General features: G+C 56.2%; 54 protein-coding genes (2 of these 54 only partly in view). 28 read left to right on the plus strand and 26 right to left on the minus strand.

The window, feature by feature from the left end; translation table 11 throughout:
• Positions 1 to 381: the 5' portion of a glutamate-cysteine ligase family protein gene (locus ACJ9N4_RS13365; protein WP_182919554.1), read on the minus strand. 66 nt of this gene lie to the left of the window's left edge; the window shows 381 of its 447 coding nt (coding positions 1-381); its start codon is at positions 379 to 381; its stop codon lies beyond the left edge, outside the window.
• A 97-nt stretch (positions 382 to 478) separates the two neighbouring features.
• Here ACJ9N4_RS13365 and ACJ9N4_RS13370 point away from each other — a divergent pair, with 97 nt between their 5' ends.
• Positions 479 to 1,891, plus strand: a complete 1,413-nt coding sequence (locus tag ACJ9N4_RS13370) for a hypothetical protein (RefSeq protein ID WP_395122262.1) — start codon at positions 479 to 481, stop codon at positions 1,889 to 1,891.
• Positions 1,892 to 2,105: 214 nt separating this feature from the next.
• On the opposite strand, the gene ACJ9N4_RS13375 is transcribed toward ACJ9N4_RS13370, so the two are convergent.
• Both ACJ9N4_RS13375 and ACJ9N4_RS13380 read right to left on the minus strand, forming a co-directional pair.
• Complete coding sequence (locus ACJ9N4_RS13375; RefSeq protein ID WP_182274048.1) at positions 2,106 to 2,561, minus strand: hypothetical protein; 456 nt, start codon at positions 2,559 to 2,561, stop codon at positions 2,106 to 2,108.
• A gap of 365 nt (positions 2,562 to 2,926) precedes the next feature.
• On the minus strand, positions 2,927 to 3,802 hold the full coding sequence (locus ACJ9N4_RS13380; RefSeq protein WP_411500546.1) for a LysR substrate-binding domain-containing protein: 876 nt from the start codon (positions 3,800 to 3,802) through the stop codon (positions 2,927 to 2,929).
• 102 nt (positions 3,803 to 3,904) lie between these two features.
• On the opposite strand from ACJ9N4_RS13380, the gene budA reads away from it, so the two are divergent.
• The 5 genes from budA (at position 3,905) to ACJ9N4_RS13405 (ending at position 8,648) form a co-directional block, all read left to right on the plus strand.
• Complete coding sequence (gene budA / locus ACJ9N4_RS13385; protein ID WP_182274050.1) at positions 3,905 to 4,687, plus strand: acetolactate decarboxylase; 783 nt, start codon at positions 3,905 to 3,907, stop codon at positions 4,685 to 4,687.
• On the plus strand, positions 4,659 to 6,380 hold the full coding sequence (gene alsS / locus ACJ9N4_RS13390) for an acetolactate synthase AlsS (RefSeq protein ID WP_395122263.1): 1,722 nt from the start codon (positions 4,659 to 4,661) through the stop codon (positions 6,378 to 6,380). Before budA ends, alsS begins: the two co-directional genes overlap by 29 nt.
• Before the next feature lie 20 nt (positions 6,381 to 6,400).
• Positions 6,401 to 7,171, plus strand: a complete 771-nt coding sequence (locus ACJ9N4_RS13395; protein ID WP_182274052.1) for a (S)-acetoin forming diacetyl reductase — start codon at positions 6,401 to 6,403, stop codon at positions 7,169 to 7,171.
• 132 nt (positions 7,172 to 7,303) lie between these two features.
• A complete protein-coding gene (locus tag ACJ9N4_RS13400) occupies positions 7,304 to 7,777 on the plus strand; it encodes a cold-shock protein (RefSeq protein ID WP_182920006.1) in 474 nt (157 codons plus the stop codon).
• A gap of 172 nt (positions 7,778 to 7,949) precedes the next feature.
• A complete protein-coding gene (locus tag ACJ9N4_RS13405) occupies positions 7,950 to 8,648 on the plus strand; it encodes a GNAT family N-acetyltransferase (protein ID WP_182274053.1) in 699 nt (232 codons plus the stop codon).
• 4 nt (positions 8,649 to 8,652) lie between these two features.
• On the opposite strand, the gene entD is transcribed toward ACJ9N4_RS13405, so the two are convergent.
• Together entD and ACJ9N4_RS13415 are read right to left on the minus strand one after the other, a co-directional pair.
• Positions 8,653 to 9,345 (minus strand): enterobactin synthase subunit EntD, encoded by a 693-nt coding sequence (gene entD / locus ACJ9N4_RS13410; protein ID WP_182919557.1) that lies wholly within the window; start codon positions 9,343 to 9,345, stop codon positions 8,653 to 8,655.
• A 48-nt stretch (positions 9,346 to 9,393) separates the two neighbouring features.
• On the minus strand, positions 9,394 to 11,640 hold the full coding sequence (locus ACJ9N4_RS13415; protein WP_411500547.1) for a TonB-dependent siderophore receptor: 2,247 nt from the start codon (positions 11,638 to 11,640) through the stop codon (positions 9,394 to 9,396).
• Positions 11,641 to 11,892: 252 nt separating this feature from the next.
• Between ACJ9N4_RS13415 and fes the strand changes: the two genes are divergently transcribed.
• The 3 genes from fes to entF are packed head-to-tail and all read left to right on the plus strand — an operon-like array spanning position 11,893 to position 17,175.
• Entirely contained in the window at positions 11,893 to 13,095 is a 1,203-nt protein-coding gene (gene fes, locus ACJ9N4_RS13420) for an enterochelin esterase (protein ID WP_411500548.1), read from the plus strand.
• A 10-nt stretch (positions 13,096 to 13,105) separates the two neighbouring features.
• Positions 13,106 to 13,318: an MbtH family protein gene (locus ACJ9N4_RS13425; protein ID WP_411500549.1), complete on the plus strand. Its 213-nt coding sequence runs from the start codon at positions 13,106 to 13,108 to the stop codon at positions 13,316 to 13,318.
• Entirely contained in the window at positions 13,315 to 17,175 is a 3,861-nt protein-coding gene (entF, locus tag ACJ9N4_RS13430; RefSeq protein ID WP_411500550.1) for an enterobactin non-ribosomal peptide synthetase EntF, read from the plus strand. The genes ACJ9N4_RS13425 and entF overlap by 4 nt, the downstream gene beginning before the upstream one ends.
• 92 nt (positions 17,176 to 17,267) lie before the next feature.
• On the opposite strand, the gene fepC is transcribed toward entF, so the two are convergent.
• The 3 genes from fepC to fepD are packed head-to-tail and all read right to left on the minus strand — an operon-like array spanning position 17,268 to position 20,058.
• A complete protein-coding gene (fepC, locus tag ACJ9N4_RS13435; protein WP_182919562.1) occupies positions 17,268 to 18,068 on the minus strand; it encodes an iron-enterobactin ABC transporter ATP-binding protein in 801 nt (266 codons plus the stop codon).
• Positions 18,065 to 19,054: an iron-enterobactin ABC transporter permease gene (fepG, locus tag ACJ9N4_RS13440; RefSeq protein WP_411500565.1), complete on the minus strand. Its 990-nt coding sequence runs from the start codon at positions 19,052 to 19,054 to the stop codon at positions 18,065 to 18,067. Before fepG ends, fepC begins: the two co-directional genes overlap by 4 nt.
• Positions 19,054 to 20,058 (minus strand): Fe(3+)-siderophore ABC transporter permease, encoded by a 1,005-nt coding sequence (gene fepD, locus ACJ9N4_RS13445; protein ID WP_411500551.1) that lies wholly within the window; start codon positions 20,056 to 20,058, stop codon positions 19,054 to 19,056. The genes fepG and fepD overlap by 1 nt, the downstream gene beginning before the upstream one ends.
• Before the next feature lie 111 nt (positions 20,059 to 20,169).
• Between fepD and entS the strand changes: the two genes are divergently transcribed.
• Positions 20,170 to 21,417: an enterobactin transporter EntS gene (gene entS, locus ACJ9N4_RS13450; protein ID WP_182274061.1), complete on the plus strand. Its 1,248-nt coding sequence runs from the start codon at positions 20,170 to 20,172 to the stop codon at positions 21,415 to 21,417.
• A 47-nt stretch (positions 21,418 to 21,464) separates the two neighbouring features.
• Here the strand turns inward: entS and fepB are convergent, their stop codons facing one another.
• Complete coding sequence (gene fepB, locus ACJ9N4_RS13455) at positions 21,465 to 22,424, minus strand: Fe2+-enterobactin ABC transporter substrate-binding protein (protein WP_182919564.1); 960 nt, start codon at positions 22,422 to 22,424, stop codon at positions 21,465 to 21,467.
• Between the two features lie 187 nt (positions 22,425 to 22,611).
• Here fepB and entC point away from each other — a divergent pair, with 187 nt between their 5' ends.
• From entC to entH, 5 genes are read left to right on the plus strand one after another with little or no spacing between them, the layout of a single operon-like run.
• On the plus strand, positions 22,612 to 23,787 hold the full coding sequence (entC, locus tag ACJ9N4_RS13460; RefSeq protein ID WP_182919565.1) for an isochorismate synthase EntC: 1,176 nt from the start codon (positions 22,612 to 22,614) through the stop codon (positions 23,785 to 23,787).
• A 9-nt stretch (positions 23,788 to 23,796) separates the two neighbouring features.
• Entirely contained in the window at positions 23,797 to 25,407 is a 1,611-nt protein-coding gene (gene entE, locus ACJ9N4_RS13465) for a (2,3-dihydroxybenzoyl)adenylate synthase EntE (protein WP_182274064.1), read from the plus strand.
• Positions 25,408 to 25,417: 10 nt separating this feature from the next.
• Positions 25,418 to 26,272, plus strand: coding sequence for an isochorismatase family protein (locus ACJ9N4_RS13470; protein WP_411500552.1), 855 nt, complete (start codon positions 25,418 to 25,420; stop codon positions 26,270 to 26,272).
• The gene (gene entA, locus ACJ9N4_RS13475; RefSeq protein WP_182274066.1) at positions 26,272 to 27,027 is read left to right on the plus strand and encodes a 2,3-dihydro-2,3-dihydroxybenzoate dehydrogenase EntA; all 756 of its coding nucleotides are present in this window, start codon (positions 26,272 to 26,274) and stop codon (positions 27,025 to 27,027) included. Before ACJ9N4_RS13470 ends, entA begins: the two co-directional genes overlap by 1 nt.
• Positions 27,028 to 27,441: a proofreading thioesterase EntH gene (gene entH / locus ACJ9N4_RS13480; RefSeq protein ID WP_182919567.1), complete on the plus strand. Its 414-nt coding sequence runs from the start codon at positions 27,028 to 27,030 to the stop codon at positions 27,439 to 27,441.
• Between the two features lie 55 nt (positions 27,442 to 27,496).
• Here the strand turns inward: entH and ACJ9N4_RS13485 are convergent, their stop codons facing one another.
• Complete coding sequence (locus ACJ9N4_RS13485) at positions 27,497 to 28,609, minus strand: M20 family metallopeptidase (protein WP_182274067.1); 1,113 nt, start codon at positions 28,607 to 28,609, stop codon at positions 27,497 to 27,499.
• Positions 28,610 to 28,883: 274 nt separating this feature from the next.
• On the opposite strand from ACJ9N4_RS13485, the gene cstA reads away from it, so the two are divergent.
• Together cstA and ACJ9N4_RS13495 are read left to right on the plus strand one after the other, a co-directional pair.
• Positions 28,884 to 30,989, plus strand: coding sequence for a pyruvate/proton symporter CstA (gene cstA, locus ACJ9N4_RS13490; RefSeq protein ID WP_182919568.1), 2,106 nt, complete (start codon positions 28,884 to 28,886; stop codon positions 30,987 to 30,989).
• A 59-nt stretch (positions 30,990 to 31,048) separates the two neighbouring features.
• Positions 31,049 to 31,246: a YbdD/YjiX family protein gene (locus ACJ9N4_RS13495; RefSeq protein ID WP_006809671.1), complete on the plus strand. Its 198-nt coding sequence runs from the start codon at positions 31,049 to 31,051 to the stop codon at positions 31,244 to 31,246.
• Here the strand turns inward: ACJ9N4_RS13495 and ACJ9N4_RS13500 are convergent.
• The 4 genes from ACJ9N4_RS13500 to ACJ9N4_RS13515 form a co-directional block, all read right to left on the minus strand.
• Positions 31,243 to 31,647 carry a helix-turn-helix domain-containing protein gene (locus ACJ9N4_RS13500; protein WP_411500553.1) on the minus strand — a complete coding sequence of 135 codons (405 nt, stop codon included), beginning with the start codon at positions 31,645 to 31,647 and terminating at the stop codon, positions 31,243 to 31,245. The genes ACJ9N4_RS13495 and ACJ9N4_RS13500 overlap by 4 nt on opposite strands.
• Entirely contained in the window at positions 31,628 to 31,924 is a 297-nt protein-coding gene (locus ACJ9N4_RS13505; protein WP_411500554.1) for a type II toxin-antitoxin system RelE family toxin, read from the minus strand. Before ACJ9N4_RS13505 ends, ACJ9N4_RS13500 begins: the two co-directional genes overlap by 20 nt.
• A gap of 183 nt (positions 31,925 to 32,107) precedes the next feature.
• Complete coding sequence (locus ACJ9N4_RS13510) at positions 32,108 to 32,851, minus strand: SDR family NAD(P)-dependent oxidoreductase (protein ID WP_182919570.1); 744 nt, start codon at positions 32,849 to 32,851, stop codon at positions 32,108 to 32,110.
• A 57-nt stretch (positions 32,852 to 32,908) separates the two neighbouring features.
• Positions 32,909 to 33,997 carry an oxidoreductase gene (locus ACJ9N4_RS13515; protein WP_182274072.1) on the minus strand — a complete coding sequence of 363 codons (1,089 nt, stop codon included), beginning with the start codon at positions 33,995 to 33,997 and terminating at the stop codon, positions 32,909 to 32,911.
• 160 nt (positions 33,998 to 34,157) lie between these two features.
• Here ACJ9N4_RS13515 and ACJ9N4_RS13520 point away from each other — a divergent pair, with 160 nt between their 5' ends.
• From ACJ9N4_RS13520 to ACJ9N4_RS13535, 4 genes are read left to right on the plus strand one after another with little or no spacing between them, the layout of a single operon-like run.
• Entirely contained in the window at positions 34,158 to 35,660 is a 1,503-nt protein-coding gene (locus ACJ9N4_RS13520; RefSeq protein ID WP_182919571.1) for a sugar ABC transporter ATP-binding protein, read from the plus strand.
• Positions 35,657 to 36,652, plus strand: coding sequence for an ABC transporter permease (locus tag ACJ9N4_RS13525; protein WP_182919572.1), 996 nt, complete (start codon positions 35,657 to 35,659; stop codon positions 36,650 to 36,652). Before ACJ9N4_RS13520 ends, ACJ9N4_RS13525 begins: the two co-directional genes overlap by 4 nt.
• A 30-nt stretch (positions 36,653 to 36,682) precedes the next feature.
• A complete protein-coding gene (locus tag ACJ9N4_RS13530) occupies positions 36,683 to 37,747 on the plus strand; it encodes a sugar ABC transporter substrate-binding protein (RefSeq protein WP_182274075.1) in 1,065 nt (354 codons plus the stop codon).
• Entirely contained in the window at positions 37,744 to 38,985 is a 1,242-nt protein-coding gene (locus tag ACJ9N4_RS13535; RefSeq protein ID WP_411500555.1) for an LVIVD repeat-containing protein, read from the plus strand. The genes ACJ9N4_RS13530 and ACJ9N4_RS13535 overlap by 4 nt, the downstream gene beginning before the upstream one ends.
• Before the next feature lie 52 nt (positions 38,986 to 39,037).
• Here ACJ9N4_RS13535 and mtnK read toward each other — a convergent pair whose 3' ends face one another.
• Positions 39,038 to 40,237, minus strand: a complete 1,200-nt coding sequence (gene mtnK, locus ACJ9N4_RS13540) for an S-methyl-5-thioribose kinase (RefSeq protein ID WP_182274077.1) — start codon at positions 40,235 to 40,237, stop codon at positions 39,038 to 39,040.
• 105 nt (positions 40,238 to 40,342) lie between these two features.
• On the opposite strand from mtnK, the gene mtnA reads away from it, so the two are divergent.
• Both mtnA and ACJ9N4_RS13550 read left to right on the plus strand, forming a co-directional pair.
• A complete protein-coding gene (mtnA, locus tag ACJ9N4_RS13545) occupies positions 40,343 to 41,359 on the plus strand; it encodes an S-methyl-5-thioribose-1-phosphate isomerase (protein WP_182274078.1) in 1,017 nt (338 codons plus the stop codon).
• 45 nt (positions 41,360 to 41,404) lie between these two features.
• Positions 41,405 to 41,875, plus strand: coding sequence for an SRPBCC family protein (locus ACJ9N4_RS13550; protein WP_182274079.1), 471 nt, complete (start codon positions 41,405 to 41,407; stop codon positions 41,873 to 41,875).
• A gap of 43 nt (positions 41,876 to 41,918) precedes the next feature.
• Here ACJ9N4_RS13550 and ACJ9N4_RS13555 read toward each other — a convergent pair whose 3' ends face one another.
• The 3 genes from ACJ9N4_RS13555 to ACJ9N4_RS13565 are packed head-to-tail and all read right to left on the minus strand — an operon-like array spanning position 41,919 to position 43,758.
• Entirely contained in the window at positions 41,919 to 42,461 is a 543-nt protein-coding gene (locus ACJ9N4_RS13555) for a 1,2-dihydroxy-3-keto-5-methylthiopentene dioxygenase (protein ID WP_411500556.1), read from the minus strand.
• Positions 42,458 to 43,147, minus strand: coding sequence for an acireductone synthase (gene mtnC / locus ACJ9N4_RS13560; protein ID WP_182274081.1), 690 nt, complete (start codon positions 43,145 to 43,147; stop codon positions 42,458 to 42,460). The genes ACJ9N4_RS13555 and mtnC overlap by 4 nt, the downstream gene beginning before the upstream one ends.
• On the minus strand, positions 43,144 to 43,758 hold the full coding sequence (locus ACJ9N4_RS13565) for a methylthioribulose 1-phosphate dehydratase (protein ID WP_182919575.1): 615 nt from the start codon (positions 43,756 to 43,758) through the stop codon (positions 43,144 to 43,146). Before ACJ9N4_RS13565 ends, mtnC begins: the two co-directional genes overlap by 4 nt.
• A gap of 124 nt (positions 43,759 to 43,882) precedes the next feature.
• Between ACJ9N4_RS13565 and ACJ9N4_RS13570 the strand changes: the two genes are divergently transcribed.
• Entirely contained in the window at positions 43,883 to 45,043 is a 1,161-nt protein-coding gene (locus ACJ9N4_RS13570) for a pyridoxal phosphate-dependent aminotransferase (RefSeq protein ID WP_182274083.1), read from the plus strand.
• Here the strand turns inward: ACJ9N4_RS13570 and ACJ9N4_RS13575 are convergent, their stop codons facing one another.
• The 3 genes from ACJ9N4_RS13575 to citR all read right to left on the minus strand — a co-directional run bounded on the left by ACJ9N4_RS13575 (position 45,044) and on the right by citR (position 47,950).
• Entirely contained in the window at positions 45,044 to 45,670 is a 627-nt protein-coding gene (locus ACJ9N4_RS13575; RefSeq protein ID WP_182274084.1) for an IbrB-like domain-containing protein, read from the minus strand.
• Complete coding sequence (locus ACJ9N4_RS13580) at positions 45,655 to 46,878, minus strand: phosphoadenosine phosphosulfate reductase (protein WP_182274638.1); 1,224 nt, start codon at positions 46,876 to 46,878, stop codon at positions 45,655 to 45,657. Before ACJ9N4_RS13580 ends, ACJ9N4_RS13575 begins: the two co-directional genes overlap by 16 nt.
• Before the next feature lie 172 nt (positions 46,879 to 47,050).
• Positions 47,051 to 47,950, minus strand: a complete 900-nt coding sequence (gene citR, locus ACJ9N4_RS13585; protein WP_411500557.1) for a DNA-binding transcriptional repressor CitR — start codon at positions 47,948 to 47,950, stop codon at positions 47,051 to 47,053.
• Between the two features lie 669 nt (positions 47,951 to 48,619).
• On the opposite strand from citR, the gene ahpC reads away from it, so the two are divergent.
• Both ahpC and ahpF read left to right on the plus strand, forming a co-directional pair.
• On the plus strand, positions 48,620 to 49,183 hold the full coding sequence (gene ahpC / locus ACJ9N4_RS13590) for an alkyl hydroperoxide reductase subunit C (protein WP_182919577.1): 564 nt from the start codon (positions 48,620 to 48,622) through the stop codon (positions 49,181 to 49,183).
• 247 nt (positions 49,184 to 49,430) lie between these two features.
• Positions 49,431 to 50,996, plus strand: a complete 1,566-nt coding sequence (ahpF, locus tag ACJ9N4_RS13595) for an alkyl hydroperoxide reductase subunit F (RefSeq protein WP_411500558.1) — start codon at positions 49,431 to 49,433, stop codon at positions 50,994 to 50,996.
• 59 nt (positions 50,997 to 51,055) lie between these two features.
• Here the strand turns inward: ahpF and uspG are convergent, their stop codons facing one another.
• The 3 genes from uspG to rnk all read right to left on the minus strand — a co-directional run bounded on the left by uspG (position 51,056) and on the right by rnk (position 52,253).
• A complete protein-coding gene (gene uspG / locus ACJ9N4_RS13600) occupies positions 51,056 to 51,484 on the minus strand; it encodes a universal stress protein UspG (RefSeq protein WP_182274088.1) in 429 nt (142 codons plus the stop codon).
• A 129-nt stretch (positions 51,485 to 51,613) separates the two neighbouring features.
• Positions 51,614 to 51,703, minus strand: coding sequence for a small membrane protein YldA (gene yldA, locus ACJ9N4_RS13605; RefSeq protein ID WP_275943685.1), 90 nt, complete (start codon positions 51,701 to 51,703; stop codon positions 51,614 to 51,616).
• A gap of 139 nt (positions 51,704 to 51,842) precedes the next feature.
• Positions 51,843 to 52,253, minus strand: a complete 411-nt coding sequence (rnk, locus tag ACJ9N4_RS13610; RefSeq protein ID WP_182274089.1) for a nucleoside diphosphate kinase regulator — start codon at positions 52,251 to 52,253, stop codon at positions 51,843 to 51,845.
• Between the two features lie 255 nt (positions 52,254 to 52,508).
• On the opposite strand from rnk, the gene ACJ9N4_RS13615 reads away from it, so the two are divergent.
• Together ACJ9N4_RS13615 and ACJ9N4_RS13620 are read left to right on the plus strand one after the other, a co-directional pair.
• Positions 52,509 to 53,339 carry an alpha/beta fold hydrolase gene (locus ACJ9N4_RS13615; RefSeq protein ID WP_182274090.1) on the plus strand — a complete coding sequence of 277 codons (831 nt, stop codon included), beginning with the start codon at positions 52,509 to 52,511 and terminating at the stop codon, positions 53,337 to 53,339.
• Between the two features lie 89 nt (positions 53,340 to 53,428).
• Positions 53,429 to 54,049 (plus strand): flavin reductase family protein, encoded by a 621-nt coding sequence (locus ACJ9N4_RS13620; protein WP_182274091.1) that lies wholly within the window; start codon positions 53,429 to 53,431, stop codon positions 54,047 to 54,049.
• Positions 54,050 to 54,133: 84 nt separating this feature from the next.
• Here ACJ9N4_RS13620 and rna read toward each other — a convergent pair whose 3' ends face one another.
• Positions 54,134 to 54,943 (minus strand): ribonuclease I, encoded by an 810-nt coding sequence (gene rna / locus ACJ9N4_RS13625; RefSeq protein ID WP_411500559.1) that lies wholly within the window; start codon positions 54,941 to 54,943, stop codon positions 54,134 to 54,136.
• Positions 54,944 to 55,032: 89 nt separating this feature from the next.
• Positions 55,033 to 56,288 carry the 3' portion of an anaerobic C4-dicarboxylate transporter DcuC gene (gene dcuC / locus ACJ9N4_RS13630; RefSeq protein WP_196390979.1) on the minus strand. 118 nt of this gene lie beyond the right edge of the window, so 1,256 of the gene's 1,374 nt are visible here — the last part of the coding sequence; its start codon lies off the right edge, out of view; it ends in the stop codon at positions 55,033 to 55,035.

Raw genomic sequence — 56,288 nt, forward strand, 5'->3', positions numbered from 1 at the left:
GACAAAATCCCGCATTCGTTGTGCTTCGCTCTTATCCTGTTTCAACATAAGAGCAATTTCCTGAATTGCGCTTGTCGCACCCAGTTTTCCCACTGAGGGGGCAACCCGCTCCAGCAGCCACGCAATATCGTCCGCCACGGTTTTATGCTCTCCGGTATGCACGTCTGTGAGAATACCGTCTAACCCATAGCGACACGCCTGAAAACGGTTAAACCGGTACAGATAGAAAATCTCGCTCCTGGTGTTTGTATGGTCGCGTGGTAGTAGCCAGTGCGATGTCGCCTGAATCAGCCCGGCGATATTAATCGCGTGGGTGAGCGTCAGTGGCGTGTCCATTACCCGTACCTCCACGGTACCAGAAGCGGCAGTAGCCAATCTCATATTACGTTTATCTATAACGTTGCAATCATGGCTGGCTAATAATTTAGTCCCTGATGCCGATAACTTTATTTCTTAATCAATATATGAAGGAACATGTATGTGCTGCGTACGCCCTTTAATGTACCCTCTTTTTTTTCTGTCTATCTTACCGTTTTCTTTCGTGCAAGCTGCTGATAAGCCTGCATTGATAGGTGGTGACACTAACCCCTTGTCTATAACCAGAATCCACGATCGTGTGAATTACATGGTGTCGTTAAAATTCAATAACGGGAAAATGGCTCAGCAATGGCGTTCCGTTGATTGTAAACAGAGCAAGGCACAGCTTCTGTACGAGGATTTACTAAGTGAAGAGGGATATACCAAAGCCCGCTTTTACGGCAACAGCTACCTCCGTTATGCGCCTGCACAGGATGATAAGCAGATGACGGCAGAGGATATCCGTATGGTTTGCCAGCTACCAATAAAAGACGCTCGATGGGAAAGATTATCAGCCACGGATACAGTCGGTATTACCGACCTTGTCGATGTTAACAGCATCCAGCGCGTTGGCGACATTTTATCGGTACGTATGGGATATGATTTTGCAGATACCACCTGGGAACCGCCTTATGACGCACCGATGGAATTAAAGATTGAGCACTACTTATATAACTGTAAAACGCATCAGGGAGATGCTGTCGCCTTAATGAACTTCGACAGTGAGGGACGCGTTACGGACTCACTCATTACTGCAGATATTGTTCGCCGCAAGAGTGACTTCAAAATTAACACGGAAAAAGCACAACGCTTTGAGCAGCTCTGCCAGTTACCAGCAGGAAAAACGTTCACGGCCGAAGGACATTTTATTCCTGCTGCTAACAAGCCAGCATCAACGTTGATGGGGCCCTCAATGCCCGATCTGAACAATAATAATCCACAGTGGCTTAATAAATATCCCCTTTCTGCTGCAGTTGAGCACCAGGCGCAGTCATTGATCAAACCCTGGGCGCTTCCGCACTTTAAACAGGTTCGTTATACCGAAGTAAGCACGCTCGGTAAGATCAAAGTACAGTTGGATGCACAACCGGATGGTTATGTACGCAAACTGGAAGATTATGGTATCTGGACGGTGCAACGTTTAACTTTGGCTAATCAGCTGCAGCTGAAATTCACCATGTCCATCAGTAGTGGTACCGTATTACTCAACAAATTGCAGACGGATATGCATTTCCCGTTAGTGACTGGCCAACGATATCAGGCGGAATGGGATAATATTGATGCTGATAAGAAAGTCACTGCTTCAGCGTTACGCTGTAATGTAACGGGAGAAGGGGATGCACAGAGCATTGCACCTGCGTTTAGTGGGAAATATCTATTAGTTGAGTGTCATGGAACTCATGAAGGGCAGCAGGATAGCCGTGATAAATTAGCCTGGCTGCAAGATCTCAACATCTTCGTCCCGGTCGCTCAGCAATTGGGGAATAAACCTGAAAGTCCGGTGAAACTTGAAAATGTTAGTGTGATACGTTAATAACAAAAAAGGCTCGCCGCCTTAGCTGGTGGGCCTTTTTTAACCTTCTTGCTGACTTTTTCAATCCCCATCCCCTCTGTCAGCTTACAGGCAAATGTGAACGACTCTTTGTTGATTAACGCACTGTAATTTTAGTAATGCCTACATCAGCAGTGAGAACAATTGCGCTCTCCACATCCACACCTCAGCAGCATTTCGGCTTCTTTCACCCGCTTTAGTGCGCTGCGATATAGGGCTCTTTTACAAACTCCGCCAGCAGCCAAACCATATCATGCAGCAACCCGGTCAGTTCCTTCGCCACGCTGGTGGGCAATGTTCCGCCCATCACGGCCTGTGTTAATGCCACCGCATAGTCCACCTGCAACGTTGTTTCCTGCCAGCAGTCCGGGACGCAAGAAGCCATCTTTTCCCCCGCAATCAGCTGTTCAACCAGATAAGGCGGGAGCTCTGTATCGCAACGTCCACGCAGTTGCTTAAGTGTCGCCAGTAAACGCGTGCAGAGCGTGGAAAATGTTACCGCGTCGTCTGTTTCAACCAACACGCTCACATAGGCGGCACAGGCGTCGGCCAGTTCGAAGAGATCCGCAGTATCTGAAAGCTGCAGGTTGATAAGATGGTGAATAACGCTTTCTTCAGAAAGTGAGTAAGAAAAGCCAGGGATAGTAGCCATAAGACATCCTCTTTATGCAAAATTAATTAACCGCCCAGAGAGTTCCTACGCTCGAAGGGGGTAGTGCTGACGGAGGTAGGAATGCCGTGCATAAAGAAAACGGCCAGCTTCTCAGCTGCTCCGCCAGCGCTACCGTATTCTAACGAGAGGAGCGCTGCCGCGACAAAAATTGTCACTTTGTGTACTTCGGGTTCCTACGCCCGATTGCGGATGTGCCGCAACGCAGGCACTTTACGACTGTGAGGAGGGGAAGAAAAGCAATAACCCTGATGTACATAAGGTAAATTTCAGGTTTGCGAGGCTGCTTCCAGAAAGACCTTACCGGGTGGCGGTGATGCCTTACCTGGCCGACAAAACCCCTGTCATCATGCCTGCATCGCCAAAAAACGTTTCACCGTGCGGGAACGTTCAAAACGCCGCCAGCAAAGCGCGATATCGGTATAGAGTTCCGGGGTTGTTAGCGCATGATAAGTAACATCTGGTGGAGAAATGGCCTCCATCGACTGCGGCACCAGCGCAAACCCGCCACCTGCGGCTACCATGCTGAGGGAAGATGAAAGCTGGGAAGACTGTAGCGTGTGTTGCATATCAATCCCCGCGCGCTCGCAGCATCCGTAAACGCGGTCATAAAGCCCCGGCGCAACGTCCTGGGGGAACAAAATTACCGGCGTAGTATTAAGCTGTGCCAGCGTCAGAGAAGGCTGGCCTGCCAGCGGATGCGTGCGGTGTAAAGCCACAACCATCGGTTCCCTGTCGAGTATTTTCAGCTCGAACGCCTTGCTGCTCTCGCACGGCAAGCGGACAAACGCCAGATCCAGCTCTCCCTCGCCCAGCCGGGTCATCAGGGTCGCCATATTGGCTTCCACCTGATGCACCGTGACCGCCGGATTTTGCAGCTGAAACTGACGGATCAGCGCAAAGATATGCGGATGAAATGCATCTGAGCTGGTGATACCAATCGACAGACTGCCAATCAGGCCTCTGGCAATTCCACGGGCTTTTTCCAGCGCGGCATCGCTCATCGCCAGAATTTTGCAGGCATCCTCGTAGAATGCTTCTCCGGCCTCGGTCAGCTCCACACCCCGCGTCAGACGCCGGAACAGGGGCGTCCCCACCTCTTCCTCCAGGCGTTTAATCTGCTGACTGAGCGGCGGCTGAGAAATACCCAGCGATTTAGCCGCTTTGGTGAAGTGTCGCTCGTGTGCCACCGCGACGAAATACCGCAGATAACGAAGTTCCATATCAAAAACGTCTCAAAACAGCATGGTTTCTATATTGGAACTCTCAGCTGAATCGGGTCAACATTTATTTAACCTTTCTTAAAAAAGTTGAAGAGGAAGAGCATGACGACGCATTCATCTGCATGCGACTGTGAGGAGAGTTTGTGTGAAACCCTGCGAGGGTTCTCGGCTCAGCATCCTGACAGCGTGATTTATCAGACATCGCTAATGAGCGCCCTGTTAAGCGGCGTATATGAAGGGGAAACCACCATCGCCAGCCTGTTAACCCGTGGCGATTTCGGTCTGGGTACCTTCAACGAGCTGGACGGCGAAATGATCGCCTTCAGCAGCCAGGTTTACCAGCTGCGCGCCGATGGCAGCGCCCGCGCCGCAAAGCCGGAGCAAAAAACGCCGTTCGCGGTGATGACCTGGTTCCAGCCGCAGTATCGCAAAACGTTCGATACCCCGGTCAGCCGCCAGCAGATCCACGACGCGATCGACCAGCAGATCCCCTCCGATAACCTGTTTTGCGCTCTGCGGATCGACGGCAACTTCCGCCACGCTCACACCCGCACGGTACCGCGCCAGACGCCGCCGTACCGCGCGATGACCGACGTGCTCGACGACCAGCCGGTATTCCGCTTTAACCAGCGCCAGGGCGTGCTGGTTGGGTTCCGCACGCCACAGCATATGCAGGGGATTAACGTGGCGGGCTATCACGAACATTTCATTACCGATGACCGCCAGGGGGGAGGCCATCTGCTGGATTATCAGCTGGAGAGCGGCGTGCTCACCTTTGGTGAAATTCATAAGCTGATGATCGATCTCCCCGCTGACAGCGCATTTTTGCAGGCCAACCTTCACCCCAGCAACCTTGATGCGGCGATCCGTTCCGTCGAAAACTAACAGGAGAATAACCGTGAACAGTGACAAACATTCACGCCAGTGGGCGCATGGTGCCGATTTGATTGTCGGCCAGCTGGAAGCTCAGGGCGTGAAGCAGGTGTTTGGTATTCCTGGCGCGAAAATCGATAAAGTGTTTGATTCTCTTCTGGATTCGCCCATTCAGCTGATCCCCGTGCGTCACGAAGCGAACGCAGCATTTATGGCGGCAGCGGTAGGGCGGCTGACCGGTAAAGCCGGGGTGGCGCTGGTTACCTCCGGGCCGGGTTGCTCGAACCTTATTACCGGCATTGCCACGGCCAACAGCGAAGGCGATCCGGTTGTTGCGCTGGGCGGGGCAGTGAAGCGGGCAGACAAAGCGAAACAGGTACACCAGAGCATGGATACCGTCGGTATGTTTAGCCCGGTAACCAAATATGCCGTTGAGGTCAGCTCTTCGGATGCCATTGCCGAGGTGGTATCAAACGCGTTTCGCGCCGCCGAGCAGGGCAGGCCGGGCAGTGCCTTCGTCAGCCTGCCGCAGGATATTGTCGACCAGCCTGCCACGGGCGCTATTTTACCGGCGGGCACCTCCGCGCTGATGGGCCCCGCACCTGACGCCGCCATTAACGACGTCGCGCGGCTTATCGAAAAGGCCAAAAACCCGGTGATCTTACTGGGGCTGATGGCGAGCCAGCCCGCCAACAGCACGGCGCTGCATCAATTGCTGGAGAAAAGCCGCATCCCGGTGACCAGTACCTATCAGGCCGCCGGCGCGGTGAACCAGCAGCACTTTACCCGCTTCGCCGGGCGCGTCGGCCTCTTTAATAATCAGGCGGGCGACCGGCTTTTACATCTGGCCGACCTGATTATCTGCATCGGCTACAGCCCCGTTGAGTACGAGCCAGCCATGTGGAACCGGGGTGATGCCACGCTGGTGCATATCGACGTGCTTCCCGCCTACGAAGAGCGCAACTACGTGCCTGATGTCGAACTGGTTGGTGATATCGCGGCAACGCTCAATGCCCTGGCGGGGCGTATGAGCCGGTCGCTTGAACTTAGCCCACAGGCCACCGAAATTCTTATCGATCGCCAGCATCAGCGGGATCTGCTCGACAGACGCGGCGCATCGCTCGGCCAGTTTGCCCTGCACCCGCTGCGCATCGTGCGGGCCATGCAGGACATCGTCAACAGTGACGTCACGCTCACCGTGGACATGGGGAGCTTCCACATCTGGATTGCCCGCTACCTGTACAGCTTCCGGGCGCGTCAGGTGATGATCTCCAACGGTCAGCAGACGATGGGCGTTGCCCTGCCGTGGGCAATTGGGGCCTGGCTGGTCAACCCGGGCCGCAAGGTGGTTTCCGTTTCCGGTGACGGGGGATTCCTGCAGTCGAGCATGGAGCTGGAAACCGCTGTCCGCCTCAACGCCAACGTGCTGCACATCATCTGGGTGGATAACGCCTACAACATGGTGGCGATCCAGGAAGAGAAAAAATACCAGCGCCTTTCCGGCGTGGAGTTCGGCCCGGTCGACTTCAGGGCCTACGCTGACGCCTTTGGCGCGAAAGGCTTTGCCGTGGAGAGCGCGGCGGCGCTGGAGCCGACGTTGCGTGCCGCAATGGATGTCGATGGGCCTGCCGTGGTGGCGATCCCCGTCGACTATAGCGATAACCCGCTGCTGATGGGCCAGCTCCATCTCAGCCAGATTTTGTGAATCAACATAAGGATAAAGACATGCAAAAAGTTGCCCTCGTTACTGGCTCAGGCCAGGGGATTGGTAAAGCGATTGCGCTGCGCCTGGTCAAAGATGGTTTTGCCGTGGCAATTGCGGATTACAACGAACAGACGGCAAAAACGGTGGCCGATGAAATTGCGAGCAGCGGCGGGAAGGCCATTGCCGTGAAGGTGGATGTCTCAAACCGTGAGCAGGTGTTTGCCGCGGTCGAAAAAACGCGTAAGGCACTGGGCGGATTTGACGTTATCGTCAATAACGCGGGGGTTGCCCCATCCACGCCGATTGAGTCGATCACGCCAGAGATGGTAGACAAGGTCTACAACATCAACGTCAAAGGGGTGATCTGGGGGATTCAGGCGGCTATCGATGCTTTCCGTAAGGAAGGGCATGGCGGCAAAATCATCAACGCCTGCTCGCAGGCGGGCCACACCGGTAACCCGGAGCTGGCGGTATACAGTTCAAGCAAGTTCGCCGTACGCGGCCTGACCCAGACCGCCGCGCGCGATCTGGCTCCGCTGGGGATCACCGTGAATGCCTATTGCCCGGGTATTGTAAAAACGCCGATGTGGGCGGAAATCGACAGACAGGTTTCCGAGGCCGCCGGTAAACCGCTCGGCTATGGTACAGAAACGTTCGCGAAACGCATCACGCTGGGCAGATTGTCCGAACCGGAAGACGTCGCAGCCTGTGTCTCTTACCTGGCGAGCCCGGATTCCGACTACATGACCGGTCAGTCACTGCTGATTGACGGCGGCATGGTGTTCAACTAAATAAAAAAATAAGCTCTGACATGAATTTCCCCTGCACATGTGCAGGGGTTTTTTTTGTCTGCGCAGACATTGTGCATTACACTGCGCGCTGCAAAAATTGAGTTAACGATCGACAGACAGGCGGTAGCAACGATGAACGGTACAATCACAACGTGGTTTAAAGATAAAGGCTTTGGATTTATCAAAGATGAAAACGGCGACAACCGCTATTTTCACGTGATTAAGGTCGCGAATCCTGATCTGATCAAGAAAGATGCAGCGGTGACCTTCGAGCCCACCACGAACAACAAAGGCCTTTCCGCCTATGCGGTGAAGGTGATCCCGGAAAGTAAACACCTCTATATTGCGGGCGAGCGCGTGAAGCTCACCTCGATCAAATCCTTCGTGGTGTTTAGCGAAGAAGAGCCCGTGGATACCGGTATCGACAAAGAGAACGCGGTGCTGTCGGTAGGGCTTCTGATGAACAACATCAAGCCGAAGTCGGAGAAGAAGCCGGGCGAAATGCGCGCGGTGAAGAAGCTGGCGATCACCACGTTCCAGAACACGACGCTGATCTTCACCGAAGATGAGATAGACATCGACGCCACGGTGAAACTGCTGAAATAAATCTGCCTGTGCAGAAACGAAAAGCCGGGTGGTGGCTACGCCTGACCCGGCCTACGCCTCTCCCTTTCCCGCACTATAAAACCTGAGCGCCGCACCGCCGGACACGGTCACTCTTTTCGTCTGCTTTTTAACCTGCTATAACAAAACCCTTACCTTTCAGGGAGTCTCTGCCGTGCCGGAAATCAATCAACATGGTCAAACCGTTAACGATATCGTGCCCGACTGGAAAGGGGCGCGCACTCTGACCCGCACGCCGCTGACGGGCCAGTACTGTCGGCTGGAGCCGCTGGATGCCAGCCTCCATGCCGCCGATCTGTTTGATGCCTACGCACTGGGTGATGACAGCGACTGGACGTGGCTTTCCAGCACGCAGCCTGTGAGCGTGGAGGAGACGGCACGCTGGGTGCTCGATAAAGTGATGGACGACGAGCTGGTGCCTTATGCCGTCATCGACTTACGCACCGCGCGCGCTGTGGGGCTGGTGAGTTATCTGACCATTGAGCAGATGCTGGGCTCGGTGGAAATCGGCCACGTGACCTGGTCGCGGAAAATGAAGGGCTCCAGGCTTGGTACTGAAGCGGTGTGGTTGTTGCTGAACAATGCCTTTGAGCACGGGTATCGGCGGCTGGAATGGAAGTGCGATTCGATGAATGTCGCCTCACGGAACGCGGCCGAGCGGCTGGGGTTTGTCTGGGAAGGGCGACTACGTCAGAAGCTGGTGCGTAAAGGACGCAACCGCGACAGCGATATGCTTTCTATTATTGATGGTGAATGGCCGGAGCGTGACGCGGTGCTGCGTGCCTGGCTGGCAGCGGAGAATTTTGACGGGGAAGGGCGGCAGGTTAAACGGTTAGAGGCGTTTCGGGGATAGTTGTTCACACTCCGTGTGATAAACCGGACAGCCTCGTACTTTTCTCACTGGTCAGCGTAAAAACGCTCCCGTTAACTCTCTTCCAGGCGAGGGTAAAATGCTTACCCTCGTTAAACTCCCCCACTGTACGTGACAGCGCCAGGGTCAGGCTCTTGTCATCCAGCGCAATCACTTGCGCACAATCGAACCCCATATACACACCCGCGTGGGGGAACAGCGCTTTAAACACACTTTCTTTCGCACTGAACGTGAGCGTCAGCGCCAGTCCGAAAGGGTAACCGGACTGCAACAGGCATGTCTCTTCCTGGGCATTAATCACCCCATCCTTAATCTCCTTCGCTTCACGCTCGGGCAGGATCGCTTCGCAATCAATCCCTGTCAGCAGATGTTGATCGCGGACGGCAATCGCCATTGCCTGGACACCGCTGTGGGTAATGCTGCCTGAAATCCCCTCCGGCCAGAGTGGTTCACCACCGGAACCGATGCCCGGGAGTGTGTGCTCGTTGAGGGCGTGCAGCGCGTGTGCAGCGGCAATGCGTCCGGCCAGATGATCGGTTTTACGTTTACGTCCGGCGTGGGTCAAATGCGCGTGGTGAGGGAGCCAGAGGAGATCGGCGTCGGTGAAGGTAGTGGGATCAAATTCGACGTGGTGGACGGTTTGTCCGGCAAGAAGAAAAGTGGAATAAGTTGTGTGCATTTTCCCTCGCTCAGACCCTCTCCCCAAAGGAGAGAGGGAATGGTTACCTTAAAAACGCGTATTCACGCTCATATACCAGGTTCGACCCGGTTCATTATACGTGTATGCACCAGCACCGTACATATAGGCACCGGTGGCGGCGTTACCCGTGGTCTGGGCATTACCCGCACGCCACTGACGTTTGTCGAAGACGTTATCCACGCCGCCGGTCAGGCTGACGTTTTTGGTCATGTCCCAGGTCGCACTCAGGCCAACGATGCTGTACGGACTGATCTCGTCTTTCTCGGAGCCGGTCACAGGCTGGCCTTTATAGTTGTATTTCTTCGGCTGCTGCTTGCCGTACCAGGTGAAGGTCGACTGCAGCGAGACATCCTGGTGAACCTGCCAGCTCAGGGTGGAGTTCAGCGTGTACTCCGGGATGATCGACAGACGGTCGCCGGTCTCCTTGTTCTTACTTTGCAGCATCCAGGTGATGTTGTTCGTCCAGTTAACCGTGTCACTGACCGGCACGTTCAGCGTACCTTCCAGACCTTCTACCACCGCCTTCGGCACGTTTTCCCACTGATAGATATCGGTCTGAACTTTACCGGAAGAGGTGTGGCCAATCGGCGTATAGCCCGCTTCAATTTTGTCGCGGTAGTCGTTACGGAACCAGGTCACGCCCGCCAGCCAGCCGTCGCGTTTCCACTCCAGACCAATCTCTTTGTTGATACTGGTTTCGGCTTTCAGATCATCGTTACCCATCATGTAACAACCCACGCCGTCACTGCTTGCGTAGCAACCCTGACCTTTGCTGTACAGCAGGTAGTTCGGGTTAGTCTGGTACAGACTCGGTGCTTTGTAGGCGCGGGCGATACCCATCTTCAGGGTGAAGTCATTCCCCAGACCTTGTGACAGGTTCAGCGACGGGCTCCAGTTGTTACCCACAATGGTGTGGTGATCGAAGCGCAGCGCCGGGGTCAGCATGGTGCTGTCGGTCAGCTCCATGTTGTTTTCGGCAAACAGGGAGAAGATCTCCGCCGAGGTGTACGGGCTGCGATCGTTGCTCATGCCCGGGATGGTCCCGCCCTGCAGGGTTTGCGTGAAGGAGGTGGCGTCTTTCATACGCTGCTGGTTCCACTCAGTACCCAGCGTCAGGTTCTGGTTGACCAGGAAATCAATCGGCAGGTTGATTTCGCTGTGCAGCATCACGTCAGCCAGGTCGGTATCGGTGAATTTATCGCTGTTGAACAACCCTTCCAGGCCGCCCGCCAGGCCTTCGCCAAGACGCGAGTTGCGGGTGTGCTCGTACTGTGCCCAGTTGCTGGTGGTGATGCCGTTATCCCAGCCACCGTTCCAGGTCACTGCAAAATTCTGGCGATAGATTCGGTTAGTCTCTTTGCCGTAGTTTTTCTTCACCAGCGCGTTGTCGTTGTTGGTGTTCTGGGTGTCACCCGCGTAGAGGTTGTTCTGGCGGCTGTAGCCCGCTTCAAACTCCAGGGACTGCATTGGCGCAAAGTCCCAGCGCACCACGCCGTTGATGTCTTTGTTTTCCACCCCTTCACGACCGGCTGGCAGCGTGTTGGCATAGATACCGGTGCGGTCGGACTGGTGGCCCTGGTTGATGTCCCAGGCATCGGCCTGCGTTTTGTCCAGGTTACCGTACATGCGGAAGCTGAAATCGCCGCCCAGCGGGCCGCTCAGACTGAAGTTGGTACGTTTGGTGGAACCTTCGTCCTTGTGCTCTGGCGCATTCAGGTAGGTGTTCCAGGAACCGTGCCACTGGTCGTCGAATTTTTTGGTGATGATGTTTACCACCCCCCCAGCCGCACCGTTGCCGTAGCGTGCCGCGGCCGGGCCACGGATCACTTCGATGCGTTCGACCATCTCCGGCGGTACCCAGCCAGTATCACCGCGGGTATCGCGTTCACCGCGCCAGCCCAGACGAATGGAGTTACGGCTGGTGACGGGTTTGCCATCAATCAGGATCAGGGTGTTTTCCGGGCCCATACCGCGGATATCAATCTGACGGTTGTTGCCGCGCTGGCCGCTGGTGGAGTTACCGGTCAGGTTAACGCCCGGCATGGTGCGGATGATTTCGGCCACGTCGCGGGCGGGGGGATTTTTACGGATTTCATCGGCCGTGATGGTCGACACACCCGGTGCCTGCAGGTTTTGCTCTGCGGCGGTGATCACCATCGTATCTTCGTGCTGCGCGGTGGTGGTGGCGGTTTTGTCGTCCGCCAGCGCGGGCAGCGCGACGCCGTAAATCCCTAAGTTGACCAGCAAGGCCAGAGAGTGAATCTTCTTATTCATTGTACGTCCTGCTTTTCGCGCCGCTTCCTCCTGGCTCCATTCCCGAAGGGGAGAGGAGGCGGCATGTTGTCACCCGCATTTTGTGTAAGCCGCCCTGTCCCCGGGCGCACACAACGCTGGCATGGTTATTTTATGAACGCGCTTCCCACAGCGCGGGCACTACGCTATTGCAAATGCAAATAGTTATCAATAATATTATCAATATATTTTGTCTTGTAACAAAAAAGACTCTCTAAACATGAGGTTATAAGGGTGACGGCGTTAACAACGGGAAGTGAAGCCTGGTGGCAGTCGAAAAACGGCCCCGAATGGGTGCGAGAGCAGGAGAGTTATCGCGTGACGTTCTGGTGGCGCGACCCGGCCGGCACGCAAAAATCATCGGCGGTGAAGCGCGTCTGGCTCTATATCACTGGCGTGACCGATCACCATCAAAATGCCTGTCCGCAATCCCTTGAACGCATTCCCGATACTGACGTCTGGCAGTGGCAGGGTGAGTTCAGCCCGCGGTGGCGCGGCAGCTACTGTTTTATCCCTTCCGGGAATGAACATGATTTTGCCGATGCGGTCTTTCACGGTGAGCAGCCCGACCGCATGGCGCTACGCGAAGGCTGGGGCAGGCTGCTGTCACACGCGGTTTCCGACCCGCTGAATCCCCAAAGCTGGCGCGGCGGGCGCGGCCATGCGGTGTCGGCGCTGGAAATGCCTGAGGCACCGGTACAGCCTGGCTGGAACCGTCCTGATGCGCCGTACAGCCCGCCGGCTTGTATTGAATGGAACAGCGATCGGCTGGGTAATCGTCGCCGCGTCTGGATTTTTACCACCGGCGATGCAAACCCGGATCGCCCACTGGCGGTGCTGCTCGACGGGCAGTTCTGGGCCGAAAGTATGCCCGTGTGGCCCGCGCTGACGGCGCTCACTGACGAAGGCAAACTGCCGCCTGCGGTTTATGTCTTAATCGACGCGATCGATATTGCGCACCGCAGCCGCGAGCTGACCTGTAACCCCGATTTCTGGCTGGCGGTGCAGGAAGAGCTTCTCCCACTTGTGAAAACGACCACGCCATTCAGCGACCGATCTGACCGGACGGTGGCTGCGGGCCAAAGCTTTGGCGGACTCTCTGCGCTCTATGCTGGCCTCAACTGGCCGCAGCGCTTTGGCTGTGTGCTCAGCCAGTCTGGTTCGTACTGGTGGCCGCAGCGTGGCGCGCCGCAGGAGGGGGTGTTGATTGAACAACTTAAAGCGGGTGAAAAAACTGCACACGGGCTGCGCATTGTCCTTGAGGCCGGGCGCAATGAGCCGCTTATCTTCCGCGCAAATCAGGCGATTTACGCCGAACTACAACACACTCAGCAACCGGTTATCTGGCGTCAGGTTGACGGCGGACACGATGCACTTTGCTGGCGCGGTGGGCTGACGCAGGGGCTGATGACGCTCTGGCAGCCGCTTACTCAATAACGGAGTCTGTATGGAATTCAGTAATCCTTTCGATGATCCGCAAGGACAGTTTGCCATTTTGTGTAACGACCAGGCGCAGTACAGCCTGTGGCCGCAGCAGTGCGCGTTACCTGCGGGCTGGCGTGTGGTCTGTGAACCGCAATCCCAGGACGCGTGCCAGCAGTGGCTGACAGAACACTGGCAAGCGCTTGAACCGTCTCATTTTGCGGGGGAGAACGCATGAGCCAACATCTTCCTCTTGTTGCCGCCCAGCCGGGGATCTGGATGGCGGAGCAACTTTCCACGTTGCCAAACGCCTGGAGTGTAGCGCACTACACTGAGCTGAAAGGCGACATAGATGCACCGTTGCTGGCAAAAGCCATTGCGGCGGGCCTGATGCAGGCTGATACGCTGCGCATGCGCTTCATGGAAGATAACGGTGAAGTGTGGCAGTGGGTCGATGAATCTATGACGCTGCCGGAGCCGTCTGTTGTGAAGGCGGGCTCCCACACCGCCGCCGTGGCGCTGATGGAAGCCGATCTCCGGCAAAACCTGCGCGTGGACAGCGGTCAGCCGCTGGCGTTTCACCAGTTGATTCAGGTGGGTGAACGCCACTGGTACTGGTATCAGCGTTATCACCACTTAGTGGTCGATGGCTTCAGTTTCCCGGCCATTACCCGTCAGATAGCCGCCATCTACACCGCATGGGAAAATGGCGAAACCCTGCCATCTTCTCCGTTTACCCCGTTTGCTGAGGTGGTGGAAGAGTACCAGCGCTACCGCAACAGCGAGGCGTATCCGCGTGACGGTGCCTTCTGGGCAGAGCAGCGTAAGCAGCTGCCTGCTCCGGTATCGCTCTCATCCGCACCGCTGCCGGGGCGTGCGGCAACGACTGATATTCTGCGCCTGAAAATTGCCGCCGACAGTCGCGCCTTTAGCCAGCTTACCCAGGCCGCCGGGCAAGTGCAGCGCACCGATCTGGCTCTCGCGCTGGTGGCGCTGTGGCTGGGTCGTCTGACCGGACGGCTGGACTACGCCGCCGGGTTTATCTTTATGCGTCGCATGGGGTCAGCCGCGCTGACGGCTACCGGTCCGGTGCTTAACGTACTGCCGCTGGCGGTCAACATCTCCCCGCAGGAAAGTCTGCCGGAGCTGGCGCTGCGCCTGGCAAACCAGCTCAAAAAAATGCGCCGTCATCAGCGCTACGATGCCGAACAGATCGTCCGCGACAGCGGGCGCGCGGCCGGAGATGAAGCGCTGTTTGGCCCGGTGCTGAACGTTAAAGTGTTCGATTATCAGCTGGATATTGACGGCGTGGAGGCCACCACCCATACGCTGGCGACCGGCCCGGTAAACGATCTTGAACTGGCGCTGTTCCCGGACGAACAGGGCGGCCTGAGCATTGAGATCCTCGCCAGTCGGCAGCGTTACGATACCACCACGCTGACCCGTCACGCGGCGCGTCTGAATGCGATGCTGGCACAGTTTGCCGCCAACCCGGATCTGCGTTGTGGCGAGGTTGAAACGGTATCCGGAGATGAATACCAGCAGCTTGCGCGTATCAACGATACGGGCAAAGCATTGCCTGTCACCACGCTGGCCGGGCTGGTGGCGGAACAGGCGCATAAAACGCCGGATGCCCCGGCGCTGGCCGATGCGCACATTGAGCTGAACTATCGCCAGATGCGCGAGCAGGTGGTGGCGCTGGCAACCTTGCTGCGTGAACGCGGCGTGAAGCCGGGTGACAGCGTGGCGGTAGCACTGCCGCGCTCGGTATTTCTGACGCTGGCCCTGCACGGTATCGTGGAGGCGGGGGCCGCGTGGCTGCCGCTGGACACCGGCTACCCGGACGATCGTCTGCGCATGATGCTGGAAGATGCAAAACCGTCGCTGCTCATCACTACTGATGAACAACGCTCGCGCTTTCACGATCAGCCCGTAGAGATATTGAGTTACAACACACTCTTGCCTGCGACGGACGGTAAGCCGCTGAACCTGGCAAAACCAGAGCAGACGGCCTATATCATCTTCACGTCTGGCTCGACCGGTCGCCCGAAAGGGGTGATGGTAGGACATACCGCCATCGTTAACCGCCTGAAGTGGATGCAGGATCACTACCCGCTGGATACGCACGACGTGGTGGCGCAGAAAACGCCGTGCAGTTTTGACGTGTCGGTGTGGGAGTTCTGGTGGCCGTTTATCGCCGGGGCGAAACTGGTGATGGCCGGGCCGGATGCTCACCGCGATCCGCAGGCGATGCAGAGCTTCTTCGCGCAATACGGTGTCACCACTACCCACTTTGTGCCGTCGATGCTGGCAGCGTTTGTTGCCTCGCTGACGCCGGAAAATGCCGACTGCTGCAAAACGCTGAAACAGGTGTTCTGCAGTGGGGAAGCGCTGCCCGCCGAACTGTGCCGCGAGTGGGAGCAACTGACCCGCGCGCCGCTGCATAACCTCTACGGCCCAACGGAAGCGGCGGTGGACGTGAGCTGGTATCCGGCGTTTGGCCCGGAACTGGCGGCGACAGAGGGTAACAGCGTGCCGATTGGCTTCCCGGTGTGGAACACGGGGCTGCGCATTCTGGATGCGATGATGCGCCCGGTGCCGTTTGGGGTGGCAGGCGATCTGTATCTCACCGGGGTCCAGCTTGCGCAGGGCTATCTCGGACGTCCGGATTTAACCGCCAGCCGTTTTATTGCCGATCCTTTTGCGCCAGGTGAGCGCATGTATCGCACCGGTGATGTGGCCCGCTGGCTGGATAACGGCGCGGTGGAGTATTTAGGGCGCAGTGACGATCAGCTGAAAATTCGCGGCCAGCGTATTGAGCTGGGTGAAATTGACCGGGCGATGCTTTCATTACCGGACGTGGCGCAGGCCGTGGCGCATGCCTGCGTGTTTAATCAGGCTGCGGCAACGGGCGGGGATGCGCGTCAGCTGGTGGGGTATGTGGTGTCTGAATCGGGATTACCGCTGGACAGGGCCGCGCTGCTTGAGTCGCTCAAAGCGCAACTGCCGCCGCACATGGTGCCGGTCGTGCTGCTGCAAATCAGTGCGTTGCCTTTAAGTGCGAACGGTAAGCTCGACCGAAAAGCATTGCCGCTGCCAGAGCTGACCAGCAAAACCTCCGGTCGTGCGCCACAGACGGAAACCGAAATGGCGGTGGCTCAGGCGTTTGCCGGGCTACTGGGCTGTGAGGTGAACGATATCGAAGCCGATTTCTTTGCCCTCGGCGGCCACTCGCTGCTGGCGATGCGTCTGGCCGCTCAGCTCAGCCGCGCATTCACCCGTAAGGTGACACCGGGGCAGATTATGGTGGCATCAACGGTCAGCAAACTCAGCACATTGCTGGACTCGCCGATAAGCGACGAGCAGGCGCAGCGTCTGGGTTATGAAACCATTCTGCCGCTGCGTGAAAGCCATGGCCCGACGCTGTTTTGCTTCCATCCGGCGTCCGGTTTTGCCTGGCAGTTTAGCGTGCTGGCGCGCTATCTCAGCCCGCGCTGGTCAATCACCGGCATCCAGTCTCCGCGACCAGAAGGGCCAATGCAGCAGTGCGCCGATCTGGATGGCGTGATTGGGCATCATCTGGCGACACTGCGCAGGGAGCAGCCGCGCGGGCCATATTATTTGTTGGGTTATTCTCTTGGCGGCACGCTGGCGCAGGGGGTTGCCGCGCGTCTGCGTGAGCAAGGTGAAACGGTCGCATTCCTCGGCCTGCTGGATACCTGGCCACCGGAAACGCAAAACTGGGCGGAGAAAGAGGCCAATGGTCTTGACCCGGCAGTGCTGGCGGAAATCGAACGTGAGCGCCAGGCGTTTATCGCCGCGCAGCAGGGGCAGGGTTCCGGCGAGTTGTTTAACGCCATCGAAGGCAACTACGCCGATGCGGTACGCTTGCTCACCACGGCACACAGTTCACGCTTTGACGGCAAAGCGACGCTGTTTGTTGCCGGGCGCACGCAAACGATGGATCCACAGGTCGCCTGGGCACCGTGGGTGGGTGGGCTTGAGGTTTACAGCCAGGATTGCGCCCACGTGGATATCATTTCGCCGCAGGCGTTTGAGAAGATTGGGCCGGTATTGAAGGACATATTGGGATAGTGTAAATCCTCCCCTCACTCTAACCCTCCCCCGATAGGGGCGAGGGGATAGTTTGCTCCCTCTTCCTGTGGGAGAGGGTTGGGGTGAGGGCATCAGACCGCACGTTTCCCTAGCGGAACCACCAGCGGCGTACCCGCCACCGGATCGTCAATAATCATGCAGCGCATGCCGTAGATCCGCTCGATCAGCTCCGGCGTCACAATCTCTTTTGGTGCGCCCTGCGCCACAATCTCGCCGTCGCGCAATGCAATCAAATGCGTGGCATAACGGCACGCCTGGTTCAAATCATGCAGTACTGCCGCCAGCGTGTAGCCCTGCGTACGGTTCAGGTCGCTCAGCAGTTCCAGCAGGTCAATCTGATGGCTGATATCCAGCCACGTGGTGGGCTCGTCCAGCAGCATAATGGCGGTTTCCTGCGCCAGCACCATTGCGATCCACGCCCGCTGACGCTGGCCCCCGGAAAGGGTATCCACGCTTTGTAATGCGAGGTCGGTGATGCCTGTCGCCTGCATCGCCCGGTTCACCGCGTCATCGTCCTCTTTGCGCCAGCGGGTAAACAATGGCTGGTGCGGGTAGCGCCCGCGGGAGACCAGCTCCTGCACGGTGATGTCTCCCGGCGTGGTGGCGTTTTGTGCCAGCAGCCCGATACGCCGCGCCACCTCTTTGCTGGCAAAGCGCTGGATCTGCTCGCCGTCGAGAAACACGCTGCCGTCAACCGGTGTCATCAGGCGGCTGAGGGTGCGCAACAGTGTCGATTTGCCGCAGCCGTTCGGGCCGATGATCGCCGTGAAATGGCCGTCAGGAATGGCGACGCTCAGGTTGCGGGCAATGATTTTTTTGCCATAGCCGAGGGTTAAGTTTTCGCCGCGCAAGCGGGTTACTGAGTCGGTCATTTCTTGCGTGACTCCTGAACTAACAAAACGATGAGGTAAATACCACCGAGGCTGACGGTCACCACGCCTACCGGTAGCTGATACGGCATAAACAGCTGTTGGGCGCAGAGGTCGGCAGCCAGCAATAACAGGGCACCGCACAATGCTGCCTGGGTTAACCCCCAGCGCGCCGTCCCGCTGAGGCGTCGCGCAATATGGGGAGCCACGAGGGCGATAAATGAGATCGGTCCGGCGATGGCGGTGGCGGCAGCGGTCAGTAAAACGGCCACCAGCATCAGCGTCAGGCGCGAACGCTCAACGCCCACGCCGAGCGCGCAGGCGCTGTCGTCGCCCATCTCCAGCAGGCGCATGCGTCGCACCAGCAGGATCGCGCCAATAAACATCAGCAGGATCAGCGGCGCGGCGGGCCAGGTCTTGCTCCACGTCAGGCCGTTCAGCGAACCGGCGTACCACAGCCCGGCGGAGAGCGCGGTTTCCAGCGAAGCCTGCAGTAGTAGCCAGGTGTTGAAGGCCATCAGCATGGCGCGCACGCCGATACCGATAATGATCAGGCGGAAGGTGTCGATACCATTTCGCCACGCGAGCGCCCAGATGAGCAGGGAGGTCAAAATGCCGCCAGCCATCGCCGTAACGGTAATGGCCGTCAGGTGCTGACCAAACAGCACCATCGCCACCAGCACACCGCTCCATGCGCCGGTATTGAGGCCCATCACGTCCGGGCTGCCCAACGGGTTACGCATCAGCGACTGGAATATCGCACCACTGACGCCAAGCGCCGCGCCCACCAGAATGGCCATCGCCACGCGCGGCAGCCGCCATTCGGTGACCACCATCGTGATATTGCGTGGCGCACTGCCGAGCAGCGCGTGAAAGACCTGGGTAAAATCGAGCATCACCGCGCCGCTGCGCAGGCTCCAGACCGCCAGCAGTACAATGGCGAACGCCAGCAGGGAGACGCTGGTGACTAAACGACGGGATGGAGCCATCATGTGCCACCTCCGCGTTTACGCCGTACGAGGAAAATCAACACAGGGGCACCGATAAAGGCGCTGACCACCGAAACGCGCAATTCACCGGGAACCAAAAGACGACCGAGAATATCGGCAAACAGCAACAGAGCAGGCGTGGCAAGCAGCGTAACGGGCAAAGACCAGCGGTGATCTGCCCCCACCAGCCAGCGCGCCATATGCGGCATCATCAGACCGATAAAGGCAATCGGGCCGACCACGGCGGTTGCACTGCCGCACAGAATGGTGATCGTCAGTAAACCTGTTAACTGCGTGCGCGCCACGCGGTTACCGAGTGCGGTGGCTGTGTCGCTGCCGAGGCTCAGGCTGTTCAGCGCCCGGCTTAAAAACAGCGCCACGGCGGCGGCGATAATCACCGGGATCATCACCACTTTTAAGGTGTCCAGTGTGCGGATATCCAGTGAGCCGGCCTGCCAGAAACGCAACTGATCGTAGACGTCCGGGTTGAGCAGGGCGATGCCGTTGGATAACCCTTCCAGCACGGCGGCAAGCGCCACGCCTGCCAGCGTTAAGCGTACCGGACTAAGTTGTCCGCCGCCCTGGCTGCCGGTAAAGGCGACGACCAGTGAGGCTGCCAGCGCGCCGCAAAAGGCCATCATCAGCTGCTCCGACGGCGAACTAAACCCGAACAGCGCTGCGCCGAGCACAATCGCAAAGCTGGCTCCAGAGTTGACGCCGAGAATACCGGGGTCAGCCAGCGGGTTACGGGTGAGGGTTTGCATCAGGGCACCCGCCAGTCCCAGTGCGCCACCGGCCAGTAATCCGGCAAGCGTGCGGGGTAAACGGGCGTCCAGCACGATGGTGCAGTCGGCGCTCTGGCAGGTGCCGGAGAGTGCATCGACAATAACGGACGCGGGCAGCGGCTTCGCGCCAACCAGCAGACTGAGTGCAATCGCAAGGATCAACAGTAGCAATAAAACGGGCACCGCAACGGCGCGCACCGCAGAAGAGGAAAACGACATAGCAACATCCATGATTTGATAATGATAGTAATTATCGTTATCTATCTTATTTGGCTATGTTAGCATGTGCGCCCATGAAATTGGTAGATCGTTAGACCTCAGGGCCTTGTCATGAATCAAAAATCCTGGCTGATCAACCTCAGCCTGCTTAAAACGCATCCGGCGTATCGCGCTGTTTTTATCGCCCGTTTTATCTCCATTTTATCCCTCGGCCTGCTCGGCGTGGCCGTGCCGGTACAGATCCAGACCCTGACTCACTCCAGCTGGCTGGTGGGGTTATCCGTTACGTTAACGGGTGGGGCGATGTTTATCGGTCTGATGATTGGCGGCGTGCTGGCGGACAGGTACGAACGTAAAAAACTCATCCTGCTGGCGCGGGGTACCTGCGGCGTGGGGTTTGTCGGGTTGTGTCTGAACGCCATGTTGCCGGAGCCATCATTAATGGCGATTTATGCCCTGGGGTTGTGGGATGGCTTTTTCGCATCGTTAGGCGTGACGGCGCTGCTGGCGGCTACGCCTGCGCTGGTGGGGCGTGAAAACCTGATGCAGGCGGGAGCGATTACGATGCTCACCGTGCGCCTGGGATCGGTGATTTCACCGATGGTCGGTGGTTTATTGCTGGCAACCGGCGACGTGGCGTGGAACTACGGGCTGGCGGCGGCGGGAACCTTTATCACCACGCTCACGTTGCTGCGCTTACCGCTTCTGCCACCACCGCCGCAACAGCGCGAACATCCGCTGAAATCACTGATGGCGGCGATCCGTTTTCTGTTCAGCAACCCGCTGATTGGCGGCATTGCGTTGCTGGGTGGTTTGCTGACGATGGCGAGCGCCGTGCGCGTGCTCTATCCGGCGCTGGCGGGTGAGTGGCAGATGAGCGCCCCGCAGATTGGCGTGTTATATGCGGCAATCCCACTTGGCGCGGCGTGCGGCGCGCTCACCAGCGGTAAGCTGGCACAGAGTGCGCGTCCGGGGTTGATTATGCTGGTGGCGACGCTGGCCTCGTTTATCGCTATTGGCTTCTTCAGCCTGATGCCGGTGTGGGCGCTGGGCGTGCTCTGCCTGGCAATCTTTGGCTGGCTGAGTGCGATCAGTTCATTGTTGCAATACACCCTGATCCAGACCCAGACGCCGGAAGGGATGCTGGGGCGCATTAACGGTCTGTGGACGGCGCAGAACGTGACGGGTGATGCCATCGGCGCGGCGATCCTCGGCGGGCTGGGCGCGATGATGACGCCGGTGGCGTCAGCGAGCAGCAGTGGGTTTGCGCTGGCGGTTGTCGGGGGGATTTTGTTGCTGGTGTTGGCGGAGCTGCGACGGTTCAGGCAGGAAGTTGTGTTGAACGACAGTGCGGCCTGATGCCTTCATTCCCGTCCTCTCCCACAGGGAGAGGACGGGTTAATGCCCTACTTAAACAACGAATCCAGTCTGTCTAATACCCGCATCGCGCTGTAATAATCCAGGCGGAATGTCTCCGTTCCCAATGCCCAGACGCGCTTGTTCTGCACCGCAGGCAGGTGTGCCAGCAGCGGGTTGGCGTAAATTGCGTCCACATCCTTTTGGTCACCGGCAAACAGGAACAACCCTTCACCGTTCAGACCCGTCGCCAGGTTTTCGCCACCCAACTGGATGATGTCGTGGCGTTGGCCCTGGCTTTTGGAGGTATGTAACCCGGCGGGCAGCTCAGCCAGCGTAAAGCCCAGCTGGTGGAGCAACTGACCCTGTGCAGATTCCGTCGTCCACAGGTTGGCGCTGTGCGCGGCGGCGGTGTAGACAATGGCGTTGACCGGCTGCGGTGGCAGCGTCATTTGCTGCTTCACCCGGGCGAGTTGCTTATCAAATTCCGCAATGCGTTCTGCGGCCTGTTTTTCCTGGCCGGTAATTGTACCCAGCTGTGTTAACAGTGCCTGCCAGCTTTTGTCGTCGTAATTGATAACCAGAACAGGTGCGATGGCGGAAAGCTGATCGTACAGCGCCAGTGCGGAATCTCCGCCGGTGGCGCTGATTAAAATCAGGTCCGGCATCCGGGCAGCGACGGCCTCGGCGCTCGGCTCACCAATATACAGCCGTGCAAGCTTGCGCTGTTTCGCAATATCACCCCACTGGCGCAGGAAGCCCTGTGCATCCGCCACGCGGTTATTTGGCGTTGTGGCTCCGCTGGCGATGACGGGGGCATCGATTGCCAGCAGGGAGCCGGTTAAGGTCACGCTGGTGGAGACAATGCGCAGCGGTTTGCTTTTCATGGTGTGCGTACCGTGGCTGTCAGTCACCTGACGAGGCCAGTCGGCGGCGGTCGCTGAGGTTAGTCCTAAAACAAAAAGTCCGGTTAAAAGCAGGGCATTACGACAAATAGCGGGCAGTTTCACAAAGCGGCATCCTGTTTTTTATGAAGTTAATGATTCTCATTTTCACGATTGCAGCGAAGGGATGCAAGCGATAGTCGCACAAGTTGTTCTCTCTGTGGTTGACACCAGGACACTCTGCGATTAGGTTAGCCATCGAAAATATAAATGATAATCATTATTACTGCCTTTATCATTTCAGGAGGATGATATGGATACGTCCCTGGCTGAGGAAGTTCAGCACACCGCGACCACGCTGCAATCAGACAGCTTTTTCTTTATGTCGCCTTATCGCAGTTTTACCACGTCAGGTTGTTTTGCCCGTTTCTCCGAATCCGCCGTTGGCGGCGACGATCCGGCTGGCAATTTCCAGCAAAAATTAGCCCAGGCTTTCCGGAACGCGAAAGCCAGCGGCATTGCCCATCCTGTCATGGTGGGCGCTATTCCATTCGATACCCGCAAACCGTCGTCACTGTTTATTCCGCAAAGCTGGCAGACATTCTCTCGCCCGGCGCGTCAGCAGTCCGCCCGCTATTTCTCCGGCGCGCAGGCGCTGAATGTGGCAACACGGGCTGAGATCCCTCCGCAGTTGGTTTTCGAAGAGATGGTGGCACGTGCGGCGGCGCTTACCGCCACGCCGCAGGTGAACAAAGTGGTGTTGTCGCGCCTGATTGAGATTGCGACTGACGAGAAGATTGATAGCAGCGCCTTGCTGGAACGGCTGATTGCGCAGAACCCGGCCAGCTTTAATTTCCACGTGCCGCTGGAAGATGGCGGTGTGTTGCTCGGTGCAAGCCCGGAGCTACTGTTGCGCAAAGAGGGCGCGCGCTTTAGCTCGCTGCCACTGGCAGGCTCCGCACGCCGTCAGCCGGATGACATGCTGGATCGCGAAGCGGGCAACAAGCTGCTGGCGTCAGAAAAAGACCGTCACGAGCATGACCTGGTCACGCAGGCGATGAAAGCCATTCTGGAGCCGCGCAGCCATCATCTGAGCATGCCAGCTTCACCGCAGCTCATCACCACGCCGACGTTGTGGCATCTGGCAACACCGGTGGAAGGGGATGCGCGGGAAAACGAAAACGCGCTGACGCTGGCCTGTCTGCTGCACCCGACCCCTGCGTTGAGCGGTTTCCCTCACCAGGCAGCAAAACAGCTGATTGCCGAACTGGAACCGTTTGACCGTGAACTGTTTGGCGGCATCGTCGGCTGGTGCGACAGCGAAGGTAATGGCGAGTGGGTGGTGACCATCCGCTGCGCGCGTTTGCATGAGAAGTCCGTTCGCCTGTTTGCGGGCGCGGGTATTGTGCCAGCGTCCTCTCCGGTGGGGGAGTGGCGAGAAACCGGCGTGAAGCTCTCCACCATGCTGAATGTTTTTGGTTTGCATTAAGGAGCACTCATGACCATTCCCTTTACCCGCTGGCCTGAGGATTTTGCCCGGCGCTACCGTGAAAAAGGCTACTGGCAGGATCGGCCATTAACTCACATCCTGACCGATCGCGCAGACAGCGACACGGTCGCTATCATTGACGGCGACCGCCGCTTTACCTGGCGCGAATTCAACCAGGCAGTGAACAACCTGGCGTCAATGTTACAGGCACAGGGTCTGCAGCGCGGCGAGACGGCGCTGGTGCAGCTTGGCAACGTGGCCGAGTTCTACATCACTTTCTTCGCGCTGCTACAGGTGGGCGTGGCTCCGGTCAATGCGCTCTTTAGTCATCAGCGTAACGAACTGAACGCCTATGCCGCGCAGATCAAACCAGCACTGCTGATTGCCGATCGCGAGCATGCATTGTTTACGGGCGATAGCTTCCTCAATACCTTTACCGATGAATACCGCTCAGTGCGCGTCGTGCTACTGCGCGGTGATAAGGGGGATCATGCCCTGGAAGCCGCGATTGCGCGCCCGGCGGATCGTTTCATTCCCAACCCAACCCCAGCCGATGAAGTGGCATTTTTCCAGCTCTCCGGCGGCAGTACCGGCACGCCGAAGCTGATCCCACGCACGCATAACGACTACGACTACAGCATTCGTCGCAGCAACGAAATTTGCGGCATTACCGCGGATACCCGTTACCTGAATGCGCTGCCTGCGGCGCACAACTACGCCATGAGTTCGCCGGGTTCGCTGGGCGTCTTTACCGCAGGCGGCTGCGTGGTGCTGGCGAATGATCCGAGCGCCACGCTCTGTTTCCCGCTGATTGAACAGCACCAGATCAACGTCACCTCGCTGGTGCCGCCTGCGGTCAGCCTGTGGCTACAGGCGATTGCCGAAGGGGCGGGTAACGCCCGGCTTCAGTCGCTGAAGTTGCTGCAGGTGGGTGGTGCGCGTCTTTCCGCCACGCTTGCCGTGCGTATTCCGGTGGAGATGGGCTGCCAGTTGCAGCAGGTGTTTGGTATGGCGGAAGGGCTGGTGAACTACACCGCGCTCGACGATACGCCGGAACGCATTATCAACACTCAGGGCCGTCCGATGTGTCCTGATGATGAAGTGTGGGTGGCCGATGAGCACGGTAACCCGCTGCCACGCGGCGAAGTCGGGCGTCTGATGACCCGCGGGCCGTACACCTTCCGGGGTTATTTCAACAGCCCGGAACACAACGCCAGCGCCTTTGATGCCAACGGTTTTTACTGCTCCGGCGATCTGATCGCTATTGACGAGCAGGGCTATATCACCGTGCAGGGTCGCGAGAAAGATCAGATCAACCGGGGTGGCGAAAAGATTGCCGCTGAAGAGATCGAAAACCTGCTGCTGCGCCACGAGGCGGTGATCCACGCCGCGCTGGTGAGCATGGAAGACAGCCTGCTGGGTGAGAAAAGTTGCGCGTATCTGGTGGTGAAACAGCCGCTGCGCGCGGTCGAAGTGCGTCGCTTCCTGCGGGAACAGGGCGTTGCGGAATTTAAGCTACCGGATCGCGTGGAAAGCGTGGATGCACTCCCGTTAACGCCGGTCGGTAAAGTTGATAAGAAACAGTTGCGCCTGCGGCTTGCGGAACGCACCCAGGGCTAAGGAACAGAATATGGCTATCCCAAAATTAACCGCTTACGCACTGCCAACCGTCGCAGACCTGCCGACCAACAAAGTGAACTGGGCGTTTGAGCCGGAGCGCGCGGCGCTGTTGATCCACGATATGCAGGAGTATTTCCTGAACTTCTGGGGCGAAAACAGCCCGATGATGGCGCAGGTGGTGGCAAACATCGCCAGACTGCGTGACTACTGCAAAGTGCACAACATTCCGGTCTACTACACCGCGCAGCCGAAAGAGCAGAGCGATGACGATCGCGCCCTGTTGAACGACATGTGGGGACCGGGTCTGACCCGTTCGCCCGAGCAGCAACGCATTGTGGCGGAGCTGACGCCGGACGAAGCCGACACCGTGCTGGTGAAGTGGCGTTACAGTGCGTTCCACCGTTCGCCGCTGGAACTCATGCTCAAAGAGACCGGGCGTAATCAGCTGCTGATCACCGGCGTTTATGCCCACATCGGCTGCATGACCACCGCCACCGACGCGTTTATGCGCGACATTAAACCGTTCTTCATCGCCGATGCGCTGGCGGATTTTACCCGCGATGAGCATCTGATGTCGCTCAACTATGTGGCAGGACGTTCTGGCCGCGTGGTGATGACTGATGAACTGCTGCCTTCTGTTCCTGCCTCAAAAGAGGCGCTACGTGAGCTGGTGTTGCCGTTGCTGGATGAGTCCGACGAGCCGATGAATGACGAAAACCTGATCGACTACGGTCTGGACTCGGTGCGCATGATGGCGCTGGCGGCGCGCTGGCGCAAAGTATACGGCGATATCGACTTCGTGATGCTGGCGAAAAACCCGACGATTGATGCCTGGTGGGTGCTGCTCTCTCGTGAGGTGAAATGATGGCGGGTTTCGATTTCGCCGGCAAAAACGTCTGGGTGACGGGGGCGGGCAAGGGCATCGGTTACGCTACTGCGCAGGCGTTTGTGGAGGCGGGCGCGCGTGTCACCGGGTTCGACCTGGCGTTTGGGCTGGAGGATTATCCGTTTACCACCGAAACGCTGGACGTGGCGGACTCTGCTCAGGTGAGCGACGTTTGCGGGCGCGTGCTCAGCACCATTGAGCGTCTGGATGTGCTGGTGAATGCGGCCGGGATCCTGCGTATGGGCGCGACGGATCAGATCTCTCAGGAAGACTGGCAGCAGACCTTCGCGGTCAACGTCGGTGGAGCGTTTAATCTGTTCCAGCAGACGATGGGCCAGTTTCGTCGTCAGCAGGGCGGGGCAATTGTGACCGTGGCGTCTGACGCCGCCCATACGCCGCGCATCGGCATGAGCGCCTACGGTGCGTCGAAGGCAGCGCTGAAAAGCCTGGCACTGACCGTCGGGCTGGAGCTGGCGGGCAGTGGCGTGCGTTGCAATCTGGTGTCGCCGGGCTCAACCGATACCGATATGCAGCGTACCCTGTGGAAGAGTGACGATGCCGAACAGTTGCGGATTCGTGGCTTTGGCGAACAGTTTAAGCTCGGCATTCCGCTGGGCAAAATTGCCCGTCCGCAGGAGGTCGCCAGCACTATTCTGTTCCTCGCATCAGATGCGGCCAGCCATATCACCCTGCAGGATATTGTGGTGGACGGCGGCTCCACGCTGGGGGCGTAGATGATCTGGAAGCGCCATTTATCGCTCGAAGCACTGAATGCCACCAGCCTGAATACTCTGGTGGCGCATCTGGGCATGGTCTATACCCGCATCGGCGATGACACCCTTGAGGCGGAAATGCCGGTGGATGCGCGTACCCATCAGCCGTTTGGTCTGCTGCACGGCGGTGCCTCAGCCGCGCTGGCGGAAACGCTGGGGTCGATGGCTGGTTTTCTGATGACCCGCGACGGGCAGAGCGTGGTGGGAACAGAGCTGAACGCCACTCATCATCGTGCGGTATCACAGGGGAAGGTGCGCGGCGTGTGTCAGCCGCTGCATCTGGGGCGCACCAGCCAGAGCTGGGAAATTGTGGTATTTGATGAGCAGGGACGACGGTGCTGTACTTGCCGGTTGAGTACAATGGTGTTGGGGTAATTAGTGCGGTCTGTTGCCCTCTCCCCACAGGGAGAGGGAATGGTTTGGTGCCAAATCAGAGCATTGAAACTACACGCCTGAGTAATCGAATTCGCGGTGCAATCGATGCCTTATCCAGCCACTCTGCCGGGCTGTGGAACCCGGCACCAATCGGCCCCAGGCCGTCGAGCGTCGGAACGCCCAGCGCAGCGGTGTGGTTGGCATCGCTGCCGCCGCCGACTGCCTGCCAGGTAATGGCAATACCTTCTTCTTTACCTGCGGCTTCAACCTGTTGCATCAACACCCGCGTGGCTTCGCTGGTTGCCATCGCTGGTTTGTGATTTACCCGCGTAATCGTGGTGGTCACGCCTTCTGAAAAGCCTGTTGCACATAACGCTTCCAGCGCCTGATTCACCCGGTCGTACTCGTCGTTTTCCCAGAAACGCACATCGAGTTCTGCAACGGCCTTGTCGGCCACTACGTTTGCTGCACTACCGCCCTGAATCACCCCCACGTTGAGCGTAGTACCGCGATCCCAGTCGGTTAGTGCATTGATGGCAATAATGCTGTTTGCCAGCGCGGTTATTGCCGAGCGGCCTTTTTCAGGGTCGTTACCCGCATGTGCTGCCACGCCGCTGAAGGTGAGGTGATAACCCGCCATGCCTTTACGTGCTTTCACCAGTGAACCATCAGCACGGGCAGCTTCGCACACCAGCACGCAGCGGGCACGTTTTGCCAGCTCGCCAATCCATGCGTGCGAGTACACCGAACCGGTTTCTTCGTCCGGGTTCATCGCAACGGCAATCGCCAGACGCTCTTTATCCCCGGCATTCAACTCGCGCATCGCCCACAAAATATTCAGCAGCCCACTTTTCATGTCTGACACGCCAGGGCCATACAGGCGGGTATCATCCTCGCTCATCGGGCGCTCAGCCACGGTTCCGGGGGCAAACACGGTGTCCAGATGGCCGACCAGCAGTACGTCGAATTGCTCCGCCTGCGGTTTATTGCTAACGAACACGCCGGGGCCAACTTTTTCGCCCAGATCCACCTGTTCGGTATACCAGCCTTCACGCTGCCAGAGTTTCCCGATAATGCCGGCCACGGTGGCGACGCCTGCAATGGTCTGGGTACCGCAGTCCACGTTCACCAGAGAGGTGAGTTCTTGTATGTAATTTTCGAGTTCCATTCTTCTGTATCTGCCATGTTGTCAGCTAATCGTTCAGGTATTTTGACCTGCCCGGAGAGAGAAAAAATGATGTAAATCATCGTTGCGGATCCCGCCTGGCTGAAAAAGATGAAAGTGTGATTTTTGGAACCATATCGAAAGTGATCGGCTTAACACTGTGGTGTAAATGTGTGGTTTGACCACGCATTATTGCGTTTCAAAGTTGTTAAATTTTGACTGTTGTTCTAGAAACAAAATGTAACATCTCACTGTTTCACTACAACGGACACCAATTATGAACAACTCAGGGAAATACCTTATATGGGCAGTGCTCTCCGTTGTGGGAGCACTTGCCCTGGGCTATATCGCCCTCAACCGGGGGGAACAGATCAATGCGCTCTGGATTGTTGTCGCTTCCGTCTGCATTTATCTGATCGCGTATCGTTTTTATGGCCGTTTTATCGCTACAAATGTGCTGGCGGTCGATGCCACGCGCATGACGCCCGCCGTGCGGCATAACGACGGTCTGGACTACGTTCCTACCGACAAAAAAGTGCTGTTTGGTCACCACTTTGCAGCCATCGCCGGGGCTGGCCCGCTGGTGGGGCCGGTACTGGCGGCGCAGATGGGCTATCTGCCGGGAATGATCTGGATCCTCGCAGGCGTAGTGCTGGCGGGTGCCGTGCAGGATTTTATGGTGCTGTTTGTCTCGACCCGCCGCGACGGGCGTTCGCTGGGTGATCTGGTGAAAGAGGAGATGGGCGCAACTGCCGGGGTGATTGCGCTGGTGGCGACCTTTATGATCATGGTTATCATCCTCGCGGTGCTGGCGATGATCGTGGTGAAAGCACTGACCCACAGCCCGTGGGGGACGTACACCGTCGCCTTTACCATTCCACTGGCTATTTTTATGGGGGTCTACATTCGCTATTTGCGCCCGGGGCGCATTGGTGAAGTGTCGGTGATTGGCCTGGTGTTCCTGGTGTTCGCTATTATCTCTGGCGGTTGGGTCGCCGAAAGCCCGACCTGGGCACCGTTCTTTGACTTTACCGGCGTACAGCTGACGTGGATGCTGGTGGGCTATGGCTTTGTGGCGGCAGTGCTACCGGTATGGCTGCTGTTGGCTCCGCGTGATTACCTCTCCACTTTCCTGAAAATCGGCACCATTGTGGGGCTGGCGATCGGCATTCTGATTATGCGCCCGACCCTGACCATGCCCGCGCTGACCAAATTCATTGACGGCACTGGCCCGGTCTGGACGGGTAACCTGTTCCCGTTCCTGTTTATCACTATCGCCTGTGGTGCCGTGTCTGGCTTCCACGCGCTGATTGCCTCTGGCACCACACCGAAGATGCTGGCGAATGAAAATCAGGCCTGCCTGATTGGCTACGGCGGCATGCTGATGGAGTCCTTCGTGGCGATCATGGCGCTGGTGTCGGCCTGTATTATCGACCCGGGTGTGTACTTTGCGATGAACAGCCCGATGGCGGTGCTGGCTCCGGCCGGAACCGTTGATGTGGTGGCTTCTGCCGCGCAGGTGGTGAGCGGCTGGGGCTTTGCCATTACCCCTGACACGTTAACCAGTATTGCGAATGAAGTGGGTGAGCAGTCGATCATCTCCCGTGCGGGTGGTGCGCCAACGCTGGCAGTAGGGATGGCCTATATTCTTCACGGTGCGCTGGGCGGGCTGATGGATGTGTCGTTCTGGTATCACTTCGCCATTCTGTTTGAAGCGCTGTTCATCCTGACGGCGGTGGATGCCGGTACGCGTGCGGCGCGCTTTATGCTACAGGACTTGCTGGGGGTGATCTCCCCTAACCTGAAGCGCACCGATTCGTTACCGGCAAACCTGCTGGCAACCGCGCTGTGCGTGCTGGCGTGGGGCTACTTCCTGTATCAGGGAGTGGTGGATCCGCTGGGTGGGATTAACACCCTGTGGCCGCTGTTCGGTATCGCCAACCAGATGCTGGCCGGGATGGCGCTGATGCTGTGTGCCGTGGTGCTGTTCAGGATGAAACGCCAGCGTTATGCGTGGGTGGCGTTGCTGCCAACCGCCTGGCTGTTGATTTGTACCCTGACGGCAGGCTGGCAGAAAGCCTTCAGTCCGGATAATAAAGTCGGCTTCCTGGCTATTGCTAACAAGTTCCAGGCGATGATCGACAGCGGTAAGATCCCGGCGCAGTATACGGAATCACAGCTTTCGCAACTGGTGTTTAACAACCGTCTGGATGCCGGGTTGACCATCTTCTTTATGGTGGTGGTTGTGGTGCTGGCGTTGTATTCTCTGAAGACCGCGCTGGCGGCGCTGAAAGAAGACAAGCCGACGGCGAAAGAGACGCCGTACGAACCAATGCCTGAGAACCTGGAAGAGATTGTGACCCAGGCGAAAGGGGCGCATTGATCCCCCTCACCCTAACCCTCTCCCCACAGGGGAGAGGGGACAAAAACGAGAAACTGACTATGTTCGACACCCTCTCCAAAGCAGGTAAATACTTAGGCCAGGCCGCCAAAATGATGATTGGCGTGCCGGATTACGATAACTACGTCGAACATATGCGCGTCAATCATCCGGACCAGACGCCGATGACCTACGAAGAATTTTTCCGCGATCGCCAGGATGCCCGCTACGGCGGCAAGGGCGGTGCGAAGTGTTGTTAACCCTCTTTTGGTAAATAGAGGCTGATCTGTTCCTGCTTACAACCGTAGATTGCCGCCAGCTTTTCGCGGGTGCGCTTTTGTGGGCGAGAGTCGGGAGCTTCAAGCTGTGACACGGCAGACTGGCTGATGCCGAGTTTATCGGCTACCTCCTGTTGGGATAAACCGCGCAGGATACGCCAGGCGGCCTGCAGGCTGACGTCCTGCCAGGTCATGATACTGCAGACCTCCCCAGGCAATTCAACGTCATCCAAACTATCGTGTTCGACTTCAATATCCTCCAGATCGTCGTCGGTTTCGTCGTCGATCTCTGCCATCTGTAAGCACATACGAAAGTATTCGTCATAGGGAATAACCACATACTGCGTTTTCCCTTCATCGTCCTTAATTAGCTGAACAGCCATAAGGAGCATTCTCCTCGTGCAGGTAACTTGTTGATGTTCTACGTTTAACGGCCAAAACATAGCAATCGTTATTGGGATCACCTCGAAGCGTAATCACAATGCGGTAATCACCCACGCGTAACCGAAAAAGATTTTCTGAAACCGATATTTTTTTGATATCGGGTCGGGGAGCCGAACGGTCATCCAGCTCTGCGAGCTTAACCTCAATGCGCCGATGATAACGGCCATCGATTTTGGTAAGCGCTTTCTTTGCACCATTTGACCAGACAATCTTCATCCGTACCTCCACTGTACGCCCACACAAAATATAAGGAAATAATAAGACTATTAGATAAATTCTGAATTTCTTATGGGGCACTGTAGAGCGGAGAAACTGCGGGGGGTAGAGGCAAAATGCGAACCTTCGTGACGGCTCGAAAACACCTCCGCCAGGCGACAGAGGTGTGCAGTAAATTTGCGATCAGGCGTTCAACCCCCCGTCCACGTCCAGCCCCGTGCCGGAGATCTGTCCGGCAGCCGGGCTTGCGAGGAAGGTGACGGCGGCAGCGATGTCTTCCGGCTGGCCGTAATGACCCACGGCAATCATCTGACGCTGCGCTTCAGCCTGTTCACCGTCTTCCGGGTTCATATCACTGTTTGTTGGGCCAGGATGCACAAGGTTAACGGTAATGCCGCGTGGCCCCAGATCGCGAGCCAGGCCACGGGTGAAGGAGTTAAGTGCAGATTTGGTCATCGAATAGACTGAAATGCCAGGCATTGCCACGCGGTTTGCCAGACAGCTGCCGATGTTGATAATGCGCCCGCCGTCGGACATATGCACCAGCGCTTCCTGGGTGGTTAGCACCACGCCGCGAATATTGACGTTGATCAGGGCGTCAATGTCTGCCAGCGTCATGGACTCCAGCGGGCCGCCGCGCGCAATCCCGGCGTTGTTGACCAAAATATCCAGCCCACCGAGGGAGCGTGCAGCATTCGTGACGGCATCCTGAATGGCCCGTGCGCTGGCACTGTCAGCCTGAATGGCCTCGCTATGCCGCCCGAGCGCCTTTATCTCATCGGCGACTGCATGGGCTTTATCGACGGATTTTTCATACGTAATAATCACATCGGCACCGGCGCGCGCCAGCGATAGGGCAATCGCACGACCCAGCCCACGGCTGGCACCGGTAACCAGCGCCTTTTTACCTGTTAAATCGATCTGCATGATGACCTCGTTGAGAAAGTGGTGAGAATCATCATTAGGTATAGACGGTCGACGCTATTAACGGTTGAAGGATTCTACCTTCTCAAACGCAGCGCGCAGAACGTCAGGGGTTAGCTCAACCGGTAAAAAGTGAATCGACTCTACCGGGCGCAGGGTATGGGCAATGACCTTGTCCAGTTCGTCGCGGTTGTTGATATCGACATCCAGCTCACGAAGCCGGGTCGGCAGGTTAAAGCGCTGATATGCCGCCACCAGCTGTGCCAGTACGTCGTCCTGGCCGAGCAGGGCGCTTTGCACCAGGATCCCGTAGGCCACTTTGGTACCGTGCAGGTATTGTTCCGTCTGCGGCAACACGGTTAAACCGTTATGTACCGCATGTGCAGCCGCCACGCGGGTATAGCGTTCACCCAGACCGCCGACCATACCGCCACCGGCAATAATCGCGTCCACCACATCCCTGAACGCCTGCGTCGGTTCGCCACGCTGCTGGTCGGCCAGGGCTTCTTCACTGTGCTCCAGCAGGACATCGCGGATAGTCAGCGCACCGTTGATCCCCAGACGTACGGTCAGCGGCAGCTTTTCAGGCTGAGGAGCCAGGACCACCGCTTCGTACCACTTCGCCAGCGTATCGCCGATGCCCGCCAGCAGGTATTCCGCCGGGGCGTTAAGAATGATGTGCGGCTCCACCAGCACCAGGAAATTGGCATCGTCGAAAATCTCAAACTGTAGCGCCTGACCGGCGTCGTTATACCACACGGAAAGTGGCGTCCACGCGGCGCAGGTGGCAGCGATGGTCGGAATGGCGACAACCGGCACACCCAGACGGCGTGCCACCGCTTTGGCGGTATCGAGCAGTGCGCCGCCGCCAACGCCAATCACCACACTGGCATCACCGCCGGAGCGATTCACCAGGTGGGTGACGTCACGCTCGCTGCAGTGACCTTTAAACAGCAGATGTTTTGCACCTGGTGCGTTAAAGCTCTCCGGCAGGAAGGGGCGGGCACCTTCGATTGCGCGTTCGCCGTAGATCCACACCGCGCGGGAAAGCTGTTCCGGGGTAAAGAAATCATTCAGATGCGCAAAGCTTCCGGGGTGAGAGAAGTAGTTTGCCGGGCCGGGTACGACACGGATATCGGTATTGCTCATGTGGTTTTCCTTTTTTAGGGCGCGCTAACCCGATGTTATGTCTGGACATCCAGATGGCTAATAATATTTGGCTTTATCTTATGCCTTTTCCGTCGTTGTCAGTCAACCGGAGCTGTGAAAAATTCAATAAATCAAAATATTAATGAAGGATTTTACGCGGATGGTTTCCAGTCGCCTTGAGATGCGCGGTATCAGCCTGGCCTTTTCCGGTTTTCAGGCGTTGTCGCGCGTGGACTTCACGTTAACCGGCGGTTCCGTGCATGCGCTGACCGGAGCAAACGGTGCGGGGAAATCGACGCTGATGGCGGTGTTGTGCGGGACTCACGATCATTATGAAGGAGAGATCTGCATTAACAACCAGCCGGTGACGATCCGTGAGCCTCTCGATGCAAAACGGCTGGGGGTCCACCTGGTACAGCAGGAAGTGGACGTCGCGCTGATCCCGGGGTTGAGCATTGCCGAAAATATCATGCTCGACCAGCTGGCACAGCCGGGACACCGCTATAACTGGCGCGCTATCCGCCAGCAGGCGAGACAGGCGCTGGCTCAGCTGGATGTTTCCCTTGATGTTCGCCGCGCTATCGACAGCTGCACGCTGGCTGAAAAGCAGCAGATTTTGCTGGCGCGGGCGCTGTCGCACCACTGCCGTTTTTTAATTCTGGATGAGCCTACTGCGCCGCTGGATAGCCACGAGAGCGAACGCCTGTTTGCCGTGGTAAGACGCCTGCAACAGCAGGGCATTGGCGTGGTGTTTATCTCCCACCGTATTCATGAGCTGAAAGCCATCTGCGACACCCTGACGGTACTGCGCGACGGCAGGCTGATTGAGTCCGGCCCGATGGCGGATCTCAGCGGTGAAGACATTGTCGAGAAGATGCTCGGCCACGTGCTGAGCGATATCTATCCGCCTGCGCGTCCGCCTCACAGCGAAGAGACATTGCTGCGGGTGGAAGGGCTACACGACGACGCGTTGCTGAAGGATATCTCTCTGCATCTGCGTAAAGGGGAGATCCTCGGCATTGCCGGGCTGGCGGGGGCGGGTAAAACCGAACTCTGTAAAGCGCTGTTTGGTGCCACGAAAAGCCGCGTGGCGCGCGGTGAACTGAACCATCAGCCCTGGCAGCCGCGCGACCCGGCAGACTCGGTGCTGCGCGGTCTGGCGCTGGTGCCTGAAGAACGGCGTAAAGAGGGCATCTTTATTGATGAGCCGGTGAGCGTGAATCTGGCGGTGACGGCGGATAACAGCTTCTCGCGCTGGAGTCTGTTCGGTCATCGCCAGGCGTGGCGCTGGGCGGAAGAGGTCATTGCCCGCGTAGGGATACGGGCGCGAGGGCCGGGGCAGGTACTGCGGCGTCTTTCCGGTGGCAACCAGCAGAAGGTCGCTATCGGAAAATGGCTGCGTAACGATGCCAGCGTTTTAATGTTTGACGAGCCGACGAAAGGCGTGGATGTGAAAGCCAAAACCGATCTGTTCAGGCTTATCGACGGCCTGGCACGCGAGGGCAAAGGGGTGATTTACGCCTCCGGTGAATTCGCTGAACTGGTGGGGCTGTGCGACCGCATTTGTGTGCTGTGGGATGGACGCATCGTGGCGGAAATTGCCGGGGCTGAGGCCCGTGAAGAGACACTACTTTACTATTCAACCGGAGGAACGGCGTCGTGAGCAAAGCCCTTTCAGTAACGGCGGCGGCATCTGGCCGTCAGCAAATTTTTGATTTTCTCTATAAGTGGGGCATGTTGCTGACCGTCGTCGCGCTGGTGGCCGTCTTTGGCCTGGCATCGGACAACTTCCTCGATCCGAACAACATCATCAATATTCTGCGCTCGATTGCCATTGTAACGGTGATCGCCATTGGCGTGTCGGTTTCGCTGACCATCGGTGGGTTTGATCTCTCTGTGGGATCAACCGCATCGCTGGCTAACGCATTGGTGATTTCGCTGTTCGTCTGGCACGGCTTCGGCACCACCGAATCGATTCTGATCACCCTTGCGCTCTGTACGCTGGTAGGGCTGTTCAATGCGTTTCTGATCGTCATCCTGCGTATTCCGGACATGCTGGCCACGCTGGCCAGCCTGTTTGTGATTCAGGGTGTGGCGATGACCTACAGCTATGGTGGTTCGATTACCGAGAACATGGTGCTGCCGGGCGGCGATATGGCCGAAGGAACCATTCCGGCGACGTTCAGCCTGCTGGGGCAGGTACCGACCATCGTGGTTATCATGCTGGTGGTGACAGTGCTGGCACAGCTCGCTCTGTCGCTGACCACCCACGGCCGCCGTATGTATGCCATTGGCGGCAACCCGGAGGCGGCACGCCTCTCCGGTATTCGCACCACGCGCTACAAAGTGGCGGCCTACGTGATTGCCTCTCTGCTGGCAGGGTTGGGCGGCATTTTGCTGGCCTCGCGCATTGGCTCGTCGCAGGTGAATGCCGGTGGCGGTTATCTGATGGATGCGGTGGCGGCAGCGTGGATTGGTTTCTCACTGGCCGGGTCAGGTAAACCGAACGCGCTCGGGACGCTGGTGGGAGCGGTCATTCTTGGCGTGCTGTCGAACGGTCTGGTGATGCTTTCGGTGCCGTACTACGCAATGGACATTATAAAAGGGCTGGTGCTCGCCGTGGCGCTGGCGATTACCTACATACAAAAACGTTAACGATTTATAACAACACAACGGGATAACAGAATGAAAAAAATCGCACTCTCATTGGTGGCATTAGGGTTACTGACTTCTCTGCCGGGTTTCGCGGCGACATCTGCGGCGGTTCCGGCCGCGATTGCAAACCACGAAGGCCCGATCCGCATTGCGGTGATCCGTAATCTTGGCTCTGATGACAACACCACGCAGTTTGTTGCCGGGGCGGTTCAGGAAGGGAAGAAGCTCGGCTTTAAAGTCAGCACCTTTTTAAGTAACGGTGATGACGCCAAATTCCAGGACTTCGTCAACCAGGCGATCAGCCAGAAATATGACGGGATTATTCTCTCTCAGGGGCGTGATCCGTATGCGACCGCGCTGGTGAAAAAAGCGGTGGATGCGGGCATCAAAGTCTCGGTGTTTGATACTGCCGTCAACGGCGAAATCCCGGGTGTGACGGTCACCCGGCAGGACGACGCGTCCCTGACCAACCTCTCCTTCGGCCAGTTAGCGAAAGATTTCAACGGCAAAGCCAATATCGTGAAGCTGTGGGTAGCAGGCTTCCCGCCGATGGAACGTCGCCTGACGGCGTATAAAGCACTGCAAAAGCAATACCCGGGCATCAAAGAGCTGGAATCTATCGGTGCGGTGTCTTCTGACGTGCAGGGCGATACTGCCAACAAAGTGGGGGCGATTCTGGCGAAATACCCGAAAGGCAAAATCGACGCCATCTGGGGAACCTGGGATGCCTTCAGCCAGGGCGCTTACAAAGCCCTGAAAGAGAACGGCCGTACCGAAATCAAACTCTACAGTATCGACATTTCCAACCAGGATCTGCAGCTGATGCGTGAATCCGGTAGCCCGTGGAAAGTGAGTGTGGCGGTGGATCCGAAGCTGATTGGTGCCACCAACGTGCGTCTGATTGCCAACAAGATTGCCGGTGAAACCACGCCTGCGACCTACGATTTTAAAGCGGCTGCTATTCCTCAGGCGCTGCTGACCGCGCAGCCAGGCGCGGTGAACGTGGCGTCGCTGGGTAAAATCATTCCGGGCTGGGGTCAGACCGAAGATTTTATCGCGCCGTGGTTTGCGACGCTGGAAGCGAAAAATAAATGAGCGTGCTTCCAGTACCCGAATACAGCCGCAATATGCGGCTGATTGGCCATAGTGACCAGGGTGGTCGACCGGATGGCGTACAGCTGATGGTACATCGCGGTTTTGCGTACATCGGTCATATGGTGTCGCAAGGCTTTTCGATTGTGGACGTGCGCGACCCGAAAAATCCCAAAGCCGCAGGTTATGTGCCTGCGCCGCCTGGCACCTGGAATGTGCATCTTCAGGCGCACGACGACCTGCTGCTGGTGATTAACGCCCGGGATCTGTTTGCCGATGCCCGTTTCGCGGATGAGAAGGTTTACTACACCCGTCAGGTGGGGGAAACCGTTAGCGATGTCCTGGACCAGGGCTGGAGCGCCGGGCTGCGCGTATTTGATATCTCCACGCCGGATAAGCCGCGTGAAATTGGTTTTCTGTCGCTTAACGGCATTGGCATTCACCGCATCTGGTACGTCGGTGGGCGCTGGGCGTACGTTTCAGCGCTGATCGACGGATTTACTGATTACATTTTCCTGACCATCGATCTGGCCGATCCGCGTAAACCTGAAGTGGCGGGGCGCTGGTGGCTGCCGGGGATGCACCAGGCCGAAGGTGAACAGCCGGACTGGCCGGAAGGTAAACGCTATGCGCTGCACCACGCGATTATCGCCGGTGATACCGCCTATGGGAGCTGGCGCGATGGTGGGCTAACATTGCTGGACGTAAAAGACAGAACCCGGCCGAAGCTGATTAGTCATCGCAACTGGAGCCCGCCGTTTGGTGGCGGCACGCATACCTCGCTGCCGTTACCGGACCGCGACCTGCTGGTGGTGCTGGATGAAGCGGTACTCGATAACCAGGAAGATGGCGAGAAGCTGATCTGGCTGTTTGATATTCGTGAGCCGTCCAACCCGGTCAGTATCTCTACTTTCCCGCAGCCGGAGGAAATCGACTACGTGGCAAAAGGCGCGCATTTTGGCCCGCATAATCTTCACGAGAATCGACCCGGAAGCTTTGTCAGCTCAACGCTGATTTTCGCGACATATCAGAATGCAGGCGTGCGCGCGTACGATATTTCGAACCCGTATCGTCCCGTTGAAACCGGTGCGCTGGTACCGGCAGCGCCGGAGAGGATGATGGATACGCGTCCGAATCGCCCGCAGGTGATCCAGTCGTGTGATGTATTTGTGGATGCACAGGGGATTATCTACAGCACGGATTATAACGGCGGGTTGTCGGTGATTGAGTATTTGGGATGAGAGCGGTCAGATGCCCTCACCCGAACCCTCTCCCACAGGGAGAGGGAGAAAATCAGCTGTACTGACGCACCCGCGCCACCAGTTCTTCCACGCTGTCGATGCGTCCGGCAATCACAATCAGTGCTTTGCCAAGCGTAATGGCGTGGCGCAGGCATTCGTGGCGCATGGCATCGTCCTGAATGGTGTCGATATCCGCCACGTGGGAAAGCCCCACGCTGCGGCGGATCAGTTCGGTACCGCAGAAACCAATCGCGTCCTTCCACACCTTTTTCAGATATTCAGAGGCATATCCCGGTGCGCTAAGCGCGGCATCACGGGTTTTCTCGTTTGCCAGCGCCAGGAAGCGTTCCGCGAAAGTATTCCACAGTACCTGAATATCGGTCAGACGCTGTTCGCGGGCGGCCGCGGCATCGCGAATGCCCAGATGCCCCGGCAGGCCGCAGAAGTTCAGCAGCAGGTTACCGATGGCGGTGCCCACGTCAAAACCGATCGGGCCGAAGTAACCGAACTCGGCGTCGATAGCTTTCAGACTGCCATCCGCCACGAAAATTGAGCCGCTGTGAATGTCCCCGTGCAGCAACGCTTCAGCCTGGGAGAAGAAGCGGTGCTTCAGGGACGCCACGGCAATTTTCAGCTGGGCGTCATCGCGCAGGGTGGCGACGTCATTTTCCAGCCCGGCCGGGTAATTGTTGCGCTCGTGGAGCTGGTACGGATCGTTGAAGAACAGATCTTCGGTGATCTCGCACATCTCCGGGTTAATGAATTTCGCGACCTGCGCTTTTTTCTCGTGCGGATGCAGATAAAAGTCGCTGGTGTGGAACAGCGTCTGGGCGAGATATTCACCCAGCTGGCGTGCAGCCTGCGGGTAGTCGTTGTTGTTGATCAACTCCCCGCGCCAGATGCGATGGCTGGAAAGATCTTCCATCACCATTACCGCCAGTGCCGGGTCATAGTGGTGAATTTTAACGGTGTGCTGCGGGCAGTGCTGATAGTGCTCGACCAGGGTTTGCGCTTCCAGACGGGCGCGATCCAGCGTCAGCGGCCAGGATTCACCCACGCAGCGCACATAGGGCAGTGCCTGCTTGACGATGATGCGGCTTACACCGTCATTATCGAAAATTTTGAACACCAGATTGAGGTTACCGTCGCCCACTTCCTGCGCCTCTACCAGCGATGATGGGTTATCGAGGCCGCCAAACTGCCTGGCATACTCCACGGCGTCCTGGGCGGTAAAGGTGTGATATTGCGACATTGCCGGTTCCTCATTGGTTTTGCTGATAAAGACATTTAGACGTCTATACATCTGGACTTCATCCTGACACAATGTGCTACAACAACGCAACAGGGAATTAACGACATGCAGACATTACAGACGACCAGCCTGCGGGTGGTGGATAATCAGCTATTTATTCTTGATCAACAGGCACTTCCGCAGGAGAAACGCTGGCTGGATGCCTCCACGACAGCGGCGCTGGTCGGCCATATTCATGCCCTGCGTGTGCGTGGTGCGCCACTGATTGGTCTTTCTGCAAGCGTGCTTCTGGCCCTGTTGGCGGAAAAGGGCAACAACCGCGACGCGCTGGCGGCGGCGCTGGAGACGCTGCGCGCTGCGCGTCCGACGGCGGTGAATCTGATGAACAACCTTGACCGCATGAAGCAAGCGCTGTGGCGAGAAGATTTCGTTCCTGCCCTGGTGGCTGAAGCACTGCACCTGATCGACGAAGACAGGCAGCTTTGCGATGCCATCGCGAAAGCCGGTAGCACACTGGTGAAACCCGGCAGTCAGTTGCTGACCCACTGTAATACTGGCGGGCTGGCAACGGCAGGTGTGGGGACGGCGCTGGGAGTGATTGCCCGCGCGCATCAGCAAGGCAACGTCAACAACGTCTGGGTAGATGAAACCCGTCCATTGCTGCAGGGGGGCAGACTGACCGCCTGGGAACTGGGTGAACTGGGCGTGCCATATCAGCTGATTACCGATTCGATGGCCGCCAGCCTGATGGCAAAAGGGCTGGTGGACGCCGTGTGGGTGGGCGCTGACCGCATTGCCGCCAACGGCGACGTGGCGAACAAAATCGGTACCTATTCGCTGGCGGTGCTGGCGAAATTCCACGGTATCCCGTTCTACGTGGCTGCTCCGCATACCACGCTTGACCCGGATTGCCCGAACGGTGAGGCGATCCCCATTGAACAGCGTGCGGCCAGTGAAGTGACGGGCGTGGCCGGGAGCTTCGGTTCGGTGCAGTGGGCACCGGAAAACGCGCCGGTGTATAACCCGGCATTTGACGTTACGCCTGCGTCGCTCATCAGCGCCTGGGTGCTGGATACGGGCGTCGTTACGCCAGAAGAGGTTGCGAAAGGGAAATTTGCCTGAGTCCGGCTATCCTTTAAGGGTTTCCCTAAAAAAGAGGAGCCAAACGTGACTCTTGATCCCAGTACTGACTTAAAACTGGAACGCGTGGTGGATGCACCACGCGACCTGCTGTGGCTCTGCTGGACGACGCCAGAGCACATCAAAAACTTCTTTATTCCTGTTCCCCATAAGGTGACCGAATGTGACCTCGACCTGCGTGTGGGTGGGCGGTTCAACACCGTGTTTGAGGTGGATGGTCAGCGGATGGACAACAAGGGCGTTTTCCTCGAAATTGACCCAGGCAGGAAACTGGTCTTTACCGACGGTTACACCGAAGACTGGAAACCGGCGGAGAAACCGTTTATGACGGCAATCCTGCTGCTCGAAGATGCGGGTGAAGGCAAAACCCGCTATACGGCGATTGCGCGCCATCCATCGGCAGAAATTCGTGAACAGCATGAACAAATGGGCTTCCACGAAGGGTGGGGGATTGTGCTGGATCAGCTGGTGGCGTATGTGAAGGGGCTGAAACGGTAGTGCTTCTGGACGCCCTCTCCCACTGGGAGAGGGCGCTAAAGCGTCATGCGAGTTTCGGATACCCATCCGCAATATCATCCCCGGTAAACTGCGCAATCCAGCCCTCGGGGTTATCGAAAATACGAATGGCGGTAAAGTTCGGCTCTGAACCCATATCAAACCAGTGCGGCGTGCCTGCAGGCACCGAGATCAGGTCGTTTTTCTCGCACAGCACCTGATACACCTCATCGCCGATGTGCAGGCAGAACAAGCCTGCGCCTTCAACGAAGAAGCGCACTTCGTCTTCGCCGTGGGTGTGCTCGCTCAGGAACTTCGCGCGCAATGCTTCTTTCTGCGGGTTATCGGCCCGCAGGATGATCACGTCCCAGCTCTGGTAACCTTTTTCCGCCACCAGTTTGTCGATCGCATGCTGATAGGCATTGATCACCGTTTCGGGCGCAGGATCGCGGCCTAAATCACGATCCGCGGCCCAGCGTTCAAAACGCACACCTTTGGCGTTGAGCTGTTGGGCGATCTCTGCGGCATTGGTGCTGTGCCACTGGTGCTTGCTGGCGTCTTTATCGGAATAAATGGTTAATGCGCTCATGAAGGGATCTGCTCCGGATTAATCTCGTCAAACTGGTGTACCTGATGATGATGACTTGCGCCGTCATCATCACCGCGAATCAGCTGCAGGGTGCGAAAACCTGCCTGCTCAGCGGCGTCCAGCTCCTGATGAATATCAGACAGGAACAGGATCTGCGACGGGGGGATCCCTGTTTGCGTTGCAATAGTCTGGTAAGACTGGACGTCGCGCTTGGCACCAATGTGGGTATCAAAGTAACCGCTGAACAGATGAGTAATATCACCTTCGTCACTGTAGCCAAATAACAGTTTCTGCGCCGCGACGGAGCCAGAGGAATAAACATAGAGATCAATGCCTTGTGCCTTCCATTTTTCCAGCGCAGGGAGCACATCCGGATAGAGATGGCCGGTAAAGTCGCCGTTGACGTAGCCGTCATGCCAGATGATCCCCTGCAGGGCCTTCAGTGCGGTCGATTTACGGTCTTCATCCATAAAGGCAAACAGCGCGTCGGTAAGCTCGCTGGCGCTGGCATGCGGATTGCTGATTTCATCACGCAGGTTGTCCAGAATCGATTTGACCGGTTCGGCGTATTGCTGGGCGGTCACGAAGGCCGCCAGTCGCTCACGCGCATAAGGGAACAAAACATCATGGACAAAACGGATATCGCTGGTCGTCCCTTCAATATCCGTCACAATCGCGCGAATCATACTCTCTCCAGTTGTCGTAAACGCATTTCACATTCAAATAAGAATTCTAATCCTTCCAGATGACGGCGGGCTTCTGCCACGTCACGTCCCCAGCAGGTTAAGCCATGACCGCGCAGAAGAAAACCATAATTAAGTGGGCGTTCCTGTGCGTAATGAGCGATTCGAGAGGCGAGGGCGTCAATATCCTGGTCGTTATCAAACACCGGGATGGCAACCGTATCCAGATGGGTGGTTTGCCCGGTGAGGGATTTTTGCATTTCAAAACCGCTAATTTTTAGCTCTGTTTCTTTGACCAGCCTGGAGAGTACCGTGGCGTTAACGGTGTGGACGTGCAGAACGGTGTTGGCCTCCGGGAACAGACGGTAGATCAGCGTATGTAGCCCGGTTTCTGCCGACGGCTTACGGCCAGACGGCGCGCGGTTGGTGGCGATCTCCACCTGCAGAAAATCTCCGGTTGTGAGGCTGCCTTTGTCTTTGCCGGATTCGCTGAGCCAGCACAGGTGTTCGTCCTGGCGTACTGACATGTTGCCGCCGGTTGCCGGAGCCCAGCCTTTTGCGCCAATCCAGCGGCAGGCGTCAACCAGGTGTGTGAGTTGCAGGTTGTCTGTCATGTTCCTTTTACCCCTTTCGGTCAGGAATATTTATAGCATATAGACGTCTAAGCGTCTTGATTGCCAAAGACTAACATCGTGTTATAGTGGCAGCAACATAAGTATTACAGGCAGGCACGACACAATGAGCAATAACGCATTGATTCCGCAGAGTAAGCTTCCCAAGCTGGGGACGACCATCTTTACGCAAATGAGTGCGCTGGCACAGCAGCATAACGCCATTAACCTCTCACAGGGGTTCCCGGATTTTGACGGCCCGAAATACTTGCAGGAGCGCCTGGCATACCACGTTGCACAGGGCGCAAACCAGTATGCACCAATGACGGGGGCACAGGTGCTGCGCGACGCCATTGCTGATAAAACCGCGGAGCTGTATGGCTATAAGCCAGACGCGAACAGCGACATCACGGTGACCGCAGGGGCGACCGAAGCACTGTATGCAGCCATTACGGCCCTGGTGCGTCAGGGTGACGAAGTGATCTGCTTTGAACCATGTTACGACAGCTATGCGCCCGCCGTTGCGCTGTCCGGCGGCGTGGTGAAACGCGTGGCGCTGCAGCCGCCGCATTTCCGCCCGGACTGGCAGGCTTTTGCCGCATTACTGAGTGAGAAAACCCGTCTGGTGATCCTTAATACGCCGCACAACCCGTCCGCGACGGTATGGCAAAAAGCGGATTTCACCGCGTTATGGCAGGCCATTGCTGAACGTGAAATCTTTGTGCTGAGCGATGAAGTGTATGAGCACATCTGCTTTGCCTCTGAAGGGCATGCCAGTGTGCTGGCACATCCGCAGCTGCGGGAGCGCGCCATTGCCGTTTCGTCCTTTGGTAAAACCTACCACATGACTGGCTGGAAAGTGGGGTACTGCGTGGCTCCGGCCGCAATTAGCGCAGAACTGCGTAAAGTGCACCAGTACCTGACGTTTGCTGTGAACACGCCTGCTCAGCTGGCGCTGGCCGATATGCTGCGCGCTGAGCCAGCGCATTATCGTGACTTGTCCGGGTTTTACCGCACGCGCCGGGATCGGTTTGTGAATGCGCTCAACCAAAGTCGCCTGGAGATTTTGCCCTGTGAAGGGACGTATTTCCTGCTGGCGGACTACAGCGCCATTTCGGATCTGGATGATGTGAGCTTCTGTCAGTGGCTGACTAAAGAGGTGGGCGTGGCGGCTATTCCGCTGTCGGTTTTCAGCGCCGACCCCTTCCCGCATAAACTGATCCGTCTCTGTTTTGCGAAACAGGAGTCGACGCTTCTCGCGGCGGCAGAGCGTCTGAATACGCTCTGATTATTTCACCGTCCAGGCTTCTGAGTAGCGACGGTCTGCAAACAGTTCCAGCAGGCCGTTGATCTGCTTCAGGCGCAGGACTTCGTCGCAGTCCATACCAAGCTCTTTCCCGATTTTCTCATCGCTCCAGCCCAACAGCGCCAGCTCACGCACAATGTCAGACATGGCGTTTATCTGGTGGCGACCGCGCGCACGGTTGTGGCGAATGGTCGCAGCCATCCGGTCAATCCTCTCCTGTCGTTCTTTACGCAGACAGGTTACCGGAAGATACCCTTTAAGCTGCTTTTTAAGCGTTGTTTTCTTTTTGCCAATTTCATGACGATGAAAACCATCGACAATTTCATAATGCTGCGGTTGATCTTCTGTCACCACGATAGGCTGCGTGAAACCGTCCAGCTCCAGCGACTGGCTGAGCAGCCGTTTTTCCGGGGGCGCAACGTTGTTGGGATTGTAATCATTGGCGGTGATATCTTCCTGTTTAATCCACAAAACACAGTCAACGGGCTGATCGCGAAAAGGGCTATTTTCATGTAGCGCCTTGCGAAAGGTATTGAGCGCGTCAATGCGCTGCTCTTCCGGAAGAGACTGTAGATAGCTATTCATTTCGTTGATTAATCGTTGTTGCATAAGATCCCCCATTCCATACGTTTTGATTTTATCCGGTCGCTGTATCGCTGATAGTGCTTTGGTTTATTGGGGCTAAAAGACAATGCCCGGCACCAGTAGTCATTATTCAGAAGTACCTTGCAGATGCGCCGCCACGAGGGAATATCCTTTGAGCCAATATCCCCTTCCTGCGTTTCGGGAATATCGGGCATGCCTTTTTTGCGGTACCAGTGCAAATACACGGCAATTTTGTTGCGGTAATGTTCTGATGTGTGTTGTGGCATGCTGTCGAGCAGCAAAAGGGCGTATTCCTGCCAGCTAAGGTGGGCCGGTTTGAGAATTTTGCGGTGGCCATAGAAATGATTGTCGTGACCGGCATAGATACCTCCGCTCCTGACACCGCTGACGCGTTCGCACATGGCCGCCCACCGCTCGGGTTCGACAACATGATAGAGCCATAGCCCCTGGCGTTGCTCGGGGCCAAAAGGTTCACAAATGCGCATGTAGCGCAGGGGAACCCCCGCCTGATACATCAGGTCGTACAATGTGTTATAGCTCGAACCGGTTTTTGCAAACCATGTCCAGATATCCGCGGTTTTCCAGTCATAGATCGGGTAGACATACCAGGCGTGCCCGCCGGGTGCCACCGTGGTCCAGGGTTTATCATCGGCAAAGCGCAGCTTGCGCGCGTTAGCGATGGCCAGGAAGCGGTTGTAGGATTCATCAGCACGGATACCGATCATAACGGCGGCAGGGCGGTTTTGAGAGAACCATTCGGAAAATGCACGGACAAAGGCTTCAAACGTCATCCCCTGCTGGTAGAAATCGAAATAGCCAGGATCGGTAATGGCATCGGACGGTGGCTGCCGGACCCAGTTTGTACCCGCTTCCCAGCACTGCCATTCCGGCTGAAACTGAGACAGGGAGTTTTGTGTTGTCAGGGGAAGAGCCACCCACCAGAAATTATCTATTACATCGTGAAAGTGGGTTCGCATATTTTCAATATGCTGGATGGTAGAGGTAAATTGTGCTTCCCAGTCAATGAACAGGACGTCAATTTTTCGCCGCATCCGGCGAGCGCATTCACAGGCAAGGTAAAGCATAACAGTCGAGTCCTTTCCTCCAGAAAATGAAATACACACTCTGGCAAAATTTTCGAGAGTCCAGGTCATTCGTTCCTGCGTCGCATTGAGGACATTCTGGTTAAGCGAGAGTTTATATAATGACATTTTCATCCTCTTCCTGAGTTATGTACGCTGGGCCAACGCTGTCTATTAACAGAGGTGGATAATATCATTTATTTTTTCAATGGGTTAGAGGATGTGTGAAAGAGTCTGGAACGATAAGTTGGAGTGATATATTGGATACCCGGCCACCACAGCTAAGTGACCGGGTAAGAGGTCACAACATATTTATGTCTTCAATGAAATTAGAAAATACCGTGCTGTTAAGTGCCGAGCGATTGTACATAATATAAATATCAATTGACGGAATGGAAATGTCTGACTCAATCATCTTCAGGCCTAAGGCTTCACCATATTGTTTGAACGCCGTAGCGGGAACAATACCGATCAGGTTTGTGACACTGAGTACGGATAATATAGAAAGATAAGAATCACTCCGATAGCCGATATTTCTTTCGGGCAATAAACGTTCAATGTCGTCCCGGTATGTTTTGGCACCCTGTTCATCGCTGATGTAGGCCGTGAATTTCTCGTTTAACAGCTCCTCCCGCGTTGCGGCCGTACCGATTCGCGGGTGATCCTGGCGGCAGACGAGGTTCATTTGCAGCTTATGGAACACGTTGCAGGAGATTGAGCGGTTGTTCAGAGGGTAAAACGAAAAGACCAAATCCGCCTTACGATAGGCCAGGAGGTCTTCCGCTGAGTCCTGTGAAACCAAAACATCCCGCAGTTCAATCTCATTGTTATGTTTTTCCATAAGCAGCTTTATGGGAGGAAGAAGGACTTCTGGTGTCAAAAATTGTGGGCAATAAATCACAAAAGTCTTCTTCATCCCGCTGTGGTGCATGATGCTGATTGTCTGCTCAAGCTGGTTAAGGTTCTGTTCAAGATGATGATGCAGGTTTACGCCGACGGTTGTTGGCGTGATCCCCTTACCTGAACGAATAAAAAGTGGGTCATTGAGTTGATTGCGCAAACGTTGCAGAGACTGGCTCACAGCTGAAGGGGTAATGTAGAGCGTTTCAGCAGCCTTACTAATGCTAAGATGTTGATAAATACACTCAAAAATGACTAAAAGATTGAGGTCAAACTTTTTAAGATCATATAGGTTAGCCATGTTTCTTCCTGATATTGATTCGTTGTCGTGTTGTTGTCACATTTGTATTAACTATAGATTGAAGCGAATCATTTACAATCCTTGTGATTAGCCTGCTTAATAATAGTTTAAAACATACTTAATGTATCATGCCGGCAGATAAATAAAATAGTTCTGAAAAAGAAGTTAAGATAAATTTATCTTTAAAAGAGTGTCTGGTTTTAAATAATGATATTGAGGTTGTTTTTCGGTTGTTTATTTACTTTTTAATTTAATTAGAATTGTACTGGAAATGTCTCTCATTATTCATTTGATGAATAATATAATGTCACGCAACCGGGTATTCGGCCTTACCTATCACAATCATAGGCAGGAACGCGGGGGAGATGGATTGCCCTGAGTGTGTACGGGTGTTGTAATCAACGCGCTATTACGGCCTGAGTACCGGGTAAGTAGAGCGCAACGCAATGCCAGCTTTGGCTGGCACTGAATGTACCTACGGGGAGTTCAGGTATCAGGGCCGCCCATTGAGGCGGCCTTTTTACGTTTGGCTTTCCTGAAACTCCTTTCACCCTATCTTCCCACCCGGGTTGTTAGGTATGGCTGATTGATTTGATAAAGCAAACGCATTAGCCCACTCAGGGAAAGTTCGTTACCTTACATCTCAACGAAAACACGGAGGAAGTACAGATGTCTTTGATTAACACCAAAATTAAACCTTTCAAAAACCAGGCGTTCAAAAACGGTGAATTCGTGGAAGTCACCGAGAAAGATACCGAAGGCCGCTGGAGCGTGTTCTTCTTCTATCCGGCTGACTTCACCTTCGTTTGCCCGACCGAACTGGGCGACGTAGCAGATCACTACGAAGAACTGCAGAAGCTGGGTGTGGACGTTTACTCTGTGTCTACCGATACCCACTTCACCCACAAAGCATGGCACGGCAGCTCTGAAACCATCGCTAAAATCAAATACGCGATGATCGGTGACCCGACGGGTGCTCTGACCCGTAACTTCGACAATATGCGTGAAGATGAAGGTCTGGCCGATCGTGCCACCTTCGTTGTTGACCCGCAGGGCATTATCCAGGCTATCGAAGTGACCGCTGAAGGTATCGGCCGTGATGCGTCTGACCTGCTGCGTAAAGTGAAAGCGGCTCAGTATGTGGCTTCTCACCCTGGCGAAGTATGCCCGGCGAAATGGAAAGAAGGCGAAGCGACCTTAGCACCATCCCTGGACCTGGTCGGTAAAATCTAAATTTCCGTCGTCTTTCGCGCCACAGCCGCGTTGGCGTCGCGTGCTCACCCCGGTCACTTACTGATGTAAGCTCCCGGGGACTCGCCCACTCGCCGCTTTGTTGTGACACGAAATACTCAGGAAATAATCCCCTTTAAAAACGGGTGCATTAGCACCCGAATTTCTTACTAGCGTCCATGATGCAAGCGCATTCAGGCAGCCGCGTGAGGCCGCTTGCATGATGATGTTTTAAGCCCAGGAGATAACAATGCTCGACACCAACATGAAAACCCAGCTCAGGGCCTACCTTGAGAAACTGACCAAACCTGTTGAGCTGATTGCCACGCTGGACGACAGCGCGAAATCGGCAGAGATCAAGGAACTGTTGGCTGAAATCGCTGAACTGTCTGACAAAGTCACCTTCAAAGAAGACAACAGTCTGGCGGTGCGTAAGCCGTCGTTCCTGATCACCAATCCGGGTTCTGACCAGGGGCCGCGTTTTGCCGGTTCTCCGCTGGGCCACGAGTTTACCTCGCTGGTGCTGGCGCTGCTGTGGACCGGTGGTCATCCGTCAAAAGAGGCGCAGGCGCTGCTGGAGCAGATACGCGATATCGACGGTGATTTTGAGTTTGAAACCTATTACTCGCTCTCCTGCCACAACTGCCCGGATGTGGTGCAGGCGCTGAACCTGATGTCAGTCCTGAACCCTCGCATTAAACACACGGCGATTGATGGTGGTACGTTCCAGAATGAAATTACCGACCGCAACGTGATGGGTGTTCCGGCGGTGTATATGAACGGTAACGCGTTCGGCCAGGGCCGTATGACGCTGACCGAGATCGTGGCCAAAGTAGATACCGGTGCAGAAAAACGTGCGGCAGAAGAGCTGAATAAGCGTGATGCTTACGACGTGCTGATTGTCGGTTCCGGTCCGGCAGGGGCGGCGGCGGCGGTGTACTCCGCACGTAAAGGTATTCGTACTGGTCTGATGGGGGAACGTTTTGGTGGTCAGGTGCTGGATACCGTGGACATCGAAAACTATATCTCCGTGCCGAAAACGGAAGGTCAGAAACTGGCCGGCGCACTGAAAGCGCACGTCAGCGACTATGAAGTGGATGTGATAGACAGCCAGAGCGCCAGTAAACTGGTTCCGGCAGCGGTTGAAGGCGGTTTGCACCAGATTGAAACCGCGTCCGGTGCAGTGCTGAAAGCCCGCAGCATCATCATTGCCACCGGCGCGAAATGGCGCAACATGAACGTGCCGGGCGAAGATCAGTATCGCACGAAAGGCGTAACCTACTGCCCGCACTGCGACGGTCCGCTGTTTAAAGGTAAGCGCGTGGCGGTGATCGGCGGCGGTAACTCCGGTGTAGAAGCGGCTATCGACCTGGCGGGGATTGTTGAACACGTCACCCTGCTGGAGTTTGCGCCAGAGATGAAAGCGGACCAGGTGCTGCAGGATAAAGTCCGCAGCCTGAAAAACGTCGACATCGTACTGAATGCGCAGACGACGGAAGTGAAAGGCGACGGCAGCAAAGTGACCGGCCTGGCGTATCGCGATCGGGTGAGCGGTGATGTGCATAGCGTGGCGCTGTCGGGTATTTTCGTTCAGATTGGTCTGCTGCCAAATACCACCTGGCTGGAAGGTGCTGTCGAACGCAACCGGATGGGCGAAATCATCATTGACGCGAAATGCGAAACCAGTGTGAAGGGCATATTTGCGGCGGGTGACTGCACAACCGTACCGTACAAACAGATTATTATCGCGACAGGTGAGGGGGCGAAAGCGTCGCTGAGTGCCTTTGACTATCTGATCCGCACCAAAACAGCATAATAAAAGAAAGTAAGGCTATACCTGCAATAGCAAGAGGCCACCGAAAGTGGCCTCTTTTTTTATCTGACCACCATCACCGGAATGTGCGTATGACGGATCACGCTGGAGGCGTTGGAGCCAAGCAGGTGAGTGGTAATGGAAGGGTTACGTGAACCAATAACAACCACATCGGCCTTCAGCTCATTAGCCAGTTCATTAACGGCATCACGCACGCTGCCGAACCTGACGTGCGTTTTAATGCGAGAGGGATCGATGGTGAAGTGTCCTGCCATTGTTTGCAGACGTGTTTCAGCTTCGTGTTGCAGATGCTCTTCAAAGCGACGCACATCGGCGGCAAAACGGTGCAGGTTCAGGCTGGCGGAACCCGGTAACACGTGCAAAAGATGAATAACACCGTCCTGCTGTGCAAGGAACTCGGCGTGGCGTACGGCCTTGTCGCTCAGCTCCATTTCGAAAACATCAACCGGCATAATGATTCTCTGATACATACCCGTTTCTCCTTGTTTATAAACGCTAAAACCATTCAAGCACAAAATGATATTGGTTTCTGATATCTGTCTGGCACTTTTTCATACGATGACATTTTTTGTTTTTGCGAGGCAGGAAGAGAAAATGAATTACCAGTGATGCTCAAGATAAAGCACAGCCATGACGATAATCGCCATAAAAATGATGAAAAACAGTGTGATAACCATTGCATCACTCATGACCGTCCCCACGGCACCAAAACAGGTTAAGCGTGGATTAAGCGGATTTTGTACGGTATAGGAAAATTGGGTGAATTACCGGAAAGAGGATGCAGAAGCATCCTCTGTACAATGCGGGTTGGCGCGTGTTCAGCCGGGATTAACGGAGGTAATCGCCTGCGGCTTCTGGCTGGTAGAGCAGTTCCAGCACTTCCAGATGGGTTGAGGCCCCGCCGGGTAATTCCCAGTGAATGGTATCGCCGGTGTGCAGCCCAAGCAATGCTGCACCCACCGGTGCCAGAACGGAAAGCTGCGTGCTGCTGTCGGTCATCTGAGCCGGGTAGACCAGCGTTCGGGTCAGCTCTTCGCCGGTGGCCAGGTTACGGAATTTCACCTGGCTGTTCATGGTCACCACGTCATGCGGCATGGACTCAGGCGTACACATTTGCGCCCGGTCGAGTTCTTCATTCAGCGCGTTGGCCACCGGGAGAGAAGCGAATTCTGCTTTTTCCAGAAGCCTGTCGATACGTTCTGCGTCGAGTTCATTAATGATAATTGTGGGTCTGGACATTTATTACTCCATGTCGTTAATGCTGCGTGTAACGCAGAAACCAATCCAAAAGAAAACCCTCGCCGTCTGGCAGCGAGGGTTTAACTCTCCCGATGATACTGGCTGAGCACGTAAGTTTGAAGTGATGAAGGTCACATTCATGGGTCATATGAATTTTTGGCGAAAAACGTGATCCCTCGCAAATTTGCATTATCCTTTTTAAGCGCCCTTTGTAGGCGACTATCCGCATTCAGTGTCCCTTAATCAGGAGATCTCATGAGCGATTACGACAAACTTACCTTGAAAGACGGCAGTTATTTGCATTTTAAGGACTGGGGAAGCGGGCAACCCATCGTGTTCAGTCACGGCTGGCCGCTGACGGCTGATGCCTTTGAAGATCAAATGTTGTTTCTGGGGTCAAAAGGATTTCGTGTGATTGCGCATGACCGGCGTGGGCATGGCCGTTCTGCACAGCCGTGGGACGGGCATAATATGGATCAGTACGCTGACGACCTGGCTGAACTAACGGCGCATCTGAATCTGAAAGATGCCGTACATGTCGGCCATTCGACGGGCGGTGGTGAAGTGGCGCGCTATATTGGTCGCCACGGCACGCAGCGCGTGGCCAAAGCGGTGCTGATTGGTGCAGTGACGCCGATTATGATCAAAACCGATTTCAACCCGAACGGGGTACCGAAAGAGGTGTTTGATGGTATTCGGGAGGGGGTGATTAACGATCGTGCGGCCTTTTTCTATGAGCTGACCGCCGCGTTTTATGGCTATAACCGCCCGGGGACGAAAGAGTCCAGAGCCGTGCGGGAGAGCTTTGTCGGGCAGGGGCTACAGGGATCGATCAAGGCATTGTATGACTGCATCAACGCTTTTTCGGAAACTGACCTGCGCGCAGATCTGAAAAAGATGACTATCCCTACGCTTGTGATCCACGGTGATGACGATCAAATTGTCCCGATTGATACCTGTGGCCGTGTGGCTGCGGAGATCCTGCCTGATGCCCAGCTGAAAGTCTATGCGGGTGGCTCTCACGGTATCTGCACCACCCATAAGCATCAGATTAATGACGATTTGCTGAAATTTATTCGTTCCTGATCCCTGACGGATTGCGTTACGCTGATCGTCCTGAATCAGGGCCATGAGCGAAGCGTAATTCGTGTCTGCCCTACCAATGAGAGAGCAACATGTACTTCTACCAACCTTCTCAGGGGCACGGCCTGCCGCATGACCCGCTGAACGCCATTATTGGCCCGCGTCCGATTGGCTGGATCTCTTCCTGTGATCAAGACGGTCAGCTGAACCTTGCCCCGTATAGCTTCTTTAACTGTTTCAACTACCGCCCACCGATCATCGGTTTTTCCAGCAATGGCTGGAAAGACAGCGTGCGTAATATTACTGAAACAGGCGAATTTGTCTGGAATCTGGCAACGCGCGATTTGGCCGAAGCGATGAATGAAACCTCTGCCACGCTGCCTCACGGTGAAGATGAATTCACCTTTGCCGGGCTGACGCCGGTTGCCAGCCAGCTGGTGAATGCACCACGCGTGGCGGAAAGCCCGGTGAACTTTGAGTGCCGCCTGTCGCAGTGCATCCAGCTGACGGGGGCCGATGGTACGCCGGTCGACACCTGGCTGGTATTGGGGGAAGTGGTTGGCATTCATATTGCCGAAACGTTGCTGGAAGAGGGGATTTACCAGACAGCGAAAGCGCAGCCCATTCTGCGTGCGGGTGGGCCGACGGCCTATTACTCCATCAGCGACACCCATCGGTTTGATCTGGTTCGTCCGGATGCACGCAGGGGGTAAGATGGCCGGGCGGCAGTTTTTACTGATTTGCTCAGGGGGCGAGTCTGGCGTACTCACTCACCAGCCGCAATGCCCGGCGGGTGATCAGTAACCGGCTTTATCAATAACAAACTGTTTGCCGCAGTTACCCGGATGTGGCTGTGGGGCAAAAGAGGCCGCAGAGAGCGGTGCGTTAATGGTGTCGGCTTTTAGCGAGATCTGCATTTCAGTCAGATACGCAGGGTTACCGTCGCAGCTAAGCTTAATGGCTTTCACATTCTCCTTGCCCCAGCTTTTGGCCACCGCGTCGTCAAAGTCGCTACGGCTCACGGTTTTGCCGTAGTTATCCGCAAGGAATTTCCCCACGGCGCTGCTTTTAACGTCCTGATTCATGCGTACCATCGTGCCGAAATAAGCGTCGGGATCAAAACCAAAGCAGACCCCATGCTTGGCATATTCGTAACGTTCCAGGCAGGAGTTACCACCTGCGCCGGGCATGACGCTGTTCAGTTTTGCGGCACCCGAAAGCGACAGTCCGGTTTCGGCGGCTGAACATTTGCGGCCGGCTTTGACTTCCGGCATATTCGGAGCTGGTCGCGTGGCACAGCCAAAACGCATCCAGCGGCGTTCATCCACACCAAGTGCGGCAATAGATTTAGGTAAACCCGGCCATAGCCCGTGAACGGTCAGAAAATCGGTTTTGTTATCGCTCTCTTTCTGCAGACGACACTCGTCAGGGGCGTTGCGGTGACGATCAACCATGCTCTGACAGAACCCGGTTTGCCAGGAAAGCGCCAGCACATAGCGATCGAAATCGCCGTATTGCGTTGCCTTGAGAGCGTCTGCCTGTGCGGAGAATACACAGAGTGCGAGCGCCATCGCGCCAGACGGAATAACGATATCCTTCCTGAGCATTTAATTTCCTGAACGATTGAATACGATTGATTTCTGGAAATTATTAAAGCACAAAAAGCGCCCGCAGGCGCTTTTTGGTTACAACGGATTTAACTTACGGCTGTTCCTGGTACCAGGACTTCCGTTGCGATGATCACAATGATCAGGCCAACGAGTACGGGGACCGAGGTGCGTTTTACAACTTCAAACGGCGATATTTTTGCCATCCCGGCGACGGCAACGACCACGCCCGATACCGGAGAAATGGTACGACCCAGGTTTGATGCCTGCAGCATCGGAATGGAGAGGTAAGCCGGGTTAATTCCGGAGGAGTGGGCCAGTTTCGGGATCATCTCAACGAACGCGTAGAACGGTGCGTTACCGGAACCGGTGGTCATTGCTGCCAGCATGGTCAGCACCACCAGCACCAGCATCAGAATAATACTGGCAGAACCGAACGACGTGGCGATGGAAATCAGGCTCTGGATAAAGCCGATGGTGCTCAGCCCCTGGGCGAAGACGCCCGCCGCAACTAACAGCATCACGACGCCCGCGAAGGCGTCCGCCATGCCGCGGTAAGCGACTTCCAGGCCAGAAAATACCTTCTTCGTGTCGAAGCCACGCACAAACTCCAGCACGGCAGCCAGCAGCATGCAGATGACCAGAATGGTGATGATATGCAGCTGCGGACCCCATTTACCGTCAAACACCAGCACGCCGATAATCGGGGTAAATGGCAGAATGGAATAGAATGCCGGAGCAGTGGTGGTGATTTCACTCACATCCATCATCTCATGGCTGATGTTCTCTTTTTTATCGAGATAGCGCTGCCAGAAGAAGTGCGCAATTGCCATACCGATAATTGCGACAATGGAGATAGGCAGGGTGGTTTTAAAGGCGAAATCGATCAGCGACATTTCCGCTGCTTTTGCGGCCAGTACCACGTCGCCTGACGTTGGAGAAAGAATAATGGCTGCCGGAGAGGCACAGATTGCCGCCGCTGCGCCACGGCTGATGCCGACGTTGACCATTACCGGGAACAGGGTGGCCATTAACAGTACGCCAAGTCCGGTTGCAGACGAAACGGCCAGCGACATCAGGCAGGCGAGGAAATAGGCTGCAACCATCAGCAGATAGGGGGAGTTAATGTACTGAAGAGGTTTTGAGGCCAGCTTAACAACCATATCGTTGGCACCGATATGAGTCATATAAGCGGCAAAACCGCACAGCATCATGATCATCATGCCCAGGTCGCCACCACGGCTCATGAGCAGAATTTTAATATATTCAACAATATCAGTGGCGGTATAACCGGTGCTGGTTTCGCTGGCGGGTAAGACTTTATGACCCATCAGAGCGCTCACGA

It is taken from the genome of Enterobacter sp. LM3, from assembly GCF_046622475.1.
In the GTDB taxonomy this organism is placed as follows: Bacteria; Pseudomonadota; Gammaproteobacteria; order Enterobacterales; family Enterobacteriaceae; genus Enterobacter; species Enterobacter cloacae_P.

Coding starts and splice junctions, on each gene's coding strand:
- ACJ9N4_RS13370 (WP_395122262.1), top strand. CDS start 479: ATGTGCTGCGTACGCCCTTTAATGTACCCTCTTTTTTTTCTGTCTATC.
- ACJ9N4_RS13375 (WP_182274048.1), bottom strand. CDS start 2,561: ATGGCTACTATCCCTGGCTTTTCTTACTCACTTTCTGAAGAAAGCGTT.
- ACJ9N4_RS13380 (WP_411500546.1), bottom strand. CDS start 3,802: ATGGAACTTCGTTATCTGCGGTATTTCGTCGCGGTGGCACACGAGCGA.
- budA (WP_182274050.1), top strand. CDS start 3,905: ATGACGACGCATTCATCTGCATGCGACTGTGAGGAGAGTTTGTGTGAA.
- alsS (WP_395122263.1), top strand. CDS start 4,659: ATGCGGCGATCCGTTCCGTCGAAAACTAACAGGAGAATAACCGTGAAC.
- ACJ9N4_RS13395 (WP_182274052.1), top strand. CDS start 6,401: ATGCAAAAAGTTGCCCTCGTTACTGGCTCAGGCCAGGGGATTGGTAAA.
- ACJ9N4_RS13400 (WP_182920006.1), top strand. CDS start 7,304: ATGAACGGTACAATCACAACGTGGTTTAAAGATAAAGGCTTTGGATTT.
- entD (WP_182919557.1), bottom strand. CDS start 9,345: ATGCACACAACTTATTCCACTTTTCTTCTTGCCGGACAAACCGTCCAC.
- ACJ9N4_RS13415 (WP_411500547.1), bottom strand. CDS start 11,640: ATGAATAAGAAGATTCACTCTCTGGCCTTGCTGGTCAACTTAGGGATT.
- ACJ9N4_RS13425 (WP_411500549.1), top strand. CDS start 13,106: ATGGAATTCAGTAATCCTTTCGATGATCCGCAAGGACAGTTTGCCATT.
- entF (WP_411500550.1), top strand. CDS start 13,315: ATGAGCCAACATCTTCCTCTTGTTGCCGCCCAGCCGGGGATCTGGATG.
- fepC (WP_182919562.1), bottom strand. CDS start 18,068: ATGACCGACTCAGTAACCCGCTTGCGCGGCGAAAACTTAACCCTCGGC.
- fepG (WP_411500565.1), bottom strand. CDS start 19,054: ATGGCTCCATCCCGTCGTTTAGTCACCAGCGTCTCCCTGCTGGCGTTC.
- fepD (WP_411500551.1), bottom strand. CDS start 20,058: ATGTCGTTTTCCTCTTCTGCGGTGCGCGCCGTTGCGGTGCCCGTTTTA.
- entS (WP_182274061.1), top strand. CDS start 20,170: ATGAATCAAAAATCCTGGCTGATCAACCTCAGCCTGCTTAAAACGCAT.
- entC (WP_182919565.1), top strand. CDS start 22,612: ATGGATACGTCCCTGGCTGAGGAAGTTCAGCACACCGCGACCACGCTG.
- entE (WP_182274064.1), top strand. CDS start 23,797: ATGACCATTCCCTTTACCCGCTGGCCTGAGGATTTTGCCCGGCGCTAC.
- ACJ9N4_RS13470 (WP_411500552.1), top strand. CDS start 25,418: ATGGCTATCCCAAAATTAACCGCTTACGCACTGCCAACCGTCGCAGAC.
- entA (WP_182274066.1), top strand. CDS start 26,272: ATGGCGGGTTTCGATTTCGCCGGCAAAAACGTCTGGGTGACGGGGGCG.
- entH (WP_182919567.1), top strand. CDS start 27,028: ATGATCTGGAAGCGCCATTTATCGCTCGAAGCACTGAATGCCACCAGC.
- ACJ9N4_RS13485 (WP_182274067.1), bottom strand. CDS start 28,609: ATGGAACTCGAAAATTACATACAAGAACTCACCTCTCTGGTGAACGTG.
- cstA (WP_182919568.1), top strand. CDS start 28,884: ATGAACAACTCAGGGAAATACCTTATATGGGCAGTGCTCTCCGTTGTG.
- ACJ9N4_RS13495 (WP_006809671.1), top strand. CDS start 31,049: ATGTTCGACACCCTCTCCAAAGCAGGTAAATACTTAGGCCAGGCCGCC.
- ACJ9N4_RS13500 (WP_411500553.1), bottom strand. CDS start 31,647: ATGGCTGTTCAGCTAATTAAGGACGATGAAGGGAAAACGCAGTATGTG.
- ACJ9N4_RS13505 (WP_411500554.1), bottom strand. CDS start 31,924: ATGAAGATTGTCTGGTCAAATGGTGCAAAGAAAGCGCTTACCAAAATC.
- ACJ9N4_RS13510 (WP_182919570.1), bottom strand. CDS start 32,851: ATGCAGATCGATTTAACAGGTAAAAAGGCGCTGGTTACCGGTGCCAGC.
- ACJ9N4_RS13515 (WP_182274072.1), bottom strand. CDS start 33,997: ATGAGCAATACCGATATCCGTGTCGTACCCGGCCCGGCAAACTACTTC.
- ACJ9N4_RS13520 (WP_182919571.1), top strand. CDS start 34,158: ATGGTTTCCAGTCGCCTTGAGATGCGCGGTATCAGCCTGGCCTTTTCC.
- ACJ9N4_RS13530 (WP_182274075.1), top strand. CDS start 36,683: ATGAAAAAAATCGCACTCTCATTGGTGGCATTAGGGTTACTGACTTCT.
- ACJ9N4_RS13535 (WP_411500555.1), top strand. CDS start 37,744: ATGAGCGTGCTTCCAGTACCCGAATACAGCCGCAATATGCGGCTGATT.
- mtnK (WP_182274077.1), bottom strand. CDS start 40,237: ATGTCGCAATATCACACCTTTACCGCCCAGGACGCCGTGGAGTATGCC.
- mtnA (WP_182274078.1), top strand. CDS start 40,343: ATGCAGACATTACAGACGACCAGCCTGCGGGTGGTGGATAATCAGCTA.
- ACJ9N4_RS13555 (WP_411500556.1), bottom strand. CDS start 42,461: ATGAGCGCATTAACCATTTATTCCGATAAAGACGCCAGCAAGCACCAG.
- mtnC (WP_182274081.1), bottom strand. CDS start 43,147: ATGATTCGCGCGATTGTGACGGATATTGAAGGGACGACCAGCGATATC.
- ACJ9N4_RS13565 (WP_182919575.1), bottom strand. CDS start 43,758: ATGACAGACAACCTGCAACTCACACACCTGGTTGACGCCTGCCGCTGG.
- ACJ9N4_RS13570 (WP_182274083.1), top strand. CDS start 43,883: ATGAGCAATAACGCATTGATTCCGCAGAGTAAGCTTCCCAAGCTGGGG.
- ACJ9N4_RS13575 (WP_182274084.1), bottom strand. CDS start 45,670: ATGCAACAACGATTAATCAACGAAATGAATAGCTATCTACAGTCTCTT.
- ACJ9N4_RS13580 (WP_182274638.1), bottom strand. CDS start 46,878: ATGTCATTATATAAACTCTCGCTTAACCAGAATGTCCTCAATGCGACG.
- citR (WP_411500557.1), bottom strand. CDS start 47,950: ATGGCTAACCTATATGATCTTAAAAAGTTTGACCTCAATCTTTTAGTC.
- ahpC (WP_182919577.1), top strand. CDS start 48,620: ATGTCTTTGATTAACACCAAAATTAAACCTTTCAAAAACCAGGCGTTC.
- ahpF (WP_411500558.1), top strand. CDS start 49,431: ATGCTCGACACCAACATGAAAACCCAGCTCAGGGCCTACCTTGAGAAA.
- uspG (WP_182274088.1), bottom strand. CDS start 51,484: ATGTATCAGAGAATCATTATGCCGGTTGATGTTTTCGAAATGGAGCTG.
- yldA (WP_275943685.1), bottom strand. CDS start 51,703: ATGAGTGATGCAATGGTTATCACACTGTTTTTCATCATTTTTATGGCG.
- rnk (WP_182274089.1), bottom strand. CDS start 52,253: ATGTCCAGACCCACAATTATCATTAATGAACTCGACGCAGAACGTATC.
- ACJ9N4_RS13615 (WP_182274090.1), top strand. CDS start 52,509: ATGAGCGATTACGACAAACTTACCTTGAAAGACGGCAGTTATTTGCAT.
- ACJ9N4_RS13620 (WP_182274091.1), top strand. CDS start 53,429: ATGTACTTCTACCAACCTTCTCAGGGGCACGGCCTGCCGCATGACCCG.
- rna (WP_411500559.1), bottom strand. CDS start 54,943: ATGCTCAGGAAGGATATCGTTATTCCGTCTGGCGCGATGGCGCTCGCA.